Raw genomic sequence first — 55,429 nt, 5'->3', positions numbered from 1 at the left:
TGTGCGCTCGATCGCGTGGACCCCCCGCACCATCCGCCGCTACAAGAAGGAGATCCTGCGCCTGCTCGCGGAGGTCTCGCTGGGCAGCGGCGCGCTCAGCGTCATCGGTGGCACCGTCGGCGTCCTCACCTTCATGGCGTTCTTCACCGGCAGCCAGGTCGGTCTGCAGGGTTACTCCTCGCTCAACCAGCTCGGGACGGGGGCGTTCGCCGGCTTCCTCGCGGCCTACCTCAACACTCGCGAGATCGCCCCGCTCGTGGCCGGGCTCGCACTCGCGGCGACCGTCGGCTGTGGCTTCACCGCCCAGCTCGGCGCGATGCGCATCTCCGAGGAGGTCGACGCCCTGGAGGTCATGGGCATCCCCTCCCTCCCGTTCCTCGTGACGACGCGGATGATCGCCGGCTTCGTCGCGGTCATCCCGCTCTACGTCATCGGGTTGTTGTCCTCGTATGCCGCGACGCGCTTCATCGTGACCGACTACTTCGGGCAGTCCAAGGGGACCTACGACCACTACTTCCACCTGTTCCTACCGCCGATCGACATCCTCTACTCGTTCCTCAAGGTGCTCGTCTTTGCGGTGATCATCATCCTGATCCACTGCTACTACGGCTACAACGCGAGCGGTGGTCCGGCGGGGGTGGGTGTCGCCGTGGGCAAGGCCGTGCGGACCTCCATCGTCGCGATCAACGTGGTCGACTTCTTCTTCTCGCTCGCCGTGTGGGGCGCGACGACCACGGTGAGGATCGCGGGCTAGCCATGGCCAGATCAACTCTCGGACGTCTCGGGCACCGCACCTACGGTGTCGCGTTCCTCCTCGTCATCGCCCTCCTCCTCGCCCTGTCGGTCGCGTCCTTCAAGAAGGTCTTCACCGACGTCGTGGAGGTGACGCTGCGGACGGACCGCATCGGCAGCCAGCTGCAGGAGGCCTCCGACGTCAAGCTCCGCGGACTCATCGTCGGTGAGGTCCGGACCATCGACTCAGGCCCGGAGGGCGCGACCCTGGGCCTGGCCCTCAAGCCCGAGATGGTCGACCTGATCCCCGCCAAGGTCAGCGCCCGGCTCCTGCCCAAGACGCTCTTCGGTGAGCGCTACGTCGACCTCGTGACGCCCGAGGGCGACCAGGGCCGCGCAATCCGTCAGGGTGACGTCATCCCGCAGGACCGCACGAGCGTGGCCATCGAGCTCGAGCAGGTCTTCGAGGACCTGCTCCCGTTGCTGCGCTCGATCGAGCCCGCGAAGCTGTCGGCCACCCTCAACGCCCTCGCGACCGCCCTCGACGGCCGAGGCACGGCCCTGGGCAAGAACCTCGTCCTCGTCGACGACTACTTCACCCAGCTCAACCCGCACCTCCCGACGCTCCAGGCCGACATCTCCGGTCTCGCCGACCTCGCGAGCACGTATGCCGTGGCCGCCCCCGAGCTGCTCCGGGCGGCGAAGGCGTTGCTCACCACGAACGCCACCATCGTCGAGAAGCAGCAGGAGCTCGCCGGGTTCCTCGCTGGGACTGCAGGGTTCGCCAACACGACCGCCGGTTTCCTCGAGGCCAACCAGAACCGCATCATCCAGGTGGGCCGTGTCCAGCGGCCGACGCTGCAGGTGCTCGCCAAGCACTCACCCATCTATCCCTGCTTCACCCAGGGCCTCGTGAGGTGGCTTCCCCAGGTGCGCGACATCGTGCGGGACGGCATCTTCCACATCACGCTGGAGCTGCCGCCGCAGTCCAAGCCCTACCACCCCGGCGAGGAGCCCTCCTGGAACGAGAAGCGCGCACCGAGCTGTCAGGGCTTGCCTGCGGCCGACGGCGGTCAGGGCGATCCGTACCATGCGATCAAGATCGACGACGGCACCGACGGTGCGCCCACCGCGCCCAGCCAGTCGGTCCTGCCCCAGGCCTTCCTGCTGCCCGACGCGGCACGGATCCCGAGCGTGGAGGCAGGTCTCGCCGGGACTGCGGAGGAGCAACAGCTCGTCGGAGCGCTCGTCGGGGTCGGTGAGGGCGAGGATGCCTCGCTGGCGACCCTGCTCGCCGGACCCATGCTTCGCGGGACGGTGGTGAACCAGTGAAGACCACGTCCAGCCTCGTCAAGTTCGTCGTCTTCGCGATCGTCACGATCCTCGCCACAGCGACCCTCGCCGCCACCATCGCCAACATCCAGCCCGGTGACCGCAACACCGTCACGGCCGTGTTCACCGACGTCACGGGACTGGCCAAGGGGCACGAGGTCCGCATCGCCGGGGTCCGGGTCGGATCGGTCAAGAAGATCGCCGTGTCCAGGGACCGCACCCACGCCGACGTGACGTTCGACGTCCTCACGTCGAGCGTGCTGACGCAGGGGACGGTGGCGACGATCAAGTACCGCAACCTCGTCGGCGAGCGCTACATCTCGCTGACCCAGGGCCCCGGTGGCGCGACGCCACTGCGGGACGGCGCGAGGATCCCGCTGGAGCGCACCCATCCCGCCCTCGACCTCACGGTGCTCTTCAACGGCTTCAAGCCGCTGTTCGCCGCCCTGTCGCCCAAGGACGTCAACGAGCTCTCGGCGCAGATCATCTCGGTGCTCCAGGGGGAGGGTGGCAACATCAACACCCTGCTCGGGCAGACCGCCTCCCTGACCGGCACCCTGGCGGACCGCGACAAGGTCATCGGGCGGGTCATCGGCAACCTCACGACCGTCCTGACGACGGTGGAGCAGCACGACACCGCGCTCGGGGAGCTCCTCATCCAGCTCCAGCGCTTCGTGTCCGGCCTTGCTGCCGACCGCAAGGCCATCGGCGAGTCGCTCACCAACATCAACTCCGTCGCTGACGAGACAGCCAGGCTGCTCGCCGCCGGCCGCCCCGACATCAAGACCGACATCGCCCAGCTCGGAGCCCTGAGCAAGAACCTCAACGAGCCGGCCAACACCAAGCTCTACGAGGACTTCATCACCGGCTCGCCGGAGAAGATCACGACCCTGACCAGGACCGCGTCCTACGGGTCGTGGTTCAACTTCTACCTCTGCCGCTTCGACGTCAAGAACCTCCTCCTCCCGACCGGCCCGACCCCCGGCGGTCTGGGCTACGACGTCGCCGCGGCGAGGTGCCGATGAGCACGCCCTTCCGCTCCCGCAACCCGCTGCCCATCGGCATCGCGGGCCTGGCAGCCATCGTCCTCGTCCTGCTCGCCTCGTTCAACGCGGCCAAGCTGCCCCTCATCGGTGGTGGGGATGCGTATGCCGCGTCGTTCAGCGAGGCCGGCGGCCTCCGCTCCGGCGACGAGGTCCGGATCGCCGGCGTGCGGGTCGGCAAGGTCACCGACCTCACTCTGGCCGGCAACAAGGTCGACGTCGACTTCCGGATCACCGAGGACGTCGCCTTCGGGCCCGAGTCCGGGGCGTCGATCCGGATGAAGACCCTGCTCGGCCAGAAGTACCTGTCGCTCGAGCCCCGGGGGCGCGGCCAGATGGCCGAGGGCACGACGATCCCGCTCTCGCGCACCGTCTCGAGCTACGACATCATCAACGCGTTCTCCGACCTCACCGAGACGACCGAGCGCATCGACACCGAGCAGCTCGCCACCTCGCTCGACACCATCGCGAGCGAGTTCACGGACACGCCGGCCAACGTCAGGCTCGCCCTCGACGGGCTGACCCGGCTGTCGCGGACGGTCGCCAGCCGCGACACCGAGCTCAAGGCACTGCTCAAGGCGGCCAACTCCGTCTCCGGCACCCTCGCGGACCAGAACAAGGTCATCGAGAAGATCATCATCGACGGCGACCTCCTGCTGGCCGAGCTCTACGAGCGCAGGGACGCGATCCACACCCTCTTCACCAACACCAGCGCCATGGCCGTCCAGATCACCGGACTCGTCCGGGACAACCGCGCCCAGCTCGGGCCGACGCTCGCCGAGCTGCGCAAGGTCCTCGACACGCTGCGCCGGCACGAGGCGGACCTGACAAGGACGATCGAGGCCATGGGGCCGTTCACGCGGGTCTTCGCCAGTGCCCTGGGCAACGGTCGATGGTTCGACACCTACATCCAGAACCTCACGGTCCCGGTCGGGTCGGTGGGCCGATGAGACAGGGACTGATGGGCAAGCTCGTGGCGGCCCTCGCCGTCGTCGGGCTCGTCGCGGCCGCGTTCGTGTGGTGGCCCCGGACCGGCCAGATCACGGTGACCGGAGACTTCGCCCGCGCGGTGGGCCTCTTTGCCGGCTCCGACGTCCGGGTGCTCGGGGTCAAGGTGGGCACGGTGACCGCCGTCGAGCCCCGCGGCGAGACCGTTCGGGTGACCCTGGAGGTCGACGAGGACGTCAAGGTCCCGGCAAGTGCGCAGGCCGCCGTCGTCGCTCCCTCCCTCGTGAGCGACCGCTACGTCCAGCTGCTCCCGGCCTACACCTCGGGAGCAGTGATGCAGGACGGGGCCGCCATCCCGCGGGAGCGGACGGCCGTCCCGGTCGAGCTGGACCGGGTCTCCCAGAGCCTGGACGACCTCATGGTCGCTCTCGGGCCCGAGGGTGCCAACAAGGAGGGTGCCCTCTCGCGTGTCCTCGACACGGGAGCACGCAACCTCAAGGGCAACGGTCAGAACCTCAACGAGATGAATCGCGGTCTCTCCCAGGCTGTCCAGACGTTCGCAGAAGGCCGTGGCGATCTCTTCGCCACGGTCAAGAACCTCGAGACGTTCACCGGGATGCTCGCCACCAACGACACCCAGGTGCGTCGGCTCAACACCGACCTGTCCAAGGTGTCCGACCAGCTCGACGGCGAGCGGGACGACCTTGAGGGCGCCCTCAAGAACCTCGCCGTCGCCCTCAACGAGATCTCGACCTTCGTCAAGGACAACCGCGCGGTCCTCACCGAGGACATCGACCAGCTCACCAGCCTGACGACGGCGGTGGCGGCCAAACGCGACGCCCTGGCGACCACCCTGGACAACGCGCCAGTGGCGCTGTCCAACCTCGCTCTCGCCTACAACTCGGACTCGGGGACGCTCGACACCCGCAGCAACATCGAGGGTCTGGACGACCCGGCCCTGATCCTGTGCTCGCTCCTCACCGGCCCGACCGGCACTGGCAACGCCAACCCCAACCTCTGCACCCTGCTCCAAGGGCTCATCCCCAAGGGCGGCCTGCCGCTCCCCGGCCTGCTGAACCTGCCCGGCCTCTCCGCCATCCCGACGGCCCTCACCACTCCTGCGGCCGCTCCGCTCCTCGCGCCCGCTCCCGCGGTCGCGAAGCCGGAGCCGGCCACCGTGGACGTCACGATCCGTGGGGCGGACCCGACCCTCGGTGGCCTCCTCCCGAAGGAGAAGCCATGACGTATGCCGTGCGCACCCTTCGCGCCGTCGCCCTCGCCGTCGTCGTGGCCCTGACGATGACGTCGTGCAAGGGAGCCTTCGACCTGCCGCTGCCAGGCGGGGCCAAGGGCGAGGGCCCGTCGATGACGGTCCGGGTCGACTTCGCCGACGTCCTCGACCTCGTCCCGAAGTCCGCGGTCAAGATCGACGAGGTGGCCGTCGGCCAGGTCGAGGACATCGAGCTCAACGGCTGGACCGCGCGAGTGACTCTGACGGTCCCACGGTCGAGCAAGCTCCCCGACAACGCGACGGCCGAGCTCAAGCAGACCTCCCTCCTGGGCGAGAAGTACATCGCCCTCTCCGGCCCGGCCGACGGCAAGGGCGTGGGCACCCTGTCCGACGGTGACCTCATCCCCATCGACCGGACGAACAGGAACCCCGAGGTCGAGGAGGTCCTGTCGGCGATGTCGCTGCTGCTCAACGGTGGTGGCATCGCGCAGCTCGCGGTCATCGAGAAAGAGCTCAACAACGCCCTCCGCGGCAACACCGACGAGATCAAGCACCTCATCGGAGAGCTCAACACCTTCATCGGCGGCCTCGAGGACCAGAAGGCCGAGATCGTGCGAGCCATCGACATGGTCGACCTGCTCGCGGCCAGGCTCGCGGCCCAGAAGGAGCTCATCGGGAAGACGCTCGAGGAGCTGCCCAAGGGGCTCAAGGTCCTCGCGGACCAGCGCATCCAGCTGACCCAGATGCTGCAGGCGCTCAGCCGGCTGGGAGCGGTCGGCACCAAGGTGATCCAGGGTTCGAAGGAGGACATGCTCGCGAACCTGAAGCTCCTCGCGCCCATCCTCACCCAGCTCAACGCGGCCGGGGACGCCCTGCCGCAGTCGCTCGAGATCTTCCTCACCTATCCCTTCCCGGACAAGTTCCTCGAAGCCGTCAAGGGCGACTTCGTCAACCTGTCCGTCACCGCGGACCTCGACCTGCGCGAGCTCAAGCTGCTCGAGAACGGGCTCCCGGGCCCACCCCTGCCGGGGGTTCCGCTGCCGAGCGTGCCGCTCCCGAACGTCCCCGTCCCGCCCGTCCCGGTCCCGTCAGTGCCGGTCCCGTCAGTGCCGGCGCCCACGGTGCCGGGCACCCCGAGGTTGCCGACCCCGACGACGACCCCGACGACGAACCCGCTGTGCCCACCCCTGTGCACGAGCGACACACCCGGTCGCGACACGTCGTGGACCGCCCTCTACGAGGGAGGCGCCGCATGATCCGCGCCCTCACCAAGGCACAGCTCGCCGCCTTCACGCTCATCACCATCGTCGCAGTGTCGATCCTCTCGGCGAACTACATCGGACTCACGCAGCGGCTCCTGGGCGGGGGAGCGGAGTTCTCGGCGAGCTTCGCCCAGTCGGGCGGGATCTTCGTCGGCTCCGAGGTGACCTACCGCGGTGTCAAGGTCGGGCGGGTCACCGGCCTCGAGCTCGAGAAGGACGGCGTGCTGGTGCAGGCTCAGCTGGACCGCGGCACCGAGGTCCCCAAGGACACCCGGGCCGTCGTCGAGAACCGATCGGCCGTCGGTGAGCAGTATCTCGACCTGCAGCCACGGTCCTCCGGCGGGCAGGTCCTCGCGACGGGCGACGTCATCCCACGCAAGGACACGGCATACCCGATCCGTGTCGACCAGCTCTTGCTGCACGTCGACAACACGGTGAAGTCGGTCGACACCGAGGACCTGCGAACGGTGATCGGCGAGCTCGGAGCGGGTTTCGAGGGCTCGGGACCGGACCTTGGCCGGCTCATCGACAACGGCAACCTCCTGACCCAGGCCGCCATCACGGCGCTGCCCGAGACGGTGGCGCTGCTCCAGCAGAGCAAGACCGTGCTCGACACGCAGCGCGACACGGCGCCGCAGATCAAGAACTTCGCGACCGACTTCGCCAACCTCTCCGAGACCCTCCAGAAGTCGGACGCCGACCTGCGTCTCATCCTCGACCGGGGGGTCGTCGCGTCCAAGGAGCTCGAGGCCCTCGTCAAGGACAACCAGGGGGACCTCGCGACGCTCATCGCCAACCTCATCACCATCGGTCAGGTGACCACCTCGCGGATCGACGGCATCCAGCAGATGTTCGTCACCTATCCCTCGGCGGTCGCCGGCGGCTACACCGTCGTGCCCGGAGACGGGACCGCGCACTTCGGTCTGCAGAGCGCGGCCCAACCGACGGCGTGCACGAAGGGCTACGAGGGCACGCAGAAGGTGGACCCCAACCGCACCGAGAACCTGCCACCGGCCAACACGAGGGCCGGCTGCACCCTGCCCCGTGGATCGGCGTCCAACGTCCGTGGTGCGCAGAATGCGCCGCGACCCCGCGACGGCGTGGCCTCGTCGCACCCGCTGTCGATGGCCGACCAGATCCTGCCGCTGGGCAACGAGGCCCTGGCCGAGGGCATGCCCCAGCTCGCGACGCCCCTCGCGCCCGAGGGCGGAGCGGCTGGTGCAGACTCGTGGTCCTGGATCATGGAGGAGGCGACCCGATGAGCCACATCTTCGCGTCCCGCGTCCTGTGGGTGCTCACGGCACTCGTCCTCGTCGCCACCGTGGCGCTTGCCGGGACCCGCGGTCGCGAGTGGTGGGACGCCCGCGCCATCGAGCACGCCCAGACCGACGCCCTCGCTGCTGGTCGGCAGCACGCCGTCAACTTCGCGACGATCGACTACCGCAAGGTCGACGAGGACACGGGCCGGGTCAAGGCCGGCGCCACGGGCGAGTTCCTCGCCAGCTACACCAGCCAGCTGGAGGGCCTCAAGAAGGTCATCGTCGACAACCGGTCGGTGAGCAGGGTCGAGCGCTCGGAGGCTGCCCTGGTCACGGGCGACCGTGACTCGGCGACGGTGATCGTGGGCGTCATCGCGCCGACCAGCAACACCGTCGTCCCCAGTGGCGAGAAGAAGACCTATCGGACCAAGCTGGGCCTGCGCCTCGTGGGTGAACAGTGGAAGGTGGAGCGCCTTGAGTTCGTCGGCTAACCGTCGGCCCCGTGTCGCGGGGCAGCGGCGTCGCCCGCTCCGGGGGGAGGGGGCCCTCGTCGGCGACGACCAGGGCGTTCAGGCACCGCACGCCGAGGTGGGCTCGGCGACGACCACGACGACCACGCCCATCGCACAGACCCAGACCCGCGCCGAGAACGAGACCGAGACCGAGACCGAGACAGAGGCGGCTCCCACCCACGACGCGCCGAACGACGGTGTCGACGAGCGCGACGAGCGCGACGACACCGCCCGTCCGAGCGGCTCGGTCCTGCCGGCGATCCTGGCGGCCATCGCGTTCGGGCTCAGTCTGGCTCTGCTGATGGTCGTCCTCGTCGTGACCCGCGAGGACCCCCAGGCGCGGCCCCGTGCCGCCAGCGCCGCCACCGCGACCGCCCGCAGCACCCTAGAGCAGATCCTCAGCTACAACCACGCCACGATGACCCAGCAGCTTCCTGCGAACCAGGCGCTGCTCACCGGCTCGTTCAAGGGGGAGTTCGCCGCGACGATGACCAGGACCATCGTCCCGCTCGCCCAGAAGGACAAGACCGTCGTCAAGGCCCGGGTCTACGAGGCCGGCGTCATGTCCCAGACCGATCGCACCATCACGGTCCAGGCCTTCGTCAACCAGGCCCGGACGAGCGATGTCCAGAAGGAGCCGTCGATCGACCAGAACCGCGTGATCGCCACGATGACCAGGTCCGGTGACCGTTGGCTCGTCTCGTCCCTCAAGGCCTACTGACCGGCCGCTTTCGACGCTCCCAGACCTCGCGGATAGTCTCGAGGGACTCAACCGGGAGGGAACCCATGAAGATCTCGATGCGCCGCTCCGGCGGTGCCGCACTCGCGCTCGCGGGTCTGCTCGCGCTCGGAGCGTGTGGCTCGTCCGAGGGCGCCGCCGACACCTCCACCGCACAGGGCGACAAGGCTGACCCGGCCAAGGCCGGCGACACGATCGACGCCGGCGAGCTCGCAGGTCGCATGGTCGCCGCGATGGAGAAGGCCGGCAGCGGCACCATGGCGATGGACACGGGCGGCGAGAAGGCCTCCGGCGACTTCAAGTACGTCGACGGTCAGCTCCAGCAGCACACGACCGTCCCGGTCGAGGGCTCCCAGATGGAGATCATCGCCGTCGGGGACTTCGTCTACCTCAAGGGGCTCCCGGACCAGGCGAAGCCCTGGGTCAAGATCGACCCCAAGGCGAGCGACCCGGTCAGCCAGATGTTCAAGGGCATCGCCGAGGGTGGCATCAGCGACCCGACCAAGATGGCCGAGAACCTCAAGGGCACCAAGGCAACGCTCAAGTCGAGCGAGGGCGGCAACTCCACCTACGAGTTCAGCGTCGACGCGGCCAAGGCCCTGGGCACCACCGCCCCCACGCCCAGTCCGTCGGCCAGCGCCTCGACCCCGCCGCTGACGATGACCTACGTCCTCGACAAGGACGACCGTCCCGTCACCATCTCGACCTCGGTGTCGAACCAGTCGATCAAGGTCACCTACGGCGACTGGGGCAAGAAGGTCGAGATCACCGAGCCTCCCGCCGACCAGGTGGGTCCGATCAGCTTCCCGTCCGCTCCCGCGGGCTGACCCACCGCTCCACCCGAGCTCGTCCCGCTCCACCCGAGCTGCCAGCCCGGGTGGAGCGCCCCTTTGTCGGGTCACCCGGTCATGCGGCAGGCGGTGGTCGGGGTGGTGGTGAGGGAAGGGTGGATTTGGTCGGCGGACGCTCCCGCGTCTACTGTGTCCCTTGACCAAAGACCGCCGGTTGTCGGGTGCATCCGCACCAGACCGAAGGTTCCGCGAGAGCGGGCAACCAGCGCAGGCCGAGCTTCAACCACAGGTGACCTCAACCGTCACGTCTGCTTGAGCCCCGCGCCCTGCGCTGGGGCTCATTTCTCTTTCGTGGACCTTCACCGCTGGTCGTACCGACGGAAGGAGGCCCGAATGTCTCGTGCAGACAAGACCGCGGCGATCGCCGAGCTCGCGGAGAAGTTCCGTAGCTCCAACGCCACTGTCCTCACGGAGTACCGCGGGCTCTCGGTGAAGCAGATCACCGACCTTCGTGGCGCCCTTCGTGGCAACGCGACCTACGCCGTGGTCAAGAACACGCTGACCGAGCTCGCCGCCAAGGAGGCCGGAGTCACGGCCTTCGACGGGCAGCTCGTCGGACCCTCCGCCATCGCCTTCGTCGATGGCGACCCGGTCGAGGCCGCCAAGGGCCTGCGTGACTTCGCCAAGGCAAACCCCCTCCTCGTGATCAAGAGCGGCCTGCTCGACGGCAAGGCGCTCTCGGCCGCGGAGATCACCAAGCTCGCGGACCTCGAGTCCCGCGAGGTGCTCCTCTCCAAGCTGGCCGGCGCCCTCCAGGCATCGCTCAGCCAGGCTGTCTACCTCTTCGCCGCGCCGCTGTCGCAGACCGCTCGGGTCGTCGACGCACTGCGTGCCAAGGTCGAGACCGAGGGTCCGGCTGTCGCCGCTCCCGAGGCCGAGGCCGAGCCCGAGGTCACTTCCGAGGAGACCCCCGCCGACGCCGCACCTGCGGCCGAGGCAACCCCAGACGTCGCCACGGGTGGCGACGACGCCTGAGACCCGGCACACGCTGAGGTCCCAGGAAAAACACCACCGCCACTCACGGCATACACCGAAGTAGAAAGGACGCCATCATGGCCAAGCTCAGCACCGACGAGCTCCTTGAGGCCTTCAAGGAAATGACCCTCATCGAGCTCTCTGAGTTCGTCAAGCAGTTCGAGGACACCTTCAACGTCACCGCCGCCGCGCCTGTCGCGGTTGCCGCAGCCCCCGCCGGTGGTGGCGGCGACGCCGCCGCCGCGGAGGAGCAGGACGAGTTCGACGTCATCCTGACCGCCGCCGGCGACAAGAAGATCGCCGTCATCAAGGAGGTCCGTTCGCTGACCTCCCTCGGTCTCAAGGAGGCCAAGGACCTCGTCGATGGCGCCCCCAAGGCCGTCGTCGAGAAGGTCGACAAGGCCACGGCCGACAAGGCCAAGGAGCAGCTCGAGGCCGCAGGCGCGTCCGTCGAGGTCAAGTGACCTGAGCCTCCACCGAGGCTGAAGCACTCCGCGAACGGGCGGGATGGATCCTCTGGATCCGTCCCGCCCGTTCCGCATGTCCGGGGTCCCGGCGGGCCTCAGATGCCGGGTATGCCGGGTGGGCGCTTGACGTGCGCCGCTGCGCCAGTCATCCTTTCCGGGTCACACCGTGCGCTTCTCGCACACGACGGTGGCCGGACCCGCGTCCCGCACTCCCTGCGGGATTGGACAGGGTTGGACTGTTGCGCCCTTTTTGGTCTATGCTGTTGCTTTGCCCTGCCCATGACCTCCCTCCGCTCTCGTCGAGCGACCTCCGCCGTGCCCCTGCCGCATCCCGGCTACTGCACGGGGAGTTCGGTTCACTGATGTGAGCGGACTGGTCCTGGGCCGTGCGACCACCGTAAAAACACATGGCCAGTGGAAGGACCATCCTTGGCTGCCTCGCGCACCGCGTCCAAGATCGTGACCACCGCAATGACGGCTACGGGCCGTCTCTCGTTCGGCAAGATCCGTGAGCCCATGGAGGTCCCCGACCTCCTCGCACTCCAGACCGAGAGCTTCGACTGGCTCCTCGGCAATGAGCGGTGGCAGGAGCGTGTCGCAACGGCGCGCGCTGCCGGCCGCGACGACGTCCCGGAGCGTTCGGGTCTCGAGGACATCTTCGAAGAGATCTCCCCGATCGAGGACTTCAGCGGCTCCATGTCGCTCTCGTTCCGCGACCACCGCTTCGAGGAGCTCAAGTACTCCATCGAGGACTGCAAGGAGCGCGACCAGACCTACTCCGCGCCCCTGTTCGTCACCGCGGAGTTCATGAACAACACCACGGGTGAGATCAAGAGCCAGACCGTCTTCATGGGCGACTTCCCGCTCATGACCGAGCGCGGCACGTTCATCATCAACGGCACCGAGCGGGTCGTCGTCTCGCAGCTCGTCCGCAGCCCGGGCGTCTACTTCGAGCGCACTCCCGACAAGACGTCCGACAAGGACATCTACACCGCCAAGATCATCCCGAGCCGTGGCGCCTGGCTCGAGTTCGAGATCGACAAGCGCGACATGGTCGGCGTCCGCGTCGACCGCAAGCGCAAGCAGTCGGTCACCGTCCTCCTCAAGGCGCTCGGCATGACCGAGGCGCAGATCCGTGAGGAGTTCGCCGGCTACGAGTCGATCGAGCTCACCCTCGACAAGGACAACACCGAGGGCCAGGACGACGCGCTGCTCGACATCTACCGCAAGCTCCGTCCGGGCGAACCGCCCACCCGCGAGGCCGCGCAGAACCTGCTCGACAACCTCTACTTCAACGGCAAGCGCTACGACCTGGCCAAGGTTGGTCGCTACAAGATCAACAAGAAGCTGGGCATCGAGGGCGAGCTCACCGACTCCACGCTGAACGTGGGCGACATCGTCGCGACGATCAAGTACATCGTGGCCCTCCACAACGGCGACGAGACCCTGCCGGGCCGTCGCAAGGGCGAGGACGTCGCGATCCGCGTCGAGACCGACGACATCGACCACTTCGGCAACCGTCGTCTGCGCAACGTCGGCGAGCTCATCCAGAACCAGGTCCGCACGGGCCTGTCGCGGATGGAGCGCGTCGTCCGCGAGCGGATGACGACCCAGGACGTCGAGGCGATCACGCCGCAGACCCTGATCAACATCCGCCCCGTGGTGGCCTCGATCAAGGAGTTCTTCGGGACCTCGCAGCTGTCGCAGTTCATGGACCAGAACAACCCGCTCTCCGGGCTGACGCACAAGCGTCGTCTGTCCGCGCTGGGCCCGGGCGGTCTCTCCCGTGACCGCGCCGGCATGGAGGTCCGTGACGTCCACCCGTCGCACTACGGCCGCATGTGCCCGATCGAGACCCCTGAGGGTCCCAACATCGGTCTGATCGGCTCGCTCGCGTCCTACGGCCGCATCAACGCCTTCGGCTTCATCGAGACCCCCTACCGCAAGGTCACCAAGGGTCGCATCACCGACGAGATCCACTACCTGTCGGCTGACGAGGAGGACGAGCACGTCATCGCCCAGGCGAACGCCGCGCTCGACACCACCGGCGAGCGGTTCTCCAGCGAGCGAGTCCTCGTGCGCATCAAGGGTGGCGAGGTCGAGTACATCCCGGCCGACGACGTCGACTACATCGACGTCTCCGCCCGTCAGATGGTCTCGGCCGCGACCGCGCTCATCCCGTTCCTCGAGCACGACGACGCCAACCGTGCGCTCATGGGTTCCAACATGCAGCGTCAGGCGGTGCCGCTGGTCAAGGCCGAGGCCCCGCTCGTCGGCACCGGCATGGAGCTGCGCGCCGCGGTCGACTCCGGTGACGTCGTCGTCGCCGAGAAGGCGGGCGTCGTGACCGAGGTCTCGGCTGACCTCGTCACCGTCGCTGCCGATGACGGCACGTCGCGCACCTACCGGATCGACAAGTTCACCCGGTCCAACCAGGGCAACAGCTACAACCAGCGCGTCATCGTCTCCGAGGGTGACCGCGTCGAGCAGGGTGCCCTCATCGCCGACGGTCCTGCGACCGACGGCGGCGAGATGGCCCTGGGCCGCAACCTCCTCGTGGCGTTCATGCCGTGGGAGGGCCACAACTACGAGGACGCGATCATCCTCAGCCAGCGTCTGGTGCAGGACGACGTCCTCTCCTCGATCCACATCGAGGAGCACGAGGTCGACGCCCGCGACACCAAGCTCGGCCCTGAGGAGATCACCCGCGACATCCCCAACGTCTCCGAAGAGGTCCTCGCCGACCTCGACGAGCGCGGGATCATCCGCATCGGTGCCGAGGTCCGCGACGGAGACCTCCTCGTCGGCAAGGTCACGCCCAAGGGTGAGACCGAGCTGACGCCGGAGGAGCGACTGCTCCGTGCGATCTTCGGTGAGAAGGCGCGCGAGGTTCGCGACACGTCCCTCAAGGTGCCTCACGGCGAGACCGGCACGGTCATCGGCGTCAAGGTGTTCGACAAGGACGAGGGCGACGAGCTGCCCCCGGGCGTCAACCAGCTTGTACGCGTCCACGTGGCCAACAAGCGCAAGATCACGGACGGCGACAAGCTCGCCGGTCGTCACGGCAACAAGGGCGTCATCTCCAAGATCCTCCCCGTCGAGGACATGCCGTTCCTCGAGGACGGCACGCCGGTCGACGTCGTGCTCAACCCGCTCGGTGTCCCCGGCCGCATGAACATCGGCCAGATCCTCGAGCTGCACCTGGGTTGGGCCGCGAGCCGCGGCTGGGAGATCGTGGGCAACCCCGAGTGGGCCAACCTCATCCCGGACGACGCCCGTTCGGCGCAGCCCGGCACCCGTGTCGCCTCGCCCGTCTTCGACGGCGTCCGCGAGAACGAGATCGTCGGTCTGCTCGACAGCACCCGCGAGACCCGTGACGGCGTCCGTCTCATCGACGGCTCCGGCAAGACGCCGCTCTTCGACGGCCGCTCCGGCGAGCCGTACCCGGAGCCGGTGTCGGTGGGCTACATGTACATCCTCAAGCTGCACCACCTCGTGGACGACAAGATCCACGCACGCAGCACGGGTCCGTACTCGATGATCACCCAGCAGCCGCTCGGCGGTAAGGCCCAGTTCGGTGGCCAGCGCTTCGGTGAGATGGAGGTCTGGGCACTGGAGGCCTACGGCGCGGCCTACGCGCTGCAGGAGCTGCTCACCATCAAGTCGGACGACGTCAACGGTCGCGTGAAGGTCTACGAGGCCATCGTCAAGGGCGACAACATCCCCGAGCCCGGCATCCCCGAGTCCTTCAAGGTGCTCATCAAGGAGATGCAGAGCCTGTGCCTCAACGTCGAGGTCCTGTCCAGCGATGGCCAGGCGATCGAGATGCACGACGCCGAGGAAGATGTCTTCCGCGCGGCCGAGGAGCTCGGGATCGACCTGTCGCGCCGCGAGCCCAGTTCGGTCGAAGAGGTCTGATCGGTATGCCGTGTGCTCCCGTTCGCGGAAGCGTCCGGTGCGCGCACGGCATACCCAGCCTCTCCTGACCAACCCCCAGACTTAAGCAAGAGCAACGAGAGAAGGAACCACGTGCTCGACGTCAACTTCTTCGACGAACTGCGCATTGGCCTCGCCACCGCCGACTCCATCCGTGAGTGGAGCCATGGTGAGGTGAAGAAGCCCGAAACCATCAACTACCGCACCCTCAAGCCCGAGAAGGACGGACTCTTCTGCGAGAAGATCTTCGGCCCGACCCGGGACTGGGAGTGCGCGTGCGGCAAGTACAAGCGCGTCCGCTTCAAGGGCATCATCTGTGAGCGCTGCGGCGTCGAGGTGACCCGTGCGGCCGTGCGTCGTGAGCGGATGGGCCACATCGAGCTCGCCGCCCCCGTCACCCACATCTGGTACTTCAAGGGCGTCCCGTCACGCCTGGGCTACCTCCTCGACCTGGCGCCGAAGGACCTCGAGAAGGTCATCTACTTCGCCGCCTACATGATCACGAGCGTCGACGTGGACCAGCGCCACGCCGACCTGCCCTCGCTCGAGGCGCAGATCGAGGTCGAGAAGAAGGAGCTCGAGAACCGTCGCGACGCCGACGTCGACACGCGCGCCAAGAAGCTCGAGGGCGACATCGCCGCGCTAGAGGCCGAGGGTGCCAAGTCCGACGCCAAGCGCAAGGTCCGCGACTCCGCCGAGCGCGAGATGAACCAGATCCGCAAGCGTGCGGACGCTCAGGTCGAGCGTCTTGCGCAGGTGTGGGACCGGTTCAAGAACCTCAAGGTCCAGGACCTCGAGGGCGACGAGATCCTCTACCGTGAGATGCGTGACCGCTTCGGTCTGTACTTCGAGGGCGGCATGGGTGCCGCGGCGATCCAGAAGCGTCTGGAGTCCTTCGACCTCGAGGCCGAGGCCGAGCTCCTCCGCGAGATCATCGCCACGGGCAAGGGTCAGAAGAAGACCCGCTCGCTCAAGCGCCTCAAGGTCGTCTCGGCCTTCATGACGACGACCAACAAGCCGGCCGGCATGGTCCTCGACGCGGTGCCGGTCATCCCGCCGGACCTGCGCCCGATGGTGCAGCTCGACGGTGGCCGCTTCGCGACGTCGGACCTCAACGACCTCTACCGTCGCGTCATCAACCGCAACAACCGCCTCAAGCGACTGCTCGACCTCGGTGCACCCGAGATCATCGTCAACAACGAGAAGCGGATGCTGCAGGAGGCCGTCGACAGCCTCTTCGACAACGGTCGTCGTGGTCGCCCGGTCACGGGTCCCGGCAACCGTCCGCTCAAGTCGCTGTCCGACATGCTCAAGGGCAAGCAGGGGCGGTTCCGTCAGAACCTCCTCGGCAAGCGCGTCGACTACTCCGGCCGTTCGGTCATCGTCGTCGGCCCGCAGCTCAAGCTGCACCAGTGCGGTCTGCCCAAGCAGATGGCCCTCGAGCTGTTCAAGCCGTTCGTGATGAAGCGCCTGGTCGACCTCGACCACGCGCAGAACATCAAGTCGGCCAAGCGCATGGTCGAGCGTCACCGTTCCGTCGTGTGGGACGTCCTCGAAGAGGTCATCACCGAGCACCCGGTCCTGCTCAACCGCGCTCCCACCCTGCACCGCCTCGGCATCCAGGCCTTCGAGCCCCAGCTGGTCGAGGGCAAGGCCATCCAGATCCACCCGCTCGTCTGCACCGCCTTCAACGCGGACTTCGACGGCGACCAGATGGCCGTGCACGTGCCGCTCTCCGCGGAGGCGCAGGCCGAGGCCCGCATCCTCATGCTGTCGAGCAACAACATCCTCAAGCCGGCTGACGGTCGTCCCGTGACCATGCCGACCCAGGACATGATCATCGGCCTCTTCCACCTGACCTCGCCCATCGAAGGCAGCCAGGGTGAGGGTCGGGTCTTCTCCACGGTCTACGAGGCCCGCATGGCCTTCGACGCCGGTGAGATCCTGCTGGGCACGCCCGTCAAGATCCGTCTGCACCACGTCGTCCCGACGCCGGGCGCAGTCCTCCCCGAGGGTGTCGTGCCCGACGACGAGGGGTTCGTCGCCGAGTGGCTCGCGGACACGAGCCTGGGCAACGCGCTCTTCAACGAGACGCTGCCGATGGACTACCCCTACGTCAACGACAAGGTCGACAAGAAGCGTCTCTCGACGATCGTCAACGACCTCGCCGAGCGCTACAGCAAGGTGCAGGTCGCGGCCTCGCTCGACGCGCTCAAGGAGTACGGCTTCCACTGGGCCACCCGGTCCGGCATCACGGTCGCCATCTCCGACGTCGTGACGCCGCCGAAGAAGCTCGAGATCCTCGAGGGCTACGAGGTCAAGGCCACCAAGGTCCAGGTCCAGTACGAGCGCGGTCTCATCACCGACGACGAGCGTCGTCAGGAGCTCATCGAGATCTGGACGCAGGCCACCAACGAGGTCGCCAAGGAGATGGAGGCCAACATCCCGGCCACCAACACCATCTTCCGCATGGTGTCCTCGGGTGCTCGCGGTAACTGGATGCAGCTGCGCCAGATCGCGGGTATGCGTGGGCTGGTGTCCAACCCGAAGGGTGAGATCATCCCGCGTCCGATCCGCGCGAACTTCCGCGAGGGTCTGTCGGTGCTCGAGTTCTTCATCTCCACACACGGTTCACGCAAGGGTCTCGCCGACACGGCGCTCCGTACGGCCGACTCGGGATACCTCACGCGTCGTCTCGTCGACGTGTCGCAGGACGTCATCATCCGTGAGGACGACTGTGGCACCGACCGTGGTCTGGCCATGCCGATCGCCGCGACCGACGAGCGCACGGGCAACCGCACGGTGCACGACGACGTCGAGACCTCGGTCTACGCCCGCACGCTCGCCGAGGACGTCGTCAAGGACGGCGAGACGCTCGCAGAGGCCGGTATCGACCTCGGTGACCTCGTCATCGGTGCGCTCTTCGCCGCTGGCGTCGACAGTGTCAAGGTCCGCTCGGTCCTGACCTGTGACAGCAAGGTCGGCACGTGCGCGCTCTGCTACGGCCGCTCGCTCGCGACCGGCAAGCTCGTCGACATCGGCGAGGCCGTCGGCATCATCGCGGCCCAGTCGATCGGTGAGCCCGGCACGCAGCTGACGATGCGTACCTTCCACACCGGTGGTGTGGCCGGTGACGACATCACCCAGGGTCTGCCGCGTGTGGTCGAGCTCTTCGAGGCACGCACCCCCAAGGGTGTCTCGCCGATCGCCGAGGCCAGTGGCCGCGTCACGATCGACGAGACCGACAAGGCCCGTCGCATCCTGCTCACGCCGGACGACGGCTCAGAGGAGCACGCCTACCCGGTGAGCAAGCGCGCGCGCCTGCTCGTCACCGACGGTCAGAGCGTCGAGGTCGGAACCCAGTTCACCGTGGGTTCGATCGACCCGAAGCAGGTGCTGCGCATCCTCGGTCCGCGCAAGGTGCAGATGCACCTCGTCGACGAGGTCCAGCACGTCTACCGCCAGCAGGGTGTGTCGATCCACGACAAGCACATCGAGGTCATCGTCCGGCAGATGCTGCGCCGGATCACGATCATCGAGGCCGGCGACGCGGACCTGCTTCCGGGCATGCTCGCCGAGCGTGGTCGCTTCGAGGACGAGAACCGTCGCGTCGTCTCCGAGGGCGGCACCCCTGCCTCGGGTCGCCCCGAGCTCATGGGTATCACCAAGGCCTCCCTGGCCACCGAGTCGTGGCTCTCCGCGGCCTCGTTCCAGGAGACCACCCGCGTCCTCACCGAGGCCGCCATGGAGGGCAAGTCCGACACCCTCCTCGGCCTCAAGGAGAACGTCATCCTCGGGAAGCTCATCCCGGCCGGCACAGGTCTGCTCCGCTACCGCAACATCAACGTGGAGCCGACCGAAGAGGCCAAGGCCGCGATGTACTCGATGCCGAACTACGACGAGTTCGCCTACCCGGCCTTCGGTCCGGGTTCCGGCGAGGCCGTCCGGCTCGACGACAGCGAGCTCGGTCTGGACCGGCTCTGAGGTTCTGAGCCGCTGAGACGCAAGGGCGGGTATGCCGTGTGGTCACCACACGGCATACCCGCCCTTCGTCGTCCCTCGAGTTGCCGGCGTCTGCGCGGACGCGACGAGGTGAGAGGGTTGAGCCCATGCGCGACGACATGATCATCCGGCGCGAACGCGTCGAGGACCACGCGGGCATCGCCGCGCTCCATGACGACGCGTTCCCGCGGGTCGAGGGGGCGGCTCGCTCCGTCGAGTCGGCACTGGTCGACGAGCTCCGAGGTGACGGTGACGTCATCGAGGAGCTCACCTTCGTCGCCGAGCTTGATGGAGAGGTCGTCGGCCACGTCATGTGCTCGGCGGCGACGCTGGGGGAGGGGACGTCCGTCGGCCTCGGTCCGATCGCGGTTGCCCCGGCCCTGCAGCGGCAGGGCATCGGTGCCGCTCTCATGGCCTCGGTGATCGCCTCGGCCGAGCAGCGAGGCGATGCCGCGATCGTGCTCCTCGGCGACCCCGGGTACTACGCACACTTCGGCTTCGTGGCGGCGTCCCGACATGGAGTCGACTCACCACGGCCGTGGGAGGACGCGCACTTCCAGATCAAGACGCTGCGCGCCTGGCGCGCTGAGCAGGGTGGCCCGTTCCGCTTCGCCCCGGCTTTCGAGCGCCTCGACGCCTGAGGGGAGCACGACTCGTGAGCCGCCACCGGGCCATGTCTCCACCCCACCATCTGCCTGGTTTCGCTGACCACGTCTCCGCAGGTGAGCGGCCTAACTGCAGGTCAGAGGCTTAACTGCAGGTGGGGGGCCCATTTGGGTCTGGTAATGACTAGTTCGGCTGGGCTAGCGTCCGAAGCAGCACGGTACGTCCCTACGGGGCCTCCCTCCCCGTCGTACCGTCAGGGGAGTGTGGACATGCGCGTCACTCGAGTTCTCGTTCCGATCGTGGCGGCACTTGCCGCCGTCGCAGTAGCCGGGCCACCGGCATCTGCGGTCACACCCGCATCCGCAGCGACAAGTACGCGGGCGGCCGCGGCCGAAGGAACCAAGATTGGGTTCCAGTCCTCCGCCTTCGGTACCTATGTCACCGCCCTGGATGCCACTATCCGCTCGGGTCCCACCAGTTCCGCCTCCATCACGTGCACGACCGTGACAGGACTCACCCGCACCAATACCGTCGCCACGGCCACCCTTCCAGGGGTCGGACAGGCCGGTGGTGTGAATACCAAGGTCACAACGTCAATCTCAGGTGAGACGCGGTCAACGACGTCCACGTCGACGGTGACCGGTGTCAATCTGCTCAACGGCGCCGTCGTCGCCGAGGCGATCGCGGTCAGCGCCACTGCCTCAAGCACGGGGGGAGTCGCGACCACCAGTGGGTCAACGACCCTTACTGGCCTGAAGGTCGGGGGAACGAGCGTCGCGGTCGACGTGGCGCCGAACTCGCGTATTGCCCTCAACGTGGGAGGTCAGCGGGTAGGCACAGTCATCCTCAACCACCAGGTCCGCTCGACGGCCAACGGCATCAACAACATCTCAGTCCGCGGCATCTACATCACTCTGTTCGCCACCAACCCGTTCGGGCTGCCGGCGTCCACGGCCATCTATATCGGTGGGGTCAACGCCGCCGTCACCACGCCCCGCGTCGCCTTCTCCGGAGGTAGCGGCTGGGGTCTGTCAGCATCGGCGCTGAACGGCACCGCTGTCGTGGGCCGCCAACCTCACGTCGGTGTTCCTTGTTTCGGTGGGACGGCCAGAGGCAGTCTCGCCACGATCACCCGGGACCCGCTCGTCTCGACGGGGAACACGCAGGTGACCACGTTCTCGGCTGGCACCTCGACGACGGCCACCAGCAAAGTCGTCAGCTCCGTCGCCCAGCCCTCGATCCTTGGTGGCCTCATCACCGCGGACGCGATCGTCGCCGAAGCACAGACGACTCGCACGGCGACCGGCTTCATCGGGACCGCCGACCGGTCGAAGTTCGTCAACCTTCAAGTCGCAGGTCTTCCGTTGATCACGTCCGACGTGCGACCCAACACCACCATCAACCTGCCCGGACTCGGGTCTGTCACCTTCCGCAAGGTCACCCGCACACCCACCGGAATCCAGGTGGTCATGCTCGAGATCACGCTGTCCAGCAGCATCGCTGGGCTCCCGACTGGCACGATCGTCCAGGTGGCTGGAGCCGACACCAAGGTCCTTCTCTGAGCTGAAGGGCTGAGGATCGCGCAGGTCCCCGCATCGCTCGACGATGCGGGGACCTGTGTCGTCCGGGGCGCTAGCCCCAACGGGTGCTCTGCACCCGTGCGCGATTTGGTGCGCTCACGGCATACCGGTATCGTTGGACACCGTGTCTGGCTAGGCCCAGACGTTGGTCAGGAGCAGGGCGCTGAGCGCTCGGAGCACTTGGCCGCCCACCTTTCGCCGGGCACCCCACACCACGACCGAGTCACGTCACTGTGATGCGGGCTGGAGCGGGGGATGCAGGGGAAAGCACCTGGTGCGACACGCCCGACCACGGGGGTCGAGCACCAGACACCACAAGGAGTTGCGGCAGCCGCCGTGACATTGACCAGACAGACAAAGGATCCAGGTTGCCTACCATCAACCAGCTGGTGCGCAAGGGCCGGCAGGACAAGGTCACGAAGACGACCACTCCTGCTCTCAAGGGCTCTCCGCAGCGCCGCGGCGTGTGCACGCGTGTGTACACCACCACCCCCAAGAAGCCGAACTCCGCGCTCCGCAAGGTCGCGCGCGTCAAGCTGACCTCCGGCATCGAGGTCACCGCCTACATCCCCGGTGAGGGTCACAACCTCCAGGAGCACTCCATCGTGCTCGTGCGTGGTGGCCGTGTGAAGGACCTCCCCGGTGTCCGCTACAAGATCATCCGCGGCTCGCTCGACACCCAGGGTGTCAAGGGCCGCAAGCAGGCTCGCAGCCGTTACGGCGCCAAGAAGGAGAAGAAGTAATGCCCCGTAAAGGCCCCGCTCCGAAGCGCCCGCTGCTCATCGACCCGGTCTACCAGAGCCCGCTCGTGACCCAGCTGGTCAACAAGATCCTCCTCGACGGCAAGAAGTCGATCGCCGAGACGATCGTCTACGGCGCCCTCGAGGGTGCCCGCGAGAAGTCCGGCACCGACCCCGTGCTGCTTCTCAAGCGCGCGCTCGACAACATCAAGCCGACCCTCGAGGTCAAGTCCCGCCGCGTCGGCGGTGCGACCTACCAGGTCCCGATCGAGGTCAAGCCCAACCGCGCCGTGACCCTGTCGCTGCGCTGGCTCGTCGGCTACTCGCGTCAGCGTCGTGAGAAGACGATGACCGAGCGCCTCATGAACGAGATCCTCGACGCCTCCAACGGCCTCGGCGCGGCAGTCAAGCGTCGCGAGGACACGCACAAGATGGCCGAGTCCAACCGGGCCTTCGCGCACTACCGCTGGTGACTGGCCGGTATGCCGTCCGCGCACCAGGGCGGACGGCATACCGGACCACGCAGTTCCGTTGGAACTGCCACCGCACGACCGCACGACACAGCACGCAGAACTTCCGCAACGAGCGAGATGAGATAACCGAGTGGCACTCGACGTCCTGACGGATCTGACCCAGGTCCGCAACATCGGCATCATGGCCCACATCGACGCCGGCAAGACGACGGTGACGGAGCGCATCCTCTTCTACACCGGTGTCAACCACAAGATCGGTGAGACGCACGACGGCGCCTCCACGACCGACTGGATGGAGCAGGAGAAGGAGCGCGGCATCACGATCACGTCCGCCGCCGTGACCTCCTTCTGGGGCAAGAACCAGATCAACATCATCGACACCCCCGGCCACGTCGACTTCACCGTCGAGGTCGAGCGCTCGCTGCGCGTCCTCGACGGCGCGGTCGCGGTGTTCGACGGCAAGGAGGGCGTCGAGCCCCAGTCCGAGACCGTCTGGCGTCAGGCCGACAAGTACAACGTCCCGCGCATCTGCTTCGTCAACAAGATGGACAAGCTCGGCGCCGACTTCTATTTCACCGTCGACACGATCAAGGACCGTCTCGGCGCCGAGCCGCTCGTCATCCAGCTGCCCATCGGCGCGGAGAACGACTTCCTCGGCGTCATCGACCTGGTCGAGATGCGCGCGCTGGTCTGGCCCGGTGACTCCAAGGGTGACGTGACCATGGGCGCTAAGTACGAGGTCCAGGAGATCCCCGCGGACCTCCAGGCCAAGGCCGACGAGTACCGGCACCACCTCATCGAGCGCGTCGCCGAGTCCGACGACGTCCTCATGGAGAAGTACCTCGGTGGCGAGGACCTCACGGTCGCCGAGATCAAGGCCGGCATTCGCACGCTCACCGTGCGTTCCGAGCTCTACCCGATCCTCTGCGGCTCGGCCTTCAAGAACCGTGGCGTCCAGCCGATGCTCGACGCGGTGGTCGACTACCTCCCCTCGCCGATCGACGTCCCTCCGATGGTGGGCCACAAGGCCGGCAACGAGGACGTCGAGATGACCCGCAAGCCCAGCAGGGACGAGCCGTTCTCCGCGCTGGCCTTCAAGGTCGCGACGCACCCGTTCTTCGGCACGCTCACCTTCATCCGCGTCTACTCCGGCCGCATCGCCGCCGGCTCGCCGGTGGTCAACACGACCAAGGGCAAGAAGGAGCGCGTCGGCAAGCTCTTCCAGATGCACGCCAACAAGGAGAACCCGGTTGACGAGGCACTGGCAGGCCACATCTACGCAGCGATCGGCCTGAAGGACACCACGACGGGCGACACCCTGAGTGACCCCGACCAGCAGATCGTGCTCGAGTCGATGAGCTTCCCCGACCCGGTCATCCAGGTCGCGATCGAGCCGAAGACCAAGAGCGACCAGGAGAAGCTGTCCACGGCCATCCAGAAGCTCTCGGCCGAGGACCCGACCTTCCAGGTCCACCTCGACGAGGACACCGGCCAGACGATCATCGCCGGCATGGGCGAGCTCCACCTCGACATCCTCGTCGACCGGATGAAGCGCGAGTTCAACGTCGAGGCCAACGTCGGCAAGCCGCAGGTCGCCTACCGCGAGACCATCAAGGGCACCGTCGAGAAGCACGACTACACCCACAAGAAGCAGACGGGTGGCTCGGGTCAGTTCGCCAAGATCCAGATTCGCCTGGAGCCCCTGGACACGACCGAGTCCGGCGAGCTCTACGAGTTCGAGAACAAGGTCACCGGTGGTCGCATCCCGCGCGAGTACATCCCGTCGGTCGACGCCGGTATCCAGGACGCCATGCAGTACGGCGTGCTCGCGGGCTACCCGCTCGTCGGGATCAAGGCCGCGCTGCTCGACGGCGCCTACCACGACGTCGACTCCTCGGAGATGGCGTTCAAGATCGCTGGGTCGATGGCACTCAAGGAGGCCGTCCGCAAGGCCGACCCCGTGATCCTCGAGCCGATGATGGCTGTCGAGGTGCGCACGCCCGAGGAGTACATGGGCGACGTCATCGGCGACATCAACTCGCGCCGTGGCCACATCCAGGCCATGGAGGACATCAGCGGAGCCAAGGTCGTCAAGGGCCTGGTTCCCCTGTCCGAGATGTTCGGCTACGTCGGAGACCTCCGGTCGAAGACGCAGGGCCGGGCGAACTACTCGATGGAGTTCGACTCCTACGCGGAGGTTCCCAAGTCCGTGGCCGAGGAGATCATCGCCAAGACCCGGGGTGAGTGACCGCTAGACTGGTCGCTGGTCCGGATCTGGGCACGACGTCGACACGCCTGGCCGTGTCGACTTGGGTTCCAGTTCAACCACATGCACAACCCCAGAACGACGCCACGTCCTGCACGGCCGTGAAGCGTTTCACCAAAGAAGAGTCCTGAGGAGGACAAAAAGTGGCGAAGGCAAAGTTCGAGCGGACCAAGCCGCACGTCAACATCGGCACCATTGGTCACATTGACCATGGGAAGACGACGCTGACGGCTGCAATCTCCAAGGTCCTGCACGACAAGTATCCGGACCTCAACCCGCAGTTCGCGTTCGACGACATCGACAAGGCACCCGAGGAGAAGCAGCGCGGCATCACCATCTCCATCGCGCACATCGAGTACCAGACCGAGAAGCGTCACTACGCCCACGTCGACTGCCCCGGTCACGCGGACTACGTCAAGAACATGATCACCGGTGCCGCCCAGATGGACGGTGCGATTCTCGTCGTCGCCGCCACTGACGGCCCGATGCCGCAGACCAAGGAGCACATCATCCTGGCCCGCCAGGTTGGTGTCCCCTACATCGTCGTGGCGCTCAACAAGGCCGACATGGTCGACGACGAGGAGATCCTCGAGCTCGTCGAGATGGAGGTTCGTGAGCTGCTCTCCGCCTACGAGTTCCCCGGCGACGACGTCCCCGTGGTCAAGGTCTCGGCGCTCAAGGCGCTCGAGGGCGACGCCGAGTGGGGCCAGACGGTCATGGAGCTCATGGACGCGGTCGACGAGTCGATCCCGGAGCCCGAGCGCGACATCGACAAGCCGTTCCTCATGCCCGTCGAGGACGTCTTCACGATCACCGGTCGTGGCACCGTCGTCACCGGTCGTATCGAGCGTGGCGTCCTGAACGTCAACGAGGACGTCGAGATCGTCGGCATCCACGAGGGTCCCGCGACCAAGACCACGGTCACCGGCATCGAGATGTTCCGCAAGCTCCTCGACGAGGGTCGTGCGGGCGAGAACGTCGGCCTGCTCATCCGTGGCATCAAGCGCGAGGACGTCGAGCGCGGCCAGGTCATCTGCAAGCCGGGCTCGATCACCCCTCACAAGAACTTCGAGGCGAACGTCGTCATCCTGTCCAAGGATGAGGGTGGCCGTCACACGCCGTTCTACGACAACTACCGTCCGCAGTTCTACTTCCGTACCACGGACGTCACCGGCGTCGTCAAGCTGCCCGAGGGCACCGAGATGGTCATGCCCGGCGACAACACCGAGATGTCGGTCGAGCTGATCCAGCCGATCGCCATGGAAGAGGGCCTCAAGTTCGCCATCCGTGAGGGTGGCCGGACCGTCGGCGCCGGTCGCGTCACCAAGATCACCGCGTGATCTGAGCGACCGACTGCGTCCCTGACGCACTCGAGAAGGGCCCCACAGCACTCCGGTGCTGTGGGGCCCTTCCGCGTGCCTGGTCTCTGGCCGGTGGGAAACTCGCGTGCGCTCGTGCGCGCGGAGGCCCTTCACTGATGCGTATGCCGCGCACCTGGTCCGATCTTGACGCTCTGCCTCCCGCGGCAGGGGAGTGGCTGCTGCCGCGACTGGGCGCTTTCGACACGGTGGGGGGGCTCGTCGCGACGGACTTCGGCGCCTATGCCGTGGTGCCGCACTACCCGGCGGACCCCGCGGGTGGAACCGCCGAGATTCTCGACCCGATGGATGCTGACGTTCTACGGGGGTGCCTCGGACGGCGCGGCAGTGCTGAACCCGGGAACCGGGGAGGAACGACAGGTCGAGCCACCGCTGGGTCGTGAGGTCATCGAGGCTCCTCGGCTGGTGCTCCCCGGTCGCTCCTACACCCTCTTCGATGCCCACCTGGACGACCTGGACGACCTCGATGTCGGCAACGGGTCGATCTGGAGCATGGTGCCCGACCTGTTCTGGCCCCGGACCCACGAGTGGCTCGTCGGCGGGGACACCGACATCGCAGCGACGTTCGTCGCCGGCTCCGTGGGCCTCGTCGCGCGGGTCCTGTCCGCCCTTTCGCGAGCTGCTCCTGTCACACCGGAAGAGGCGTTGTCACCGTGGGCCGAGCGGGAGCGGGTCGGCTGGCCGAGTTGCCGCCGGGTTTGACAGGTTCGTGACAGGTACGGCATACGGTCGCCCCAGTTCGGGCGTCGACTGTGGAGGACGCAAGCTCGACCAACTCGGGTCGACTGCGACGAGAGGAACCCCTCATGCCCAAGTTCACGACGTCCACCGCACTGGCCGGTGTGGCCGGCGCAGCCGCTGTGACGCTGGCTGGATTCGGAGCCAGTGCCGCGCTCGCCGAGACCACGCCCACCCCCACGCCCAGCTCGTCCTCCGCGACGGGCACGCAGCCCGACACCGGCAACCCGCCCCGAGGTGGCGGTCGCGGTCACGGACCCGGTGGCATGAGGGGCGCCGACGCCGGCGCCCTGGCGCAGGCCCTGGGCATCGACGAGGCCAAGGTCCAGGCCGCCATCGAGAAGGTGCGCGAGGCGAACAAGCCCACCGAACGGCCGGCTGAGGGCACCAGGCCCAGCGAGGCCGACCGCGCAGCCCGGCAGGCGGCATTCGTGACCGCCCTCGCCAAGGAGCTCGGAGTCGAGGAGGGCAGGGTCACTGCCGCTCTGGAGGACCTGCGTGCCGCCCGCACCGCGGAGCACCGCGCCGCCCTCGGTGAAAAGCTCGACGCAGCGGTCACCGCCGGGAAGCTCACCGAGGCCGACAAGGCCTCCGTGCTCAAGGCGCTCGACGCAGGCGTCCTCGGAGGCGGGCCCCGCTGACGTCGTCCGGAGCTCCCCCGAGCGACACCGAGACCCTCGCGGGGTGCCTTCCCGCGGGGGTTCTCGGATGCGTTGCGCGACGAGCATCCGACGCGCCACAGGAACCGGTATGCCGGTCGGCCCCGACCCGATTTGGTAGGTCGCCCCCCGCTCTGGCACTATTGTCCAGTTGCTTGGTGTGGGACGCACCCCTCGACCACTCGTCGGGTCTGGACCACCACTGCACGTGAGAACACCTCGAACCGGTCAAGCCGGGGCGACACACGGCAGGCAGAGCAGCTCCGGTCCACCGGAGTTCCGATTCACCTGATGGCTCGTCGCAGGAATGCGCATGCCGTCGGGCCGCGGAGCGGGCGCGACACGCCCGACCTCGGGGGTCGGACCCAGGACCGACCTGAGACAGAAGTAAGAAGACGGCGAGAGAGAGACGGAAGCCAAGATGGCGGGACAGAAGATCCGCATCCGCTTGAAGTCGTATGACCACGAGGTCATCGACAACTCGGCGCGGAAGATCGTCGACACGGTGACCCGTGCCGGCGCAACGGTGGTCGGCCCGGTGCCGCTGCCCACGGAGAAGAACGTCTTCGTGGTCATCCGTTCGCCGCACAAGTACAAGGACAGCCGCGAGCACTTCGAGATGCGTACCCACAAGCGCCTCATCGACATCATCGACCCGACGCCCAAGGCCGTCGACTCGCTGATGCGTCTCGACCTGCCGGCGGACGTCAACATCGAGATCAAGCTCTGAGGTTGACGACATGACTGACATTGCAACCAAGATCCAGAAGGGCGTGCTGGGCAAGAAGCTCGGCATGACCCAGGTGTGGGACGCCGACAACCGGCTCATCCCCGTCACCGTCATCGAGGCCGGCCCCTGTGTCGTCACCCAGGTGCGCAAGACCGAGACCGACGGCTACGCCGGTGTCCAGATCGCCTTCGGTGCGATCGACCCGCGCAAGGTGACCAAGCCGCTCACCGGCCACTTCGAGAAGGCCGGCGTCACGCCGCGCCGCCACCTCGTCGAGCTCCGCACCGCGGACGCTGCCGAGTACTCGCTGGGCCAGGAGCTGACCGCCGGGACGTTCGAGGCCGGTCAGGCCGTCGACATCTCCGCGACCACCAAGGGCAAGGGCTTCGCCGGTGTCATGAAGCGTCACGGCTTCCACGGCGTCTCGTCCTCCCACGGCTCGCACAAGAACCACCGCAAGCCGGGCTCCATCGGTGGCTGCGCCACCCCGGGGCGTGTCTTCAAGGGCATGCGCATGGCCGGCCGCATGGGTGGCGTGCGTCAGACCACCCAGAACCTCACGATCCACGCCGTCGACGCGGACAAGGGGCTGCTGCTCGTCAAGGGCGCCGTCCCCGGTCCCCGCGGTGCGGTCGTGCTCGTCCGCAACGCCGTGAAGGGAGCGTGACCACTGTGGCCACCACCGTGAACGTTGACCTGCCCGCCGAGATCTTCGACGTGCAGACCAACATCCCCCTGATCCACCAGGTCGTCGTCGCCCAGCTCGCTGCGGCGCGCCAGGGCACCCACTCGACCAAGACCCGCGGCGAGGTCCGTGGTGGCGGTCGCAAGCCCCACCGCCAGAAGGGCACCGGCCGCGCCCGTGCGGGCTCGACCCGCGCGCCGCACTGGACCGGTGGTGGCGTCGTCCACGGACCGACGCCCCGCGACTACTCGCAGCGCACCCCCAAGAAGATGAAGGCGGCTGCCCTGCGCGGCGCGCTCTCGGACCGCGCTCGTCACGGCCGCATTCACGTCGTCTCGTCCCTCGTCACGGGCAACGCGCCGTCGACGAAGGACGCCGTCGCCCTGCTCGCGGGACTGACGGAGCGCAAGAACCTGCTCGTCGTCCTCGACCGCACCGACATCGTGTCGCTGAAGTCGGTGCGCAACCTGGAGAACCTCCACGTCATCGTCGCCGACCAGCTCAACACGTACGACGTGCTCTGCGCCGACGACGTCGTCTTCACGCAGGCCGCGTTCGACGCCTTCGTCGCCGGCCCTGCCGGCAACGTCAAGCCGATGGACGTCCTCGAGGTCGTCGAGGCCCCGGCCGCGACCGAGGCCGCCCCCGTCGCCACGAAGGCCGACGAGCCCGCCAAGGCCGACAAGGCGACGAAGGCTGAGAAGCCCGCGAAGGCTGAGAAGCCGGCCAAGGCTGCGAAGGCCACCAAGGCTGAGAAGCCGGCCAAGGATGTCAAGGAGGAGCAGAAGTGAGCTCATCAATCGTTCGCAAGAACCCGCGCGACATCCTGCTGGCGCCGGTTGTCTCCGAGAAGTCCTACGGACTGCTCGACCAGGGCAAGTACACCTTCCTGGTGGACCCGCGCTCGAACAAGACCGAGATCAAGATTGCCGTTGAGGAGATCTTCAACGTCAAGGTCGACTCGGTCCACACGCTGAACCGCAAGGGCAAGACCCGGCGCACCCGCTTCGGACTGGGCAAGCGCAAGGACACCAAGCGCGCGATCGTGACCCTCCGCGAGGGCACCATCGACATCTTCGGCAGCGCTGGCGCCTGAGAGACGACTGAGGAACTTAAGGAAACACGACATGGGTATCCGCAAGTACAAGCCGACGACGCCTGGCCGTCGCGGCTCTAGCGTCGCCGACTTCGTCGAAGTCACGCGCACCACGCCTGAGAAGTCGCTCGTGCGCCCGCTCACCAAGAGCGGTGGCCGCAACAACAACGGCCGCATCACGACGCGTCACATCGGTGGGGGCCACAAGCGCGCCTACCGACTCATCGACTTCCGTCGCCACGACAAGGACGGCATCCCGGCCAAGGTCGCTCACATCGAGTACGACCCCAACCGCACCGCCCGCATCGCTCTGCTGCACTTCGCAGATGGTGAGAAGCGCTACATCCTGGCCCCCAAGGGTCTGGAGCAGGGCGCCAACATCGAGAACGGTCCTGGCGCCGACATCAAGCCCGGCAACAGCCTCCCGCTGCGCAACATCCCGACCGGTACGGTCGTCCACGCCGTCGAGCTCCGCCCCGGTGGCGGTGCGAAGATCGCGCGTTCGGCCGGCGTCCGCGTGCAGCTCGTCGCCAAGGATGGTCCCTACGCCCAGCTGCGTATGCCGTCCGGCGAGATCCGCAACGTCGACGCGCGCTGCCGCGCGACGATCGGTGAGGTCGGGAACGCCGAGCAGTCCAACATCAACTGGGGCAAGGCCGGCCGCATGCGCTGGAAGGGCAAGCGCCCGACCGTCCGTGGTGTCGTCATGAACCCGGTCGACCACCCGCACGGTGGTGGCGAAGGCCGCACCTCCGGTGGTCGTCACCCGGTCAGCCCCTGGGGCAAGGCCGAAGGCCGCACCCGTCGCCCGGGCAAACCGAGCGACAAGATGATCGTCCGCCGACGCCGCACTGGCAAGAAGCGCTGACAAGGAGCCATTGACACATGCCTCGTAGCTTGAAGAAGGGCCCCTTCATCGACGACCACCTTCAGAAGAAGGTGGACGTCCAGAACGAAGCGGGCACCAAGAACGTCATCAAGACCTGGTCGCGCCGTTCGGTCATCAGCCCGGACATGCTCGGCCACACTCTCGCCGTCCACGACGGCCGCAAGCACGTCCCGGTGTTCGTCACCGAGTCGATGGTCGGCCACAAGCTCGGCGAGTTCGCACCCACGCGCACCTTCAAGGGTCACGTGAAGGACGACAAGAAGGGCCGGCGCCGCTGATGGCAACCACGACCAAGGACAACGCCACCGAGGCCACCTCCTCCGTGGTCCTCGAGGCTCGGGCCCAGGCCCGCTCCGTGCGGGTCACCCCGCAGAAGGCGCGTCGGGTCATCGACCTCATCCGCGGCAAGAACGCCAGCGAGGCCATCGCCACGCTGCGTTTCGCCCCGCAGAGCGCGTCCGAGCCGATCCTCAAGGTGCTCGAGAGCGCCATCGCCAACGCCCGGGTCAAGGCCGACAAGACTGCCGAGCGTTTCGACGAGCAGGAGCTCGTCATCACGTCCGCCTACGTGGACGAGGGCGCGACCATGAAGCGTTTCCGTCCGCGTGCGCAGGGCCGCGCCTCGCGCATCAACAAGCGCACGAGCCACATCACCGTGGTCGTCGCACCCAAGCAAGCAAAGAACTCGAAGGGAGGCCGCTGAACATGGGTCAGAAGGTCAACCCGCACGGCTTCCGTCTGGGTATCACGTCCGAGCACCGCAGCCGCTGGTTCGCTGACTCCACCAAGGAGGGCCAGCGCTACCGCGACTACGTCAAGGAAGACGTCGCCATCCGCAAGCTCATGTCCGAGGGCATGGAGCGCGCAGGCATCTCCAAGGTCGAGATCGAGCGCACCCGTGACCGTGTCCGCGTGGACATCCACACGGCACGTCCGGGCATCGTCATCGGTCGCCGTGGCGCCGAGGCAGACCGCATCCGCGGCGAGCTCGAGAAGCTCACGGGCAAGCAGGTGCAGCTGAACATCCTCGAGGTCAAGAACCCCGAGACCGATGCTCAGCTCGTCGCCCAGGGCGTCGCCGAGCAGCTGTCGGCTCGCGTCTCGTTCCGTCGTGCCATGCGTAAGAGCATGCAGTCGGCCACCCGCGCAGGTGCCAAGGGCATCCGCGTCCAGGTCTCCGGCCGTCTCGGCGGCGCTGAGATGTCCCGCACCGAGTTCTACCGCGAAGGTCGCGTGCCGCTGCACACCCTGCGCGCGCAGATCGACGTGGGCTTCTACGAGGCCAAGACGACCTTCGGCCGCATCGGTGTGAAGGTCTGGATCTACAAGGGCGACGTCACCGCACGTGAGCTCGCCGCGCAGCAGGCCAGCGCCCCGCGTCAGGGCCAGGGCCGCGGCCCGCGCCGTGACGGTCCCGACCGTCCGGCCCGCGCACGTCGCGACCGTGTCGAGACTGCTGCCGCCCCGACCGAGGCGCCTGCCGCCGAGGCCGCACCGGCAACGACCACCGAGGGAGCGTCCAGCTGATGTTGATTCCCCGTCGCGTCAAGCACCGCAAGCAGCACCACCCGGGTCGCTCGGGCGCTGCCAAGGGTGGGACGACCATCGCGTTCGGTGACTACGGCCTCCAGGCTCTCGAGCCGGCATACGTCACCAACCGCCAGATCGAGTCCGCTCGTATTGCGATGACCCGCTACATGAAGCGTGGTGGGAAGGTGTGGATCAACATCTACCCCGACCGCCCGCTGACCAAGAAGCCGGCTGAGACCCGCATGGGTTCCGGTAAGGGTTCGCCCGAGTGGTGGATCGCCAACGTCAAGCCCGGACGCATCATGTTCGAGATCTCCGGTGTGTCCGAAGAGGTCGCGCGCGAAGCCATGCGCCTGGCCATGCACAAGCTGCCGATGAAGTGCCGCTTCGTCCAGCGTGAAGGTGGTGACTTCTGATGGCTATCGGTTCCAAGGACCTGATCTCCAACGAGCTGCGTGGGTTCGACGACGATCGTCTCGTCGACGAGCTGCGCAAGGCCAAGGAAGAGCTGTTCAACCTGCGCTTCCAGTCCGCCACCGGGCAGCTCGACAACCACGGTCGGCTCCGCGCCGTCCGCAAGGACATCGCCCGGATCTACACCGAGATGCGTGAGCGCGAGCTCGGTATCGGTGCAGGCCCGACCGCGAGCGAGGACGCCAAGTGACTGAGAACGTGAAGGACGAGACCGTGACCGAGACACAGGCCCGCAACTACCGCAAGACCCGCCAGGGTTATGTGGTGAGCGACAAGATGGACAAGACTGTCGTCATCGAGGTCGAGGACCGCGTGAAGCACGCCCTGTACGGCAAGGTGCTGCGTCGCTCCAGCAAGGTCAAGGCCCACGACGAGGAGAACGCCGCCGGTATCGGTGACCGCGTCCTCATCATGGAGACCCGCCCTCTCTCGGCGACCAAGCGCTGGCGCGTGGTCGAGATCCTCGAGAAGGCCAAGTAACCCCAGCAGCCCCCCAGTTCGGCCAGGCTCTGCCGCCGCCGGCCAGTCCGAGGCAGCCAGAGAACCAGCACGACGTATAGGAGACAGATAAGTGATCCAGCAGGAGTCGCGAGTACGCGTCGCCGACAACACGGGTGCCAAGGAAATCTTGTGCATCCGGGTGCTCGGTGGCTCGGGTCGCCGGTATGCCGGTATCGGTGACACCATCGTCGCCACCGTGAAGGACGCCATCCCCGGTGGCAACGTCAAGAAGGGCGACGTCGTCAAGGCGGTCATCGTCCGGACCAAGAAGGAGCGCCGTCGTCCAGACGGTTCCTACATCAAGTTCGACGAGAACGCAGCAGTGCTGCTCAAGACCGACGGTGACCCTCGTGGAACCCGTATCTTCGGCCCGGTGGGCCGCGAGCTGCGTGAGAAGAAGTTCATGAAGATCATCTCGCTGGCCCCGGAGGTGCTCTGACCATGGCGAAGATCCGTATCAAGAAGGGCGACACCGTCCAGGTGCTCGCCGGCAAGGACAAGGGATCGACCGGCAAGGTCATCTCCGTCGACCGCGAGAAGAGCCGCGTCCTCGTCGAGGGTGTCAACCGTGTGACCCGCCACACCAAGGCCGGCCAGACTGCCCGAGGCAGCCAGACCGGAGGCCTCGTCGTCCAGGAGTCGCCGATCCACGTGAGCAACGTGGCCGTCGTCGACCCGGAGGACAAGAAGCCGACCCGTACCAAGACCCGCGTCGAGACCGTTGAGCGTGACGGCCGCCAGAAGGCGACCCGTACCCGCGTCAGCGTGCGCTCGGGCAAGGACCTGTGAGCCAGAACATGACTGACACCACCACCACCCAGGAGACCGCGGTCAAGCCGCGCCTGAAGCAGCGCTACGCGGACGAGATCCGGGACAGCCTGCTCGAGAAGTTCGGCTACGCCAACGTCATGCAGGTTCCCGGCGTCGTCAAGGTCGTCGTCAACATGGGCGTCGGCGACGCGGCCAAGGACAGCAAGCTCATCGACGGCGCGGTCCGCGACCTCACGGCGATCACCGGCCAGAAGCCGGTCGTCACCAAGGCTCGCAAGTCGATCGCCCAGTTCAAGCTGCGTGAGGGCATGCCGATCGGCACGCACACCACGCTGCGCGGCGACCGCATGTGGGAGTTCCTCGACCGCCTCATCTCGGTCGCGCTTCCCCGCATCCGTGACTTCCGTGGCATGAGCCCGAAGCAGTTCGACGGTCGCGGCAACTACACGTTCGGCCTCACGGAGCAGTCGATGTTCCACGAGATCGACCAGGACAAGATCGACCGCGTCCGGGGCATGGACATCACCATCGTCACCACCGCGACGAACGACGACGAGGGACGTGCGCTGCTCAAGGCGCTCGGCTTCCCGTTCAAGGAGAACTGAGATGGCCAAGACCGCCCTTGTCAACAAGGCGAACAAGAAGCCGAAGTTCAAGGTGCGCGGCTACACGCGCTGCCAGCGCTGCGGCCGTCCCCACGCCGTGTACCGCAAGTTCGGCCTGTGCCGAATCTGCTTCCGGGAGATGGCCCACCGCGGCGAGCTCCCCGGTATCACGAAGTCCTCTTGGTGACCACGGCTGACTCAGCCATCCCGGTCGAGGCGCAGCCACGACCACGCCGCACTCGCGGCATACCCCCAAACCATCTACATCGAAGGTCAGCCGGAGCATCAGCCCCGGATGAAACCACGGTGAGAGAGGGCGGAGAAGCCCAATGACAATGACTGACCCGATTGCGGACATGTTGACCCGCGTCCGGAACGCCAACTCGGCGCACAAGGACACGGTTGCCATGCCGTTCAGCAAGCTCAAGTCGCACATCGCGGAGATCCTCGAGGCCGAGGGTTACATCGCCGGCTGGACCGTCGAGGAGGCCGAGGTCGGACAGACCTTGACCGTCAACCTCAAGTACGGCCCCAACCGCGAGCGTTCCATCGCGGGTGTCCGTCGCGTGTCCAAGCCCGGACTGCGCGTCTACGCCAAGTCCACCAACCTGCCCAAGGTGCTCGGTGGTCTCGGTGTCGCCATCATCTCGACGTCGTCCGGTCTGCTCACAGACCGGCAGGCCGCTAGCAAGGGTGTGGGTGGGGAAGTCCTCGCCTACATCTGGTAAGGGGATCTGACATGTCGCGCATCGGACGTCTTCCGGTTGCCATCCCCTCCGGTGTCGAGATCAACGTCGAGGGCCAGACCGTCAAGGTCAAGGGTCCCAAGGGCGAGCTCGCGCACACGGTGTCCCAGCCGATCCAGGTTGAGAAGAACGATGGCGAGGTCCAGGTGTCTCGGCCGAACGACGAGCGCGAGTCGCGTTCGCTCCACGGCCTGACCCGTTCGCTCATCAACAACATGGTTCTCGGTGTGACCGAGGGCTATGTCAAGAAGCTCGAGATCCACGGCACCGGTTACCGCGTGCAGAACAAGGGCGGTTCGCTCGAGTTCGCACTCGGTTACTCCCACTCGATCACGGTCGAGCCGCCGCAGGGCATCACCTTCACCGTCGAGAACCCGACCCGGTTCCAGGTCGAGGGCATCGACAAGCAGCTCGTCGGTGAGGTTGCCGCCAACATTCGCAAGCTCCGCAAGCCTGACCCGTACAAGGGCAAGGGCGTGCGCTACGCCGGCGAGCACATCCGCCGCAAGGTCGGAAAGGCTGGTAAGTAGGCCATGGCAATGATCATCAAGCGTGCCAAGGGCAAGGTCGCCGCGCGCGGCCGTCGTCACGTCCGTCTCCGCAAGCACGTCGCGGGCACGGCAGTGCGTCCCCGTCTCGTCGTCTCGCGCAGCTCGCGTCACGTCTTCGTGCAGGTCGTCGACGACACCGCGGGCAAGACCGTCGCGTCGGCGTCGACGATGGAGGCCGATGTCCGGTCCCTCGAGGGCGACAAGACCGCCAAGGCCAGGTCAGTCGGCAAGCTCGTCGCCGAGCGGGCCAAGGCTGCTGGCATCGAGGCTGTCGTCTTTGACCGTGGTGGCAACAAGTACCACGGTCGCGTTGCGGCCATCGCCGACGGCGCCCGCGAGGGTGGGCTGTCGCTGTGACCCACATGCTTTCCCAGACCAGTGTTGAAATGAGGAACATCTGATGCCAGGACCCCAGCGTCGAGGCACCGGTCCCGCGTCGTCCACCACCGGTGGCGAGCGCAGCGACAACCGTGGCGGCGGAGACCGTCGCGGTGGCCGCGGCGACGACCGCCGTGGTGGCGGGCGTGATGCCGAGAAGAGCGCCTACGTCGAGCGTGTCGTGACCATCAACCGTGTGTCCAAGGTCGTCAAGGGTGGTCGTCGCTTCAGCTTCACCGCCCTCGTCGTCGTCGGTGACGGAGACGGCACCGTCGGTGTCGGCTACGGCAAGGCCAAGGAAGTTCCCGCCGCGATCGCCAAGGGTGTCGAGGAGGCCAAGAAGGAGTTCTTCAAGGTCCCGCGCATCCAGGGCACGATCCCGCACCCCGTCCAGGGTGAGGCCGCGGCCGGTGTCGTCATGCTCCGTCCCGCCAGCCCCGGTACCGGCGTCATCGCCGGTGGCCCGGTGCGTGCGGTTCTCGAGTGCGCCGGTATCCACGACGTGCTCTCCAAGAGCCTTGGTTCGTCCAACGCCATCAACATCGTCCACGCGACCGTCCAGGCTCTCAAGGAGCTCGAGCGTCCGGAGTCCGTGGCTGCGCGCCGCGGTCTCCCCGTGGACCAGGTTGCCCCCGCTGCGATGCTCCGCGCCCAGGCTGCGGGCATCGCCGAGGCCAAGGCAGGTGCGTGATGGCGCGTCTCAAGGTTGTCCAGACCCGTTCAGGGATCGGTGGCAAGCAGAACCAGCGTGACACGCTGCGCAGCCTCGGTCTCAAGCGCATTGGCGACGTCGTCGTCAAGGAGGACCGTCCCGAGATCCGCGGGATGGTCAAGACGGTGACGCACCTCGTTGCCGTCGAGGAGGTGGAGTGATCATGGCGAAGACATCCAAGTCCGAGACCAAGGTGGAGACCAACGGCGCTTCGGCGCTCAAGGTCCACCACCTGCGTCCCGCCCCGGGAGCCAAGACCGCCAAGACCCGCGTGGGTCGTGGTGAGGGCTCCAAGGGCAAGACTGCAGGTCGCGGTACCAAGGGTTCCAAGGCCCGCTACCAGGTTCCGGAGCGCTTCGAGGGTGGCTCGACCCCCCTCCACATGCGCCTGCCGAAGCTTCGCGGCTTCAAGAACCCGTTCAAGACCCACTACCAGGTCGTGAACCTCGACAAGCTCTCCGCTCTCTACCCTGACGGTGGCGACGTGAGCGTCGAGGACCTCGTGTCCAAGGGCGCCGTTCGCGATGGTCAGCTCGTCAAGGTGCTCGGCACCGGCGAGATCACCGTCGCCGTGAACGTCACCGCCAACGCGTTCTCCTCCTCCGCCAAGGAGAAGATCGTCGCTGCCGGTGGCACGGCCACGCTGGGTGACTCAGCCTGACCGTCCACGCAGTGCGTATGCCGCAGGGCGCGGTTCCCGGAGGCAATCCGGGAACTCGCCGTGCGGCATACGTCGTTTGACCCCCTGAGAAGACTGCGGTCGCCGACCGCGGATGACGCCGGGGTATCTTTGTTCGTCGATCACCACTGACGCGGCTACCGCCGCCCACCTGGAGGACCTGTGCTCACCGCCTTCGGCCGCGCGTTCAAGACGCCCGACCTGCGCAGGAAGATCCTGTTCACACTCGGGATCATCGCTCTGTACCGGCTCGGTGCCCAGATCCCGACGCCGGGGGTGAGCTACTCACTCATCCAGGCGTGCCAGGAGGGTGCGGGGGAGGCCAACGACCTGCTCGGCCTGGCGAACCTCTTCAGCGGCGGGGCGCTGCTCCAGCTGTCGATCTTCGCGCTCGGGATCATGCCCTACATCACGGCGAGCATCATCGTCCAGCTGCTCACGGTGGTGATCCCCAAGTTCGAGACCCTCAAGAAGGAGGGTCAGGCCGGTCAGGCCAAGATGACGCAGTACACGCGATATCTGACGATCGCGCTGGCGGTGCTGCAGTCGGCGACCTTCATCACCTTCGCGCAGAACCCCTCGCAGCTGTTCGCGAACCCCGCGTGCACCAACATCCTCACCGACGACTCCGTCGTGACGATCCTCATCATGGTGCTGACGATGACGGCCGGCACCGGTCTCGTCATGTGGCTCGGTGAGCTCGTCACCGACCACGGCGTCGGCAACGGCATGTCGATCCTCATCTTCACCTCCATCGCGGCGACGTTCCCGGGCGCGCTCTGGGCCATCCAGCAGCGGGAGGGACGCTGGGACATCTTCCTCGGCATCATCCTCATGGGCTTCGTCATCATCGCGCTCGTCGTCTTCGTCGAGCAGAGCCAGCGTCGAATCCCCGTGCAGTACGCCAAGCGGATGGTCGGGCGACGCGTCTACGGCGGCACCTCGACCTACATCCCGCTCAAGGTCAACATGGCCGGTGTCATCCCGGTCATCTTCGCCAGCTCGCTCCTCGCGTTGCCGACCCTGCTCGCCCAGTTCAACCGCAAGGCCGACGGCAGCTCGCCGGGGTGGGTCCAGTGGATCGACACCAACTACGCGGGCGGTGACACGTGGGTCTACGCCATCACCTACGTCGCACTCATCCTCTTCTTCACGTTCTTCTATGTGTCGATCACGTTCAACCCCACCGAGGTTGCCGACAACATGAAGAAGTACGGCGGCTTCATTCCGGGTATCCGCGCCGGGCGACCCACGGCGGAGTACCTCCAGTACGTCCTCACCCGTATCACCGTCCCGGGTGCGATCTATCTCGCGCTGGTCTCGATCATCCCGCTCATCGCACTCGTGCTCGTCGGCGCCAACCAGAACTTCCCGTTCGGTGGCACCTCGATCCTGATCATCGTCGGGGTCGGTCTCGAGACCGTCAAGCAGATCGAGTCCCAGCTGCAGCAGCGCCACTACGAAGGGTTCCTCCGCTAAATGCGACTCATCATTCTCGGACCGCCGGGGGCCGGCAAGGGCACGCAGGCCGCTCGCATCGCCGAGCACTTCGGGATCCCAGCGATCTCGACCGGTGACATCTTCCGCGCCAACATCAAGAACGGCACGGAGCTCGGCAAGCAGGTCCAGGAGATCACCGCCTCCGGTGGATACGTCTCCGACGACATCACCAACGCGATCGTGGAGGACCGGCTGAGCGAGGACGACGCCCGTGACGGCTTCCTCCTCGACGGCTACCCGCGGACGACCGGTCAGGTGACGGCCCTGGACTGGATGCTCGGCAAGCACGACCACGGTCTCGACAAGGTGCTGGCGCTCACGGTCGACGAGGACGCCGTTGTCGAGCGTCTGCTCAAGCGGGCCGAGGTCGAGGGGCGTCCCGACGACACCGAGGGCGTCATCCGCGACCGTCAGGCGATCTACCGCCGAGAGACCGCGCCACTGGTCGAGGTCTACGCCGACCGCGGTCTGCTCGTCGAGGTCGACGGCCTGGGCGAGGTCGACGAGGTCGCCGAACGCATCATCACCGCGCTCTCCTGACCGTCCCCGCACGGGCAGGTGCACGAACCGGCTCGCGAGCCGGATGTGGGCTCACCAGCCGGATCGATCCGGTTCGCGAGCGACATCCCGGCTCGCGAGCCGGTCTGCCTCGTCGGTCCTAGAGGACGAGGTGCTGGCGGCCGTCGAGGAGCTCGCGAACCGCATCCAGCTGTCCGGCGTGCGTCGCCGTCTCGACGATGACGTGCTGGACCACGCTGCGCACGTCGGGGAAGCGGTCATCGGGCCAGTCCGGCTCGCGACCGGCAGGGCTGGCGTCGAGAGCATGACGGGCCAGGATGCGGTCTGCCGCGTCGATCGCAGCGCGATAGTCCGCGACGACCTCGACAGCGGGCTCGTCGGGAGAGACCTGCCAGTCGCCGTCGTCGCCCTCGGGCCACCAGTCGAGGGGCCCGCCGGCCACGACCACCTCGAACCAGTAGCGCTCGTCCGACAGGGTGAGGTGACGCACGAGTCCCAGAGCAGCCCATCCCGACGGAAGGACCGGCCGCCGGAGCGCCTCCTCGTCGAGGCCATCGAGCTGGTCGAGGACGTGCTGGCGGGCGCCGGTGAGGGCTCGATGAAGATTCTCGCGTTCGGTGACCACCCGACGAGCCTAGGTCTGTTGCGCCGGGCCTGTGGCGGTCGCGACGAACGGGACCCGCGATCGGGGAATGGGCGCACGGCATACCCGGTTGGTTGAAATGTGAATCAACTGCGCATCATCGTCTCCAGCACCCGTCCGTCCCGCATCGGCCACAAGGTCACCCAGTGGGTGAGTGAGCAGGCCGCCCCGGAGCAGTGGGAGGTCAAGATCCTCGACCTCGCCGAGATCGGGCTCCCCTTCCTCGACGAGGAGGACGCCCCGATGAAGGGCAACTACCGCCACCCCCACACGCAGGCGTGGGCGAGCGAGATCTTCGAGTCCGACGCCGTCGTCGTCGTGACCCCGCAGTACAACCGCAGCTTCCCGGCGCCGATCAAGAACGCCATCGACTACCTCTTCGCCGAGTGGGACTCCAAGCCGATCGCGATCGTCGGCTACGGCTGGTCGGGCGCCAGCGACGCGGCTGCCGACCTCACCAAGGTCCTCACGCACGTCAAGGCCGAGGTCGTGGGTCAGGTCGGGCTGAGCTTCCCGGAGCAGCTGAGCACCGATGGGGTCGTCGCCGAGGGCGACCCGGTCGCGGCCGAGCTGCGTGAGCTGCTGGACGCCCTCCATGGCAAGGTCCTCGACCTCGACGAGGTCCCGGCCCAGTCCTGACCGATCTTGGCGCCTCTCGCTCCGTCCCGGGATTCGGGGGAGCGGGAGGCGTCGCTGTAGGTTGCCCTGCATGGGACTGTTCGGACGTGAGCGCATCGAGGCCAAGACTCACGAGCAGGTGCTGCTCATGCGCGCAGCCGGGCTCCTCGTCGGGCAGACCCTCCGGCTGGTCAGCGAGGCGGTCCGTCCGGGCCTGACGACCAAGGAGCTCGACGCTCTGGCCGAGACCCACATCCGCGACGGTGGTGGCGTCCCGAGCTTCCTGGGCTACCACGGCTTCACGGGCACCCTCTGCACGTCGGTCAACGACGAGGTCGTGCACGGCATCCCGGGATCGCGGACCCTGATCGAGGGCGACCTGCTGTCGATCGACTGCGGCGCCATCGTGCAGGGGTGGCACGGCGACGCCGCCATCTCGGTCATCGTCGGAGGGCGAGAGGCCGCTCGCCCCGAGGACCTCGAGCTCATCGACGACACCGAGGCCTCGATGTGGGCGGGCATCGCCGCCCTGGCCGTCGGCAAGAGCCTGTATGCCGTGGGTGAGGCCGTCGAGGACAGCATCACCGCCTCGGGGCAACGGCGAGGCCGCGAGTACGGCATCGTCGAGGACTACGTCGGTCACGGCATCGGCACGTCGATGCACATGGACCCCCAGGTGCCGAACTATCGCGTGAGCGGCAAGGGGCCGCTGGTCGTCGACGCGACGACCGTCGCGATCGAGCCCATGGTGACCCTCGGCGACGAGGCCAACCGGGTTCTCGAGGACGACTGGACCGTCGTCACCAACGACGGCTCGAGAGCGGCCCACTGGGAGAACACCGTGGCCGCGACAGCGCGCGGCCTCTGGGTGCTCACCGAGGTCGACGGTGGCGAGGCGCGACTCCGCGAGCTCGGCGCCACCTACGCGCCCCTGACCTGACCGAGCGGGACCGCCACGAGGAATGCCCGACGCTCCGCGGCGTTGTATGCAGGTGTGAAACGCATCGGATTCTTGTCGTTCGGACACTGGAACCCCCACCCGCAGTCGGCAGTCCGCTCGGCCTCCGACGTGCTGCTGCAGTCGATCGAGCTGGCGGTCGCCGCCGAGGAGGTCGGGGCCGACGGCGCCTACTTCAGAGTGCACCACTTCGCCCAGCAGCTCGCGTCGCCCTTCCCCCTGCTCGCCGCAGCCGGGGCTCGGGCGAGCCGGATCGAGCTGGGCACGGGCGTCATCGACATGCGCTACGAGAACCCGGCCTACATGGTCGAGGACGCGGGAGCGGCCGACCTCATCGCGCAGGGCCGACTTCAGCTGGGCATCAGCCGAGGATCGCCCGAGCAGGTCATCGAGGGCTACCGCCACTTCGGGCACGACCCGCGTGAAGGTGAGTCCGACGCCGACATGGCAAGACGGCATACGGCGCAGTTCCTCGCCCTGCTGGAGGGTGAGGGCTTCGCGGAGCCCAACCCCCGTCCGATGTTCCCCAACCCGCCCGGCCTGCTGCGCGTCGAACCGCACTCCGAAGGGCTACGGGACCGCATCTGGTGGGGCGCCGGTTCGCGGGCGACCGCCGTGTGGACGGCGCAGCAGGGGATGAACCTCATGAGCTCGACCCTGCTCACCGAGGACACCGGAGTTCCCTTCCACCAGCTGCAGGCCGAGCAGATCCACCTGTTCCACGAGGCGTGGCGCGAGGCCGGCCACGAGCGCACCCCGCGGACATCGGTGAGCCGCAGCATCTTCCCGCTGGTGACGGCGCAGGACCACGCCTACTTCGGCGCGGACCGCCGCAGCACCGACCAGGTCGGGATGATCGACGGCGGCCTCGCCCGGTTCGGGAAGTCGTATGCCGCGGAGCCGGACGAGCTGGTGCGACAGCTGGCCGAGGACGAGGCGATCGCTGCCGCTGACACCGTGCTGCTGACGATCCCCAACACCCTCGGAGTGGACTACAACGCCCACATCCTCGAGAGCATCCTCACCCACGTCGCCCCCGGGCTGGGCTGGCGCGACTGACGAAGTCTCACCGCGTCAGCACGCCCAGCCCCGTCTCGGGGTCCCAGGGCACGGACTCGTGGTCGTGCGTGATCAGCCAGCCACCGTCCTGACGCCTGCATCCCAAGGTGGCGCGAACCCACATGTCCACGTCCGCGCCACCGTCGAGGGTGCCGGTGACGTGATACAGGAAGCCCGCGAAACCCACGTCACCAGCTGCGGTCACGGTGAGGTCGTGCAGGTCGTAGCCGATGTCGGACGCGTAGCCGTCGAACCATCCGCGCGCGGACTCGAGCACCGCTTCTCGTCCCACGATCCGGTGCGGTGGAAGCACGTTGAAGGACTCGACATCCTCGGCCAGGACGGCCGCCAGGGCGTCGAGATCCTTGGCCTTCACGGCGGTGACCCGGGACTCCAGAAGTTCGCGTATGCCGTCGCCGGCCGACTCGTCCGAGGCCAGGTCGAACTCGTCGACCGTGAAGCTGCGGATGAGGTCTCCGACCTCACCCTCCGGGCCGCTGCCCCGGAAGCGGTCGAGTGCCTCGCGGTCGGTCCATCTCTCAGTGATGTTGACGCGATCCCGCTCGACCGAGTCGGCGCTCACGGCGAAGTCGAGGCACCCCGCGCTTGCACGGGCGGCCACGACCGCGTCGCGGGACAGCTCCACCACGCGGTCACGGTCGTCCGCGGCGACACTCAGATGTCCGGTCACGATGATCACGAGTTGTCCTCTCGACGTCGTAGACGACAGCGACGGCGCCGCTGTCGAACGCGCGGTGCTCTCGTAGCTCGAGCCGGCTCGTGAACCCGCCGGGCAACCATCGCAACCCGCCGCCGGCCACGTGCGGCATGACGTATGCCGTGATCTCATCGACGAGTCCGGCCTGCAGGGCGTGGGCTGCGAGCGTGGGACCGCCGATGCTCACGTCGGTCGGACTCTCGCCGACCAAGGTCGCGAGTCGAGGGAGGTCCAGGTGGGCCCAGAGCTCGGTGCGGGGCTCGGACGGTGGGTCCATGGTCGTCGACACGATGACCTTGTCGGTCTGCTTCCAGATCGCCACGAACTCGTCGTGCTCGGGCGCCGTGAGGTCCACGGCCGGCGGGTTCTCCCAGTAGCGCATGGTCTCCCACATCCCTCGGCCGAAGACGTAGGTCCGGATGCCGCCCTCACGCTCGTTGACGTAGGCATGGAGCTCGTCGTCGGGGGCGGCCCAGTCGAACGAGCCCGCGGCGTCGCGGGCGTAGCCGTCGAGGGAGACCAGCATCCCGTAGCGGAGGCGTCCCATCAGTGCTGCTTCCGTTGCCAGAACTGATGGACGACCCCGGGCCGAGCAGAGTTCGCGGTGTGGATGTCGAATTCAGACTCGACGCCCTCGAGGCCCTGCCAGAGGGACTCGCCGCGGCCCAGCACGATCGGCGCGATGACCAGGTGCAGGTCGTCGATGAGCCCGGCCCTGAGGAACTCCCGGACGATGGTGGGGCCACCACCGATCCGGACGTCGAGGGCGCCAGCTGCCTCGCGAGCCATCGCCAGGACCTCTTCTGGTGTCCCATCGGTGAAGTGGAAGGTCGTCCCGCCCTCCATCTCGATCGGCTCGTGCGCGTAGTGGGTCATGACGAAGACCGGGGTGTGGAAGGGGGGGTTCTCGCCCCACCAGCCTCGCCATGAGTCGTCGGTCCACGGGCCTGGATAGGGCCAGAACTTGCGCCTACCCATGATCTCGGCGCCAACCGAGCCGTCCCAGCTCACGGCGGCCAGGGCTCCGTCGATGCCGGACTGGGCGCGGGTCTCGCCACCCGCCTCGGGTGGGAACATCCATTCGTGGAGCCGCTGACCGGCGTGCCCGAACGGTTCGTCCAGGGTCTGCACGTCCCCCGTGGCGAAGCCGTCGAGGGAGATGCTGAATCCCGTGACGCGAACGACCGACATCGTCTTCTCTCCTTGGTCCGGGAATCCGGGCGAGTGATTGCGAAGTGCAACCACAGATCACCGTAGAGTGGAGTGGTTGCGATTGGCAAGCACTCTGCCGACCCCCGTTCGACGAGGAGAAACATGCGCGGTGAGCCACGCTCTGGCTGCCCGATCAACGCCGCCGTGGAGGCGCTCGGTGACCCTTGGAGCCTCATCGTCCTGCGCGACATGATGTTCGGCGACCGCCGCTACTTCCGGGAGCTGCTGAACGGCTCCGACGAAGGGATCGCGAGCAATGTCCTCTCGTCCCGGCTCAAGTCCCTCGTTGCTGCGGGCCTGTTGACCCGTGACGGTGCGACGCGTGGCCAGCGGGCCCGCTACAGCCTGACCGAGGACGGCATCCAGACGCTGCCGGTGCTCGTGGCCCTCGGCAGCTGGGGTCGGGCACACCGCGACACCACCCCGGAGCTCACCATCCGACAGCAGGTGATGGAGGAGGGCGGAGCGGCCATGGTCGCCGAGCTCATGGACGAGCTGCGAGCCCTCCACCTCGGCACACCTCTGGCACCGAGCGACGGCCCACGGGCGAGCGAACGGCTGCAGGCGGCATACGAAGCCGTCGCCGCGGGCAGGCAACGCTGACAGGGCTCTCACGCGTCGGTGGCGTGCCCGAGTCCTCGGGCCGGTGGGCCTCTGGTCGGTCAGGCCGGCGCACTCGAGGTGCTGCTGCCACCAAAGACGTGGGTGGCGTTGAAGAGCAGGACTCTGTACTCGCGGCGCGCGGACACCGTGTAGGTGTAGGAGTAGCGCCCATACGGATCGGATGCGACGTTCTTGAGGCCGAGCCATGGGGTCGTGCCCGGCACGCGGTACTGGATGAGGCCCACCGCGCCACCCCACGTGCCGAAGGCCGCGGTGGACGTCCAGAACCGGGTGGCCCTGGTCGAGACGGTCACCTTCCCTCCGGATCGAGTCGCCGTGATCCCGGCACGTGACGTGACGCGCACATCGACCGCCGGCGTGTTCATCTCGTCGGCCGTCAGCTCGCGCGTCGAGTCCCGCTGGTCGACGTAGCCCGAGACGGGCCGCCAGGTCCACCGACCCGGCGAGGTGTGGTCGAAGATGTACGGAGGTGGGTCGAGGTCGCGCTGGGTCGGGTTCGACAACGAGTGGTACCAGACCGGCTCCGGTCCAACTCGTCCGCTCGGAGCGTGGGCCTTCCACTTCATCGACAAGTTCTCAGGGTGCGATTCGGCCGGGGGCCAGCAGTCGGTCTCGACCTCGGCAGCCGGATACGTGTAGCGGCTGGAGATGCCGACGCGGGGAGGAAGCACGAGGTCGGCGTAGGTGCAGGGAGCCTCCGGATCGGCCTGCGCACCGGCCGGGCCCGCGCTCACGGCCAGGACCGAGAGGCTCGCGGCGGCGCCGGCCACGAGTCTGCGCAGGGTCGAGGAGGTGAGCTCCTTCGACGAGACCATCTCGTGATCGTACGCCCGGGGGTGGCCGAGTCAATGCTCTCCTCCCGCGTGCGGCACGGCGTGACGTGTGCCCAAACTCTCGTCGGCGCACGCCTCCGCCGCCGGTAGGGTGACGAGAGGTTCGCAGACCTCGCGTCAGGTGCGGACCGACCCGATCGGCTGAGGAGCGGTGGATGACGGTGGCCCCGAAGCGGCCCGCGGCGATGGCGCTGGCGGCACACTTCCCGGAGCGGACCCAGGAGCAGTGGCGCGAGCTCGTGGGCGCCGTCGTCAACAAGGGGCGACCCGAGGACGAGCACCTGAGCGGTGAGGCCGCGGTCGCGTCGATGCACTCACACCTTGAGGGCGGGCTCGACATCCAGCCGCTCTACACGAAGCCATCCGCTGCGACTCCGCTAGGCCTGCCCGGTGCGATGCCGTTCACCCGCGGGCGGGCGCTGCGCGACGCGGACGTCCCGTGGGACGTCCGACAGCTCCACGACGACCCCGATGCCCCGACGACGCGCAAGCTGGTGCTCGCCGACCTCGAGAACGGCGTCACCTCCGTCTGGCTCCACGTCGGTGCCGACGGACTGGCACCCGCTCACGTCGCCGAGGCACTCGCCGATGTCCGGCTCGACCTCGCGCCGGTCGTCGTCTCCTCGTGGGACGACCAGATCGCTGCAGCGGATGCCCTGTATGCCGTCCTGTCCGGTTCCCCTGCCGCCTCCGGCAACCTCGGGCACGACCCGATCGGTGCGGCCGCACGAACGGGCCGACCGGTCGACCTCGAGCCGCTGGCGGAGGCCGTCCGCCGCCTCGTCGACCACGGTGAGGTCCGTGCGATCACCGTCGACGCGCGCGTCCACACGGACGCCGGCGCGACCGTCACCGACGAGATCGGGTTCGCGCTCGCGACGGGCGTGGGCTACCTCCGTCACCTCGAGGCCGAGGGCGTCGACGTCGTCGAGGCCTTCCGCCACATCGACTTCCGGGTGAGCGCGAGCGCCGACCAGTTCCTCACCGCGGCCGCCCTGCGCGCCCTGCGTCGGACATGGGCACGCATCGGCGAGAGCGTCGGCGTTCCTGAGCAGCTGCGGGGTGCCCGCACGCACGCGGTGACCTCGCGGCGCATGTTCACGCGCGATGACGCCTGGACCAACATCCTGCGCAGCACGCTCGCGACCTTCGGGGCCAGCATCGGCGGTGCCGACGCCATCACCGTGCTGCCGTTCGACACCGTGTCCGGACTGCCGACACCGTTCTCCCGACGCGTTGCTCGCAACACGCAGATCCTCCTGGCGGAGGAGTCCAACGTCGCCCGCGTCACCGACCCGGCGGGTGGCTCCTGGTATGTCGAGACCCTCACCGATGACGTCGCGAAGGCTGCATGGTCCGCCTTCCAGGATGTCGAGGCCGAGGGTGGGATGGCCGACGCGCTGGCCAACGGCACTGTGGCACAGCGCATCTCGACGGCCCGAGCTGAGCGGGTCAGCAGCCTGGCGACCCGCAGCACGCCCATCACCGGGGTGAGCACCTTCCCGCTGGCGGGCGAGACCCCAATGGCACGGGTGCCGCGCGCCGAGTTGGCCGTGCAGGCCAACGCCCTTGTGCCACAGCGGGACTCGGCGATCTTTGAAGCGCTTCGGGACCGCTCGGCGGCATACGCAACGGAGCACGGACACGCACCCCGCGTCGCCGTGCCGACCCTCGACGTCCCTCGCGCCGCCGACCGGCGCGTCGACGCCGTCAACCTCCTCACGGTGGCCGGCATCGAGGCCGTCGAGGCCGAGGGCGAGTCCGCAGCCGTCCTGTCAGGCAGCGACACGGGCTACGAGGGTGTCACCGCCGGCATGGACGTGGTCGCCTTCCTCTCCGCCCTCCTCGACGAGATCGGAGCGCCAGCATGAGCACCCCACGAAGTTCTTCCCCCGCTTCGCTCCTGCAGATACTTCGCGAGGACCCCGCATGAGCACCCCACGAAGTTCTTCCCCCGCTTCGCTCCTCCAGATACTTCGCGAGGACCCCGCATGAGCACCCCACGAAGTTCTTCCCCCGCTTCGCTCCTCCAGATACTTCGCGAGGACCCCGCATGAGCACCCCACGAAGTTCTTCCCCCGCTTCGCTCCTCCAGATACTTCGCGAGGTCCCCGCATGAGCGTCATCCCCGACTTCACCCGCGTGGACCTCGGCGACGGCCGCCCCGGTGGCTCGGCCGACGGCACCCCGGCGCCCGACCTGGGTGTGGAGGCTTGGGTCACCCCGGAGCAGATCGAGGTGCCGCCGCTCTACACCGACGCCGACCTCGAGGGCCTCGACTTCCTCGAGACGATCCCCGGTGCGCCGCCCTACCTGCGTGGCCCCTACCCGACGATGTACGTCAACCAGCCGTGGACGATCCGCCAGTACGCCGGGTTCTCGACCGCGGAGGAGTCCAACGCCTTCTACCGCCGCAACCTGGCCGGTGGGCAGAAGGGCCTGAGCGTGGCGTTCGACCTCGCGACCCACCGCGGCTACGACAGCGACCATCCTCGCGTCGAGGGTGACGTCGGCATGGCCGGTGTCGCCATCGACTCGATCTATGACATGCGCACCCTCTTCGAGGGCATCCCGCTCGACCAGATGTCGGTGTCGATGACGATGAACGGCGCGGTGATCCCCGTGCTCGCGCTCTTCGTCGTCGCAGCGGAGGAGCAGGGCGTCGCACCGGAACAGCTCTCCGGGACCATCCAGAACGACATCCTCAAGGAGTTCATGGTCCGCAACACCTACATCTATCCGCCGGAGCCCTCCATGCGGATCATCAGCGACATCTTCGCCTTCACCTCCGAGAGGATGCCGCGCTACAACTCCATCTCCATCTCGGGCTACCACATGCAGGAGGCCGGAGCGACACAGGACCTCGAGCTCGCCTACACGCTCGCCGACGGCATCGAGTACCTCCGCGCAGGCAAGGCGGTCGGGCTCGACGTCGACCGGTTCGCCCCTCGGCTGTCCTTCTTCTGGGCCATCGGGATGAACTTCTTCATGGAGGTCGCCAAGATGCGCGCGGCCCGCCTGCTCTGGGCGCGGCTGGTCGAGGAGCAGGGCGCCAAGAGCGCCAAGTCGCTCAGCCTGCGAACCCACTGCCAGACCAGCGGCTGGTCGCTCACCGCCCAGGACGTCTACAACAACGTCGTCCGCACCTGCATCGAGGCGATGGCGGCGACGCAGGGCCACACGCAGAGCCTGCACACGAATGCCCTCGACGAGGCCATCGCCCTGCCCACCGACTTCAGCGCGCGGATCGCCCGCAACACCCAGCTCGTCCTCCAGCAGGAGTCGGGCACGACGCGCACCATCGACCCGTGGGGCGGCTCGGCCTACGTCGAGAGGCTCACCCACGACATCGCCGAGCGTGCGTGGTCGCACATCCAGGAGGTCGAGGCCGCCGGCGGCATGGCCAAGGCGATCGAGGCCGGCATCCCCAAGATGCGCATCGAGGAGGCGGCCGCCCGCACCCAGGCGCGCATCGACTCCGGCCAGCAGCCGGTCATCGGCGTCAACCGCTATGTGCCGGACGGCGACGAGCCCTTCGAGGTGCTCAAGGTCGACAACGCGGCGGTGCGGGCCAGCCAGATCGCCAAGCTTGAGCGACTGCGGGCGGAGCGAGACGACGAGGTGTGCCGTGTCGCCCTGGAGCGCCTGACCGCGGCGGCTCGCGATGGTTCCGACGGCACGCTGGACACCAACCTGCTGGCGCTGGCGATCGACGCGGCCCGTGCCAAGGCCACCGTGGGAGAGATGTCGGCCGCGATGGAGGAGGCGTTCGGCCGCTACACCGCACAGATCCGTACGATCGGTGGCGTGTACTCCGACGAGGCCGGCGCCGACGCCAACGTGCGCAGGGCTCAGGGACTCGTCGAGCAGTTCGAGGAGGCGGAGGGTCGCCGCCCGCGCATCCTCGTCGCCAAGATGGGCCAGGACGGCCACGACCGCGGGCAGAAGGTCATCGCGACGGCCTTCGCCGACCTCGGCTTCGACGTCGACGTCGGCCCCCTCTTCCAGACGCCGACCGAGGTGGCGCGCCAGGCGGTCGAGTCCGACGTGCACGTCGTGGGTGTGTCCTCGCTCGCGGCCGGCCACCTCACACTCGTGCCCGCCTTGCGCAGGGAGCTCGATGCGCTGGGTCGTGAGGACCTCATGATCGTCGTGGGCGGTGTCATCCCCACCCAGGACTTCGACGACCTCCGGGCCGCCGGCGCCGACGCGATCTACCTACCCGGGACGGTCATCGCGACTGCGGCGATGAGCCTCATCGGTGACCTGCGTGCTCGTCTGGACGCAGCTTCCCGGGCCGGCGAGTGACCGACGAGCTGTTCGACGGGATCCGCGCCGGCTCGCGGACCGACGTCGCCCGAGCGATCACGCTCGTCGAGTCCACGCGACCCGACCACCGCGAGCGGGCACGCGCTCTGCTCACCGAGCTCGCGGTATACACGGGTTCGGCTGTGCGCGTGGGGGTCTCGGGCGTTCCGGGGTCTGGCAAGTCGACCTTCATCAACGCCATGGGCCAACGCCTCATCGAGGCGGGCCACCAGGTGGCTGTCGTCGCCGTCGACCCCAGCTCGCGGCGGACCGGTGGCTCGATCCTGGGCGACCGCACACGGATGGGTGAGCTCAGTGCCAGCGACCGCGCCTTCGTCCGGCCGAGTCCCAGCGGACGGCACCTCGGGGGAGTGGCGCGGGCGACCCGCGAGTCGATGCTCGTCCTCGAGGCAGCAGGTTTCGACGTCGTCATCGTCGAGACCGTGGGGGTGGGCCAGAACGAGATCGCCGTGTCCGAGATGGTCGACACGTTCCTGCTGCTGACTCTGGCCCGGGCCGGCGACCAGCTGCAGGGGATCAAGCGCGGCATCCTCGAGCTCGCCGACGTCATCGCGGTCAACAAGGCTGACGGTGACGGTGAGCTGCCGGCCAAGGGTGCAGCCAAGGACCTCACCTCGGCGATGCGACTCATGCTCCCGGGCGCCGACGTGCGTCGTCCGGCGGTGCTGACCTGCTCGGCCCTCACCGGTGCCGGGCTCGACGAGGTCTGGGCCGCAGTGCTCGAGCACCGCGCCCACCTCGAGTCCGAGGGGTCCCTCGAGGCTCGGCGTGCCCAGCAGCAGCAGGACTGGATGTGGGCGCTCGTCGACGCGCACCTCACCGATGCCGTGCGCGCCGCCCCCGAGGTCAGGGAGCAGCGCGCGCGGATCGAGGCCGCCGTCAGGTCGGGGGAGCTCAGCGCCGTCGACGCAGCGAGCAAGATCCTCGCCGCCTTCGGGCGCTGACCGCCCGCGGACGGAGCTCAGGCCCGTGCGGGGGTGCGCCACCCGGCCGGCGCCACGCCCCGACGGCGGGCCAACCACAGCAGGACGGCCGACACGAGCGCCGTGGCGACGACGTTCATCGCTGCCGACACGGGTGACCCCTCGCTGGCTCCGTCGACGAACGACTCCTCGAGCCCACCGAGGAGGATGCCGGTCACCATGATGAGCAGGTTGTTGACCACGTGCAGCACGATGACGGCCTCGAGGCCGCCGGTGCGCCACGCCAACCAGCAGCCCGCGAGCGCCAGGGAGCCGAGCTCGATGATGATCCACGGGTCCGCGGACCCGTGCGCGGCCGCGAAGAACGCCGTCGACAGGACGGCAGTGATGATCAGGGCCACCACGGGGGAGCGGAACCACGCTCCGACTCCCTGGACGAGCCCGCCCCGGAAGGCGAGCTCCTCACCGGCCGCCTGCAGGGGAGTGGTGAGCAGCGTGACGACGATGAGCGCCGCCCAGTGGTCGGGCCGGTCGAGCACCTCCTGCTCGAACACCACCCAGCTCACGGCGAGGTAGGCCGCCCACAACGGGGTGACCACGAGGGTGCACCAGCCCAGCCACCCCCACCGCAGACGCCCGGCCACTGACAGAACCCGCCACGGACTCCGCCGGAAGCCCGCCCAGACCCCGACCAGAGTCGCCGGGATGAGGCTGGCAAGCAGGAGGTTGGTGACCAGGGCTGCCCACGGGTTCAACGGGTCGACGAGGGACTCCTCGCTGTCCATGAGGCCGCCGAGCCCGCTGGGCACGAGCAGGGCGATGACACAGGCCACCGCCACGGCGACCGCGACGGCCAGGGCGACGAGCGGCCGCCACCAGCGGTGACGCGGGCCACGCATCTGGTGGACGTAGGTCCGCGGCTCGCGCTCGGCCGCCTCGAGCTCGGCGGCTCTGGTGCGCTCCACCTCGCCCCGAATCCGGTATGCCGCCCGCTGCCGTGCGAGCTCGACGAACCACCGGGGTGGCTCGGTGGGGGAGACGACGACCGCGGTGCCCTGCTGGTGGGCCACCCACGCGGCTCGGCGGACTGGTTCGGACTCGGCGTCCTGCGGCCAGGCCATCAGCCAGAGGGCATCGAAGCCGTCGAGGCGCCCGTCCCCCAGCTCCCAGGGGGCGAACGGCGACCACTCCAGGTCTGCGGCGGCGCCGACGGAGAGAGCTCGTGCCTGGGAGAGCGAGCGCTGGTGAGGCTCCTGGCCGGGATCCCCCACGACGGCGATGCGCACGTTCATGCCGTCAAGTCTCGCTGTCGGGCGCGGCCGAGCACGCATCGGGCCCGTGCCGGGTTCCGCGGGCCGGCAGACCCGAGCGACCGACGGAGCCCACGCACGTCGACGGGCCTGCGGCACGGCATACATCGATTTCGTGCTCAGCGCGGGCTCCCGTAGGATGGAGCGTCGGTCTCGTGTGCGTTCACGCATGCCTGGAACTAGCACGAGCCGCGTCTCCATGGTTTCACTGGTGGCCTCGTGCCGCACCCAGGGTGGGACCAGCAACGGATTGAGAGGGTATGGCCAAGAAGGACGGCGTCATCGAGATCGAGGGCACCATCGTTGAAGCGCTCCCCAACGCGATGTTCCGCGTGGAGCTCACCAACGGTCACAAGGTGCTCGCCCACATCTCGGGCAAGATGCGCCAGCACTACATCCGGATCCTCCCCGAGGACCGCGTGGTGGTGGAGCTCAGCCCCTACGACCTGACCCGAGGCCGCATCGTCTTCCGCTACCGCTGACCGGTCTGATCCGTGAGGCAGTAGTTCTGCAGCATCCCAGCAAGAACCCGTGCGGCTTCCGCCGTGTCGGGAGGATCGACAAGACAGCAGAGGCAATGAAGGTTCAGCCGAGCGTCAAGAAGATCTGTGACAAGTGCAAGGTGATCCGCCGCAACGGTCGGGTCATGGTCATCTGCGAGAACCCGCGCCACAAGCAGCGCCAGGGTTAGTCACAGCCTGATCGTCCTGAGCAGTCAGGACCTGCACGAGGCCACAGCCTTCGAGCACACGCACAAGTACATGACTGAGAACGCAGCGCCCGACCCCCGTGTCCGTCACCTGTCAGAGGTGAGCGCGGGACGTCACCCTCGGCCCGGAGGCCGAGGACCGGACCAGAGTTCCGGACCGGCGACTGCACCAGACCTCCGGAAAACCAGAACAGGAACCATCACACGATGGCACGTCTCCAAGGAGTCGATCTGCCGCGCGAGAAGCGCGTCGAGATCGCATTGACCTACATCTTCGGTGTGGGGCGCTCCAGCTCGCAGAAGGCCCTTGCCGCCACCGGCATCGACCCCAACGTCCGCGTCAAGGACCTCACCGACGTCAACCTCGTCGCCCTGCGCGACTGGATCGACGAGAACCTCAAGGTCGAGGGTGACCTCCGCCGTGAGGTCCAGGCCGACATCCGCCGCAAGGTCGAGATCGGGTCCTACCAGGGTCGCCGTCACCGTTCGGGCCTCCCCGTCCACGGTCAGCGGACCAAGACCAACGCGCGTACCCGCAAGGGCCCGAAGCGCACCGTCGCCGGCAAGAAGAAGGTTGGTAAGTAATGCCTCCCAAGGGCCGTTTGGCCGGCGCCAAGAAGGTGCGCCGCAAGGACAAGAAGAACGTTCCCGTGGGTCAGGCCCACATCAAGTCGACGTTCAACAACACGATCATCTCGATCACCGACCCCACCGGGGCCGTCATCGCCTGGGCCTCCGCCGGCCAGGTCGGCTTCAAGGGCTCGCGCAAGTCCACCCCGTTCGCCGCGCAGACCGCCGCCGAGGCTGCTGCCCGTCGCGCCATGGACCACGGCGTGCGCAAGGTCGACGTCTTCGTCAAGGGCCCGGGTTCGGGTCGCGAGACCGCGATCCGCTCGCTGACCGCTGCCGGTCTCGAGGTCGGTTCGATCCAGGACGTCACGCCCTCACCGCACAACGGTGTCCGCCCGCCCAAGCGCCGCCGCGTCTGATCGCCGCGAGAAGACGGAAAGAGAACTAGAACATGGCTCGTTATACCGGCCCCATCACCAAGAAGTCGCGTCGTCTGAGGGTTGACCTCGTCGGTGGCGACAAGAACTTCGACCTCCGCCCCTTCCCGCCCGGCCAGCACGGCCGTCGCCGGATGCAGGAGAAGGAGTACCTCACCCAGCTGCAGGAGAAGCAGAAGGCCCGCTTCACCTACGGCGTCATGGAGAAGCAGTTCCGCCGCTACTACAAGGAAGCGGCGAACCGCCCCGGCAAGACCGGTGAGAACATCCTGACGATCCTCGAGTCGCGACTCGACAACGTCATCTACCGCGCGGGCCTGGCCCGCACTCGCCGTGCCGCGCGCCAGCTCGTCACGCACGGCCACTTCGAGGTCAACGGCAAGCGCGTCG

General features: G+C 67.7%; 63 protein-coding genes (2 of these 63 cut by a window edge). 57 read left to right on the top strand and 6 right to left on the bottom strand.

The features are described from left to right. From ACFQW8_RS03890 to ACFQW8_RS03670, 45 genes are all read left to right on the top strand, one after another. Positions 1-754, top strand: the 3' portion of a protein-coding gene (locus tag ACFQW8_RS03890) for an MlaE family ABC transporter permease (protein ID WP_380085652.1). 74 nt of this gene lie to the left of the window's left edge; only the last 754 of its 828 coding nucleotides appear in the window; the start codon falls outside the window, past its left edge; its stop codon occupies positions 752-754. Between the two features lie 2 nt (positions 755-756). Next, positions 757-2,064, top strand: coding sequence for an MCE family protein (locus ACFQW8_RS03885; protein ID WP_380085651.1), 1,308 nt, complete (start codon positions 757-759; stop codon positions 2,062-2,064). After that, a complete protein-coding gene (locus tag ACFQW8_RS03880) occupies positions 2,061-3,089 on the top strand; it encodes an MCE family protein (RefSeq protein ID WP_380085650.1) in 1,029 nt (342 codons plus the stop codon). Before ACFQW8_RS03885 ends, ACFQW8_RS03880 begins: the two co-directional genes overlap by 4 nt. Further along, positions 3,086-4,057 (top strand): MCE family protein, encoded by a 972-nt coding sequence (locus ACFQW8_RS03875; RefSeq protein ID WP_380085649.1) that lies wholly within the window; start codon positions 3,086-3,088, stop codon positions 4,055-4,057. Before ACFQW8_RS03880 ends, ACFQW8_RS03875 begins: the two co-directional genes overlap by 4 nt. Continuing rightward, on the top strand, positions 4,054-5,298 hold the full coding sequence (locus ACFQW8_RS03870) for an MCE family protein (RefSeq protein WP_380085648.1): 1,245 nt from the start codon (positions 4,054-4,056) through the stop codon (positions 5,296-5,298). Before ACFQW8_RS03875 ends, ACFQW8_RS03870 begins: the two co-directional genes overlap by 4 nt. Next, positions 5,295-6,542, top strand: coding sequence for an MCE family protein (locus tag ACFQW8_RS03865; protein ID WP_380085647.1), 1,248 nt, complete (start codon positions 5,295-5,297; stop codon positions 6,540-6,542). The genes ACFQW8_RS03870 and ACFQW8_RS03865 overlap by 4 nt, the downstream gene beginning before the upstream one ends. Next, on the top strand, positions 6,539-7,810 hold the full coding sequence (locus ACFQW8_RS03860) for an MCE family protein (protein ID WP_380085646.1): 1,272 nt from the start codon (positions 6,539-6,541) through the stop codon (positions 7,808-7,810). The genes ACFQW8_RS03865 and ACFQW8_RS03860 overlap by 4 nt, the downstream gene beginning before the upstream one ends. Then, a complete protein-coding gene (locus tag ACFQW8_RS03855; protein ID WP_380085645.1) occupies positions 7,807-8,298 on the top strand; it encodes a hypothetical protein in 492 nt (163 codons plus the stop codon). The genes ACFQW8_RS03860 and ACFQW8_RS03855 overlap by 4 nt, the downstream gene beginning before the upstream one ends. Then, complete coding sequence (locus ACFQW8_RS03850) at positions 8,282-9,040, top strand: hypothetical protein (RefSeq protein WP_380085644.1); 759 nt, start codon at positions 8,282-8,284, stop codon at positions 9,038-9,040. Before ACFQW8_RS03855 ends, ACFQW8_RS03850 begins: the two co-directional genes overlap by 17 nt. A 65-nt stretch (positions 9,041-9,105) precedes the next feature. After that, the gene (locus ACFQW8_RS03845) at positions 9,106-9,885 is read left to right on the top strand and encodes a hypothetical protein (RefSeq protein ID WP_380085643.1); all 780 of its coding nucleotides are present in this window, start codon (positions 9,106-9,108) and stop codon (positions 9,883-9,885) included. Between the two features lie 357 nt (positions 9,886-10,242). Continuing rightward, the gene (gene rplJ / locus ACFQW8_RS03840) at positions 10,243-10,884 is read left to right on the top strand and encodes a 50S ribosomal protein L10 (RefSeq protein ID WP_380085642.1); all 642 of its coding nucleotides are present in this window, start codon (positions 10,243-10,245) and stop codon (positions 10,882-10,884) included. Positions 10,885-10,961: 77 nt separating this feature from the next. Next, positions 10,962-11,348 (top strand): 50S ribosomal protein L7/L12, encoded by a 387-nt coding sequence (rplL, locus tag ACFQW8_RS03835; RefSeq protein WP_380085641.1) that lies wholly within the window; start codon positions 10,962-10,964, stop codon positions 11,346-11,348. 432 nt (positions 11,349-11,780) lie between these two features. Then, entirely contained in the window at positions 11,781-15,269 is a 3,489-nt protein-coding gene (gene rpoB, locus ACFQW8_RS03830; protein WP_380085640.1) for a DNA-directed RNA polymerase subunit beta, read from the top strand. Positions 15,270-15,380: 111 nt separating this feature from the next. Beyond that, the gene (locus ACFQW8_RS03825; protein ID WP_380085639.1) at positions 15,381-19,271 is read left to right on the top strand and encodes a DNA-directed RNA polymerase subunit beta'; all 3,891 of its coding nucleotides are present in this window, start codon (positions 15,381-15,383) and stop codon (positions 19,269-19,271) included. Between the two features lie 125 nt (positions 19,272-19,396). Continuing rightward, positions 19,397-19,930, top strand: coding sequence for a GNAT family N-acetyltransferase (locus tag ACFQW8_RS03820; protein WP_380085638.1), 534 nt, complete (start codon positions 19,397-19,399; stop codon positions 19,928-19,930). Between the two features lie 144 nt (positions 19,931-20,074). Beyond that, positions 20,075-21,457 (top strand): choice-of-anchor P family protein, encoded by a 1,383-nt coding sequence (locus tag ACFQW8_RS03815; protein ID WP_380085637.1) that lies wholly within the window; start codon positions 20,075-20,077, stop codon positions 21,455-21,457. Between the two features lie 386 nt (positions 21,458-21,843). Next, complete coding sequence (gene rpsL / locus ACFQW8_RS03810) at positions 21,844-22,218, top strand: 30S ribosomal protein S12 (protein ID WP_009775972.1); 375 nt, start codon at positions 21,844-21,846, stop codon at positions 22,216-22,218. Beyond that, positions 22,218-22,688: a 30S ribosomal protein S7 gene (gene rpsG / locus ACFQW8_RS03805; protein ID WP_353952854.1), complete on the top strand. Its 471-nt coding sequence runs from the start codon at positions 22,218-22,220 to the stop codon at positions 22,686-22,688. The genes rpsL and rpsG overlap by 1 nt, the downstream gene beginning before the upstream one ends. 130 nt (positions 22,689-22,818) lie before the next feature. Further along, positions 22,819-24,936, top strand: coding sequence for an elongation factor G (fusA, locus tag ACFQW8_RS03800; protein WP_380085636.1), 2,118 nt, complete (start codon positions 22,819-22,821; stop codon positions 24,934-24,936). A 161-nt stretch (positions 24,937-25,097) separates the two neighbouring features. Then, positions 25,098-26,294: an elongation factor Tu gene (tuf, locus tag ACFQW8_RS03795; RefSeq protein WP_380085635.1), complete on the top strand. Its 1,197-nt coding sequence runs from the start codon at positions 25,098-25,100 to the stop codon at positions 26,292-26,294. A gap of 327 nt (positions 26,295-26,621) precedes the next feature. Beyond that, entirely contained in the window at positions 26,622-27,035 is a 414-nt protein-coding gene (locus ACFQW8_RS03790) for a hypothetical protein (RefSeq protein WP_380085634.1), read from the top strand. Positions 27,036-27,139: 104 nt separating this feature from the next. Beyond that, a complete protein-coding gene (locus tag ACFQW8_RS03785) occupies positions 27,140-27,712 on the top strand; it encodes a hypothetical protein (RefSeq protein WP_380085633.1) in 573 nt (190 codons plus the stop codon). A gap of 439 nt (positions 27,713-28,151) precedes the next feature. Further along, positions 28,152-28,460 carry a 30S ribosomal protein S10 gene (rpsJ, locus tag ACFQW8_RS03780; protein ID WP_009775966.1) on the top strand — a complete coding sequence of 103 codons (309 nt, stop codon included), beginning with the start codon at positions 28,152-28,154 and terminating at the stop codon, positions 28,458-28,460. A 10-nt stretch (positions 28,461-28,470) separates the two neighbouring features. Next, positions 28,471-29,127, top strand: coding sequence for a 50S ribosomal protein L3 (gene rplC / locus ACFQW8_RS03775; RefSeq protein ID WP_380085632.1), 657 nt, complete (start codon positions 28,471-28,473; stop codon positions 29,125-29,127). Positions 29,128-29,132: 5 nt separating this feature from the next. Continuing rightward, a complete protein-coding gene (gene rplD / locus ACFQW8_RS03770; protein WP_449274529.1) occupies positions 29,133-29,936 on the top strand; it encodes a 50S ribosomal protein L4, sunset domain variant in 804 nt (267 codons plus the stop codon). Then, positions 29,933-30,241 carry a 50S ribosomal protein L23 gene (gene rplW / locus ACFQW8_RS03765; RefSeq protein ID WP_380085631.1) on the top strand — a complete coding sequence of 103 codons (309 nt, stop codon included), beginning with the start codon at positions 29,933-29,935 and terminating at the stop codon, positions 30,239-30,241. The genes rplD and rplW overlap by 4 nt, the downstream gene beginning before the upstream one ends. Positions 30,242-30,272: 31 nt before the next feature. Next, positions 30,273-31,109, top strand: coding sequence for a 50S ribosomal protein L2 (gene rplB / locus ACFQW8_RS03760; RefSeq protein ID WP_380085630.1), 837 nt, complete (start codon positions 30,273-30,275; stop codon positions 31,107-31,109). 17 nt (positions 31,110-31,126) lie between these two features. After that, on the top strand, positions 31,127-31,408 hold the full coding sequence (rpsS, locus tag ACFQW8_RS03755; protein ID WP_009775961.1) for a 30S ribosomal protein S19: 282 nt from the start codon (positions 31,127-31,129) through the stop codon (positions 31,406-31,408). Next, positions 31,408-31,833, top strand: coding sequence for a 50S ribosomal protein L22 (gene rplV, locus ACFQW8_RS03750; RefSeq protein ID WP_380085629.1), 426 nt, complete (start codon positions 31,408-31,410; stop codon positions 31,831-31,833). The genes rpsS and rplV overlap by 1 nt, the downstream gene beginning before the upstream one ends. A gap of 2 nt (positions 31,834-31,835) precedes the next feature. Further along, positions 31,836-32,657 carry a 30S ribosomal protein S3 gene (gene rpsC / locus ACFQW8_RS03745; RefSeq protein WP_380085628.1) on the top strand — a complete coding sequence of 274 codons (822 nt, stop codon included), beginning with the start codon at positions 31,836-31,838 and terminating at the stop codon, positions 32,655-32,657. After that, positions 32,657-33,076, top strand: a complete 420-nt coding sequence (rplP, locus tag ACFQW8_RS03740) for a 50S ribosomal protein L16 (RefSeq protein WP_009775958.1) — start codon at positions 32,657-32,659, stop codon at positions 33,074-33,076. Before rpsC ends, rplP begins: the two co-directional genes overlap by 1 nt. Further along, entirely contained in the window at positions 33,076-33,324 is a 249-nt protein-coding gene (rpmC, locus tag ACFQW8_RS03735) for a 50S ribosomal protein L29 (RefSeq protein ID WP_380085627.1), read from the top strand. Before rplP ends, rpmC begins: the two co-directional genes overlap by 1 nt. Further along, a complete protein-coding gene (gene rpsQ / locus ACFQW8_RS03730) occupies positions 33,321-33,614 on the top strand; it encodes a 30S ribosomal protein S17 (protein ID WP_380085626.1) in 294 nt (97 codons plus the stop codon). The genes rpmC and rpsQ overlap by 4 nt, the downstream gene beginning before the upstream one ends. 91 nt (positions 33,615-33,705) lie before the next feature. Then, positions 33,706-34,074 (top strand): 50S ribosomal protein L14, encoded by a 369-nt coding sequence (gene rplN, locus ACFQW8_RS03725; protein ID WP_056140755.1) that lies wholly within the window; start codon positions 33,706-33,708, stop codon positions 34,072-34,074. Between the two features lie 2 nt (positions 34,075-34,076). Then, a complete protein-coding gene (gene rplX / locus ACFQW8_RS03720) occupies positions 34,077-34,424 on the top strand; it encodes a 50S ribosomal protein L24 (protein WP_380085625.1) in 348 nt (115 codons plus the stop codon). 8 nt (positions 34,425-34,432) lie between these two features. Then, entirely contained in the window at positions 34,433-35,011 is a 579-nt protein-coding gene (rplE, locus tag ACFQW8_RS03715) for a 50S ribosomal protein L5 (RefSeq protein WP_380085624.1), read from the top strand. Between the two features lies 1 nt (position 35,012). Further along, complete coding sequence (locus ACFQW8_RS03710; protein WP_009775952.1) at positions 35,013-35,198, top strand: type Z 30S ribosomal protein S14; 186 nt, start codon at positions 35,013-35,015, stop codon at positions 35,196-35,198. Positions 35,199-35,340: 142 nt separating this feature from the next. Then, positions 35,341-35,739, top strand: a complete 399-nt coding sequence (rpsH, locus tag ACFQW8_RS03705) for a 30S ribosomal protein S8 (RefSeq protein ID WP_009775951.1) — start codon at positions 35,341-35,343, stop codon at positions 35,737-35,739. Positions 35,740-35,750: 11 nt separating this feature from the next. Continuing rightward, positions 35,751-36,287, top strand: a complete 537-nt coding sequence (gene rplF / locus ACFQW8_RS03700) for a 50S ribosomal protein L6 (protein WP_380085623.1) — start codon at positions 35,751-35,753, stop codon at positions 36,285-36,287. A 3-nt stretch (positions 36,288-36,290) separates the two neighbouring features. Then, positions 36,291-36,665: a 50S ribosomal protein L18 gene (gene rplR, locus ACFQW8_RS03695; protein ID WP_380085622.1), complete on the top strand. Its 375-nt coding sequence runs from the start codon at positions 36,291-36,293 to the stop codon at positions 36,663-36,665. Between the two features lie 43 nt (positions 36,666-36,708). After that, entirely contained in the window at positions 36,709-37,377 is a 669-nt protein-coding gene (gene rpsE / locus ACFQW8_RS03690) for a 30S ribosomal protein S5 (protein ID WP_380085621.1), read from the top strand. After that, positions 37,377-37,559 (top strand): 50S ribosomal protein L30, encoded by a 183-nt coding sequence (gene rpmD / locus ACFQW8_RS03685; RefSeq protein WP_009775947.1) that lies wholly within the window; start codon positions 37,377-37,379, stop codon positions 37,557-37,559. The genes rpsE and rpmD overlap by 1 nt, the downstream gene beginning before the upstream one ends. Before the next feature lie 2 nt (positions 37,560-37,561). Further along, entirely contained in the window at positions 37,562-38,059 is a 498-nt protein-coding gene (rplO, locus tag ACFQW8_RS03680) for a 50S ribosomal protein L15 (protein WP_380085620.1), read from the top strand. Positions 38,060-38,239: 180 nt separating this feature from the next. Beyond that, a complete protein-coding gene (gene secY / locus ACFQW8_RS03675) occupies positions 38,240-39,556 on the top strand; it encodes a preprotein translocase subunit SecY (RefSeq protein ID WP_380085619.1) in 1,317 nt (438 codons plus the stop codon). Continuing rightward, positions 39,557-40,117 carry an adenylate kinase gene (locus tag ACFQW8_RS03670; protein WP_380085618.1) on the top strand — a complete coding sequence of 187 codons (561 nt, stop codon included), beginning with the start codon at positions 39,557-39,559 and terminating at the stop codon, positions 40,115-40,117. A gap of 118 nt (positions 40,118-40,235) precedes the next feature. Here the strand turns inward: ACFQW8_RS03670 and ACFQW8_RS03665 are convergent, their stop codons facing one another. After that, on the bottom strand, positions 40,236-40,721 hold the full coding sequence (locus ACFQW8_RS03665; RefSeq protein WP_380085617.1) for a DinB family protein: 486 nt from the start codon (positions 40,719-40,721) through the stop codon (positions 40,236-40,238). 99 nt (positions 40,722-40,820) lie between these two features. On the opposite strand from ACFQW8_RS03665, the gene ACFQW8_RS03660 reads away from it, so the two are divergent. The 3 genes from ACFQW8_RS03660 to ACFQW8_RS03650 all read left to right on the top strand — a co-directional run bounded on the left by ACFQW8_RS03660 (position 40,821) and on the right by ACFQW8_RS03650 (position 43,374). Continuing rightward, positions 40,821-41,378: an NADPH-dependent FMN reductase gene (locus tag ACFQW8_RS03660; RefSeq protein ID WP_380085616.1), complete on the top strand. Its 558-nt coding sequence runs from the start codon at positions 40,821-40,823 to the stop codon at positions 41,376-41,378. Positions 41,379-41,448: 70 nt separating this feature from the next. Further along, positions 41,449-42,297 (top strand): type I methionyl aminopeptidase, encoded by an 849-nt coding sequence (gene map / locus ACFQW8_RS03655; RefSeq protein ID WP_380085615.1) that lies wholly within the window; start codon positions 41,449-41,451, stop codon positions 42,295-42,297. 54 nt (positions 42,298-42,351) lie between these two features. Beyond that, the gene (locus tag ACFQW8_RS03650; RefSeq protein ID WP_380085614.1) at positions 42,352-43,374 is read left to right on the top strand and encodes an LLM class flavin-dependent oxidoreductase; all 1,023 of its coding nucleotides are present in this window, start codon (positions 42,352-42,354) and stop codon (positions 43,372-43,374) included. A gap of 7 nt (positions 43,375-43,381) precedes the next feature. Here the strand turns inward: ACFQW8_RS03650 and ACFQW8_RS03645 are convergent, their stop codons facing one another. From ACFQW8_RS03645 to ACFQW8_RS03635, 3 genes are read right to left on the bottom strand one after another with little or no spacing between them, the layout of a single operon-like run. Beyond that, positions 43,382-44,074 carry an SgcJ/EcaC family oxidoreductase gene (locus ACFQW8_RS03645; protein WP_380085613.1) on the bottom strand — a complete coding sequence of 231 codons (693 nt, stop codon included), beginning with the start codon at positions 44,072-44,074 and terminating at the stop codon, positions 43,382-43,384. Continuing rightward, complete coding sequence (locus ACFQW8_RS03640; RefSeq protein ID WP_380085612.1) at positions 44,028-44,639, bottom strand: dihydrofolate reductase family protein; 612 nt, start codon at positions 44,637-44,639, stop codon at positions 44,028-44,030. The genes ACFQW8_RS03645 and ACFQW8_RS03640 overlap by 47 nt, the downstream gene beginning before the upstream one ends. Beyond that, positions 44,639-45,283: a dihydrofolate reductase family protein gene (locus ACFQW8_RS03635; protein ID WP_380085611.1), complete on the bottom strand. Its 645-nt coding sequence runs from the start codon at positions 45,281-45,283 to the stop codon at positions 44,639-44,641. The genes ACFQW8_RS03640 and ACFQW8_RS03635 overlap by 1 nt, the downstream gene beginning before the upstream one ends. A gap of 123 nt (positions 45,284-45,406) precedes the next feature. Between ACFQW8_RS03635 and ACFQW8_RS03630 the strand changes: the two genes are divergently transcribed. After that, positions 45,407-45,907 carry a winged helix-turn-helix transcriptional regulator gene (locus ACFQW8_RS03630; RefSeq protein ID WP_380085610.1) on the top strand — a complete coding sequence of 167 codons (501 nt, stop codon included), beginning with the start codon at positions 45,407-45,409 and terminating at the stop codon, positions 45,905-45,907. A 59-nt stretch (positions 45,908-45,966) separates the two neighbouring features. Here the strand turns inward: ACFQW8_RS03630 and ACFQW8_RS03625 are convergent, their stop codons facing one another. Further along, a complete protein-coding gene (locus ACFQW8_RS03625) occupies positions 45,967-46,743 on the bottom strand; it encodes a hypothetical protein (RefSeq protein ID WP_380085609.1) in 777 nt (258 codons plus the stop codon). A 173-nt stretch (positions 46,744-46,916) separates the two neighbouring features. On the opposite strand from ACFQW8_RS03625, the gene ACFQW8_RS03620 reads away from it, so the two are divergent. The 3 genes from ACFQW8_RS03620 to meaB all read left to right on the top strand — a co-directional run bounded on the left by ACFQW8_RS03620 (position 46,917) and on the right by meaB (position 52,034). After that, a complete protein-coding gene (locus tag ACFQW8_RS03620; protein WP_380085608.1) occupies positions 46,917-48,632 on the top strand; it encodes a methylmalonyl-CoA mutase subunit beta in 1,716 nt (571 codons plus the stop codon). 244 nt (positions 48,633-48,876) lie between these two features. Then, on the top strand, positions 48,877-51,069 hold the full coding sequence (scpA, locus tag ACFQW8_RS03615; protein ID WP_380085607.1) for a methylmalonyl-CoA mutase: 2,193 nt from the start codon (positions 48,877-48,879) through the stop codon (positions 51,067-51,069). Next, on the top strand, positions 51,066-52,034 hold the full coding sequence (gene meaB / locus ACFQW8_RS03610; protein WP_380085606.1) for a methylmalonyl Co-A mutase-associated GTPase MeaB: 969 nt from the start codon (positions 51,066-51,068) through the stop codon (positions 52,032-52,034). The genes scpA and meaB overlap by 4 nt, the downstream gene beginning before the upstream one ends. A gap of 17 nt (positions 52,035-52,051) precedes the next feature. On the opposite strand, the gene ACFQW8_RS03605 is transcribed toward meaB, so the two are convergent. Further along, on the bottom strand, positions 52,052-53,305 hold the full coding sequence (locus tag ACFQW8_RS03605; protein WP_380085605.1) for a CPBP family intramembrane glutamic endopeptidase: 1,254 nt from the start codon (positions 53,303-53,305) through the stop codon (positions 52,052-52,054). 278 nt (positions 53,306-53,583) lie between these two features. On the opposite strand from ACFQW8_RS03605, the gene infA reads away from it, so the two are divergent. The 5 genes from infA to rpsD form a co-directional block, all read left to right on the top strand. Then, complete coding sequence (gene infA, locus ACFQW8_RS03600) at positions 53,584-53,805, top strand: translation initiation factor IF-1 (RefSeq protein ID WP_006946284.1); 222 nt, start codon at positions 53,584-53,586, stop codon at positions 53,803-53,805. 95 nt (positions 53,806-53,900) lie between these two features. Then, positions 53,901-54,014, top strand: coding sequence for a 50S ribosomal protein L36 (gene rpmJ, locus ACFQW8_RS03595; protein WP_009775928.1), 114 nt, complete (start codon positions 53,901-53,903; stop codon positions 54,012-54,014). 225 nt (positions 54,015-54,239) lie between these two features. Next, positions 54,240-54,617: a 30S ribosomal protein S13 gene (gene rpsM / locus ACFQW8_RS03590; protein WP_009775927.1), complete on the top strand. Its 378-nt coding sequence runs from the start codon at positions 54,240-54,242 to the stop codon at positions 54,615-54,617. After that, the gene (gene rpsK, locus ACFQW8_RS03585) at positions 54,617-55,021 is read left to right on the top strand and encodes a 30S ribosomal protein S11 (protein WP_009775926.1); all 405 of its coding nucleotides are present in this window, start codon (positions 54,617-54,619) and stop codon (positions 55,019-55,021) included. Before rpsM ends, rpsK begins: the two co-directional genes overlap by 1 nt. Positions 55,022-55,053: 32 nt before the next feature. Then, positions 55,054-55,429, top strand: the 5' portion of a protein-coding gene (gene rpsD / locus ACFQW8_RS03580) for a 30S ribosomal protein S4 (RefSeq protein ID WP_009775925.1). It continues 233 nt past the right edge of the window; the window shows 376 of its 609 coding nt (coding positions 1-376); it begins with the start codon at positions 55,054-55,056; the stop codon falls past the right edge of the window.

Origin of the sequence: Knoellia altitudinis, from assembly GCF_042666355.1 — a bacterium.
Lineage (GTDB): Bacteria > Actinomycetota > Actinomycetes > Actinomycetales > Dermatophilaceae > Knoellia > Knoellia altitudinis.
The sequence above is the reverse complement of the archived record's forward strand: the minus strand, read 5'-3'. Positions and strand labels throughout refer to the sequence as shown.

Bases quoted from the DNA above. Each gene is read 5' to 3' on its own strand.
- ACFQW8_RS03885 (WP_380085651.1), top strand. From the start codon at position 757: ATGGCCAGATCAACTCTCGGACGTCTCGGGCACCGCACCTACGGTGTC.
- ACFQW8_RS03875 (WP_380085649.1), top strand. From the start codon at position 3,086: ATGAGCACGCCCTTCCGCTCCCGCAACCCGCTGCCCATCGGCATCGCG.
- ACFQW8_RS03870 (WP_380085648.1), top strand. From the start codon at position 4,054: ATGAGACAGGGACTGATGGGCAAGCTCGTGGCGGCCCTCGCCGTCGTC.
- ACFQW8_RS03865 (WP_380085647.1), top strand. From the start codon at position 5,295: ATGACGTATGCCGTGCGCACCCTTCGCGCCGTCGCCCTCGCCGTCGTC.
- ACFQW8_RS03860 (WP_380085646.1), top strand. From the start codon at position 6,539: ATGATCCGCGCCCTCACCAAGGCACAGCTCGCCGCCTTCACGCTCATC.
- ACFQW8_RS03855 (WP_380085645.1), top strand. From the start codon at position 7,807: ATGAGCCACATCTTCGCGTCCCGCGTCCTGTGGGTGCTCACGGCACTC.
- ACFQW8_RS03845 (WP_380085643.1), top strand. From the start codon at position 9,106: ATGAAGATCTCGATGCGCCGCTCCGGCGGTGCCGCACTCGCGCTCGCG.
- rplJ (WP_380085642.1), top strand. From the start codon at position 10,243: ATGTCTCGTGCAGACAAGACCGCGGCGATCGCCGAGCTCGCGGAGAAG.
- rplL (WP_380085641.1), top strand. From the start codon at position 10,962: ATGGCCAAGCTCAGCACCGACGAGCTCCTTGAGGCCTTCAAGGAAATG.
- ACFQW8_RS03820 (WP_380085638.1), top strand. From the start codon at position 19,397: ATGCGCGACGACATGATCATCCGGCGCGAACGCGTCGAGGACCACGCG.
- ACFQW8_RS03815 (WP_380085637.1), top strand. From the start codon at position 20,075: ATGACTAGTTCGGCTGGGCTAGCGTCCGAAGCAGCACGGTACGTCCCT.
- rpsG (WP_353952854.1), top strand. From the start codon at position 22,218: ATGCCCCGTAAAGGCCCCGCTCCGAAGCGCCCGCTGCTCATCGACCCG.
- ACFQW8_RS03790 (WP_380085634.1), top strand. From the start codon at position 26,622: ATGCTGACGTTCTACGGGGGTGCCTCGGACGGCGCGGCAGTGCTGAAC.
- ACFQW8_RS03785 (WP_380085633.1), top strand. From the start codon at position 27,140: ATGCCCAAGTTCACGACGTCCACCGCACTGGCCGGTGTGGCCGGCGCA.
- rpsJ (WP_009775966.1), top strand. From the start codon at position 28,152: ATGGCGGGACAGAAGATCCGCATCCGCTTGAAGTCGTATGACCACGAG.
- rplC (WP_380085632.1), top strand. From the start codon at position 28,471: ATGACTGACATTGCAACCAAGATCCAGAAGGGCGTGCTGGGCAAGAAG.
- rplB (WP_380085630.1), top strand. From the start codon at position 30,273: ATGGGTATCCGCAAGTACAAGCCGACGACGCCTGGCCGTCGCGGCTCT.
- rpsS (WP_009775961.1), top strand. From the start codon at position 31,127: ATGCCTCGTAGCTTGAAGAAGGGCCCCTTCATCGACGACCACCTTCAG.
- rplV (WP_380085629.1), top strand. From the start codon at position 31,408: ATGGCAACCACGACCAAGGACAACGCCACCGAGGCCACCTCCTCCGTG.
- rpsC (WP_380085628.1), top strand. From the start codon at position 31,836: ATGGGTCAGAAGGTCAACCCGCACGGCTTCCGTCTGGGTATCACGTCC.
- rplP (WP_009775958.1), top strand. From the start codon at position 32,657: ATGTTGATTCCCCGTCGCGTCAAGCACCGCAAGCAGCACCACCCGGGT.
- rpmC (WP_380085627.1), top strand. From the start codon at position 33,076: ATGGCTATCGGTTCCAAGGACCTGATCTCCAACGAGCTGCGTGGGTTC.
- rplX (WP_380085625.1), top strand. From the start codon at position 34,077: ATGGCGAAGATCCGTATCAAGAAGGGCGACACCGTCCAGGTGCTCGCC.
- rplE (WP_380085624.1), top strand. From the start codon at position 34,433: ATGACTGACACCACCACCACCCAGGAGACCGCGGTCAAGCCGCGCCTG.
- ACFQW8_RS03710 (WP_009775952.1), top strand. From the start codon at position 35,013: ATGGCCAAGACCGCCCTTGTCAACAAGGCGAACAAGAAGCCGAAGTTC.
- rpsH (WP_009775951.1), top strand. From the start codon at position 35,341: ATGACAATGACTGACCCGATTGCGGACATGTTGACCCGCGTCCGGAAC.
- rplF (WP_380085623.1), top strand. From the start codon at position 35,751: ATGTCGCGCATCGGACGTCTTCCGGTTGCCATCCCCTCCGGTGTCGAG.
- rplR (WP_380085622.1), top strand. From the start codon at position 36,291: ATGGCAATGATCATCAAGCGTGCCAAGGGCAAGGTCGCCGCGCGCGGC.
- rpsE (WP_380085621.1), top strand. From the start codon at position 36,709: ATGCCAGGACCCCAGCGTCGAGGCACCGGTCCCGCGTCGTCCACCACC.
- rpmD (WP_009775947.1), top strand. From the start codon at position 37,377: ATGGCGCGTCTCAAGGTTGTCCAGACCCGTTCAGGGATCGGTGGCAAG.
- rplO (WP_380085620.1), top strand. From the start codon at position 37,562: ATGGCGAAGACATCCAAGTCCGAGACCAAGGTGGAGACCAACGGCGCT.
- ACFQW8_RS03670 (WP_380085618.1), top strand. From the start codon at position 39,557: ATGCGACTCATCATTCTCGGACCGCCGGGGGCCGGCAAGGGCACGCAG.
- map (WP_380085615.1), top strand. From the start codon at position 41,449: ATGGGACTGTTCGGACGTGAGCGCATCGAGGCCAAGACTCACGAGCAG.
- ACFQW8_RS03640 (WP_380085612.1), bottom strand. From the start codon at position 44,639: ATGGGACGCCTCCGCTACGGGATGCTGGTCTCCCTCGACGGCTACGCC.
- ACFQW8_RS03635 (WP_380085611.1), bottom strand. From the start codon at position 45,283: ATGTCGGTCGTTCGCGTCACGGGATTCAGCATCTCCCTCGACGGCTTC.
- ACFQW8_RS03630 (WP_380085610.1), top strand. From the start codon at position 45,407: ATGCGCGGTGAGCCACGCTCTGGCTGCCCGATCAACGCCGCCGTGGAG.
- ACFQW8_RS03625 (WP_380085609.1), bottom strand. From the start codon at position 46,743: ATGGTCTCGTCGAAGGAGCTCACCTCCTCGACCCTGCGCAGACTCGTG.
- ACFQW8_RS03620 (WP_380085608.1), top strand. From the start codon at position 46,917: ATGACGGTGGCCCCGAAGCGGCCCGCGGCGATGGCGCTGGCGGCACAC.
- scpA (WP_380085607.1), top strand. From the start codon at position 48,877: ATGAGCGTCATCCCCGACTTCACCCGCGTGGACCTCGGCGACGGCCGC.
- ACFQW8_RS03605 (WP_380085605.1), bottom strand. From the start codon at position 53,305: ATGAACGTGCGCATCGCCGTCGTGGGGGATCCCGGCCAGGAGCCTCAC.
- infA (WP_006946284.1), top strand. From the start codon at position 53,584: ATGGCCAAGAAGGACGGCGTCATCGAGATCGAGGGCACCATCGTTGAA.
- rpmJ (WP_009775928.1), top strand. From the start codon at position 53,901: ATGAAGGTTCAGCCGAGCGTCAAGAAGATCTGTGACAAGTGCAAGGTG.
- rpsM (WP_009775927.1), top strand. From the start codon at position 54,240: ATGGCACGTCTCCAAGGAGTCGATCTGCCGCGCGAGAAGCGCGTCGAG.
- rpsK (WP_009775926.1), top strand. From the start codon at position 54,617: ATGCCTCCCAAGGGCCGTTTGGCCGGCGCCAAGAAGGTGCGCCGCAAG.